Annotated in this window: 40 protein-coding genes, 1 tRNA gene and 2 pseudogenes (2 of these 43 only partly in view); 17 read left to right on the top strand and 26 right to left on the bottom strand. The window is 65.6% G+C overall.

Annotated elements, in window-relative coordinates; translation table 11 throughout:
• A protein-coding gene (locus AC1DOP_RS19405; protein ID WP_441935085.1) for an HD-GYP domain-containing protein crosses the window boundary here: on the bottom strand, positions 1-513 show its 5' portion. 852 nt of this gene lie to the left of the window's left edge; only the first 513 of its 1,365 coding nucleotides appear in the window; the start codon lies at positions 511-513; its stop codon lies off the left edge, out of view.
• A gap of 192 nt (positions 514-705) precedes the next feature.
• On the opposite strand from AC1DOP_RS19405, the gene AC1DOP_RS19400 reads away from it, so the two are divergent.
• Positions 706-2,157 carry a catalase gene (locus AC1DOP_RS19400; RefSeq protein ID WP_477252849.1) on the top strand — a complete coding sequence of 484 codons (1,452 nt, stop codon included), beginning with the start codon at positions 706-708 and terminating at the stop codon, positions 2,155-2,157.
• Positions 2,158-2,170: 13 nt separating this feature from the next.
• Here AC1DOP_RS19400 and AC1DOP_RS19395 read toward each other — a convergent pair whose 3' ends face one another.
• On the bottom strand, positions 2,171-2,863 hold the full coding sequence (locus AC1DOP_RS19395) for an alpha/beta fold hydrolase (protein WP_477252847.1): 693 nt from the start codon (positions 2,861-2,863) through the stop codon (positions 2,171-2,173).
• A gap of 126 nt (positions 2,864-2,989) precedes the next feature.
• Between AC1DOP_RS19395 and AC1DOP_RS19390 the strand changes: the two genes are divergently transcribed.
• The 5 genes from AC1DOP_RS19390 (at position 2,990) to AC1DOP_RS19370 (ending at position 6,654) form a co-directional block, all read left to right on the top strand.
• A complete protein-coding gene (locus AC1DOP_RS19390; protein ID WP_441935082.1) occupies positions 2,990-3,475 on the top strand; it encodes an acyl-CoA thioesterase in 486 nt (161 codons plus the stop codon).
• 499 nt (positions 3,476-3,974) lie between these two features.
• Positions 3,975-4,565 carry a choice-of-anchor J domain-containing protein gene (locus AC1DOP_RS19385; protein ID WP_441935081.1) on the top strand — a complete coding sequence of 197 codons (591 nt, stop codon included), beginning with the start codon at positions 3,975-3,977 and terminating at the stop codon, positions 4,563-4,565.
• Between the two features lie 30 nt (positions 4,566-4,595).
• Positions 4,596-5,015 carry a post-PEP-CTERM-1 domain-containing protein gene (locus AC1DOP_RS19380; protein ID WP_441935080.1) on the top strand — a complete coding sequence of 140 codons (420 nt, stop codon included), beginning with the start codon at positions 4,596-4,598 and terminating at the stop codon, positions 5,013-5,015.
• Between the two features lie 3 nt (positions 5,016-5,018).
• The gene (locus tag AC1DOP_RS19375) at positions 5,019-6,497 is read left to right on the top strand and encodes a PA domain-containing protein (RefSeq protein WP_441935079.1); all 1,479 of its coding nucleotides are present in this window, start codon (positions 5,019-5,021) and stop codon (positions 6,495-6,497) included.
• A gap of 81 nt (positions 6,498-6,578) precedes the next feature.
• A tRNA-Phe gene (locus AC1DOP_RS19370) sits at positions 6,579-6,654 on the top strand.
• A 696-nt stretch (positions 6,655-7,350) separates the two neighbouring features.
• Here AC1DOP_RS19370 and AC1DOP_RS19365 read toward each other — a convergent pair.
• Both AC1DOP_RS19365 and AC1DOP_RS19360 read right to left on the bottom strand, forming a co-directional pair.
• Positions 7,351-7,665: pseudogene (locus AC1DOP_RS19365) on the bottom strand (Gfo/Idh/MocA family protein); the annotation flags it as partial.
• Between the two features lie 55 nt (positions 7,666-7,720).
• Positions 7,721-8,332, bottom strand: a complete 612-nt coding sequence (locus tag AC1DOP_RS19360; RefSeq protein ID WP_441935078.1) for a LysE family translocator — start codon at positions 8,330-8,332, stop codon at positions 7,721-7,723.
• A gap of 95 nt (positions 8,333-8,427) precedes the next feature.
• On the opposite strand from AC1DOP_RS19360, the gene AC1DOP_RS19355 reads away from it, so the two are divergent.
• Complete coding sequence (locus AC1DOP_RS19355) at positions 8,428-9,027, top strand: TetR/AcrR family transcriptional regulator (protein ID WP_441935077.1); 600 nt, start codon at positions 8,428-8,430, stop codon at positions 9,025-9,027.
• Between the two features lie 386 nt (positions 9,028-9,413).
• On the opposite strand, the gene AC1DOP_RS19350 is transcribed toward AC1DOP_RS19355, so the two are convergent.
• Positions 9,414-11,501 (bottom strand): putative bifunctional diguanylate cyclase/phosphodiesterase, encoded by a 2,088-nt coding sequence (locus AC1DOP_RS19350; protein WP_477252844.1) that lies wholly within the window; start codon positions 11,499-11,501, stop codon positions 9,414-9,416.
• A 332-nt stretch (positions 11,502-11,833) separates the two neighbouring features.
• On the opposite strand from AC1DOP_RS19350, the pseudogene AC1DOP_RS19345 reads away from it, so the two are divergent.
• From AC1DOP_RS19345 to AC1DOP_RS19335, 3 genes and pseudogenes are all read left to right on the top strand, one after another.
• Positions 11,834-12,149: pseudogene (locus tag AC1DOP_RS19345) on the top strand (transposase); the annotation flags it as partial.
• A gap of 437 nt (positions 12,150-12,586) precedes the next feature.
• A complete protein-coding gene (locus AC1DOP_RS19340; RefSeq protein WP_477252842.1) occupies positions 12,587-13,828 on the top strand; it encodes a hypothetical protein in 1,242 nt (413 codons plus the stop codon).
• Between the two features lie 99 nt (positions 13,829-13,927).
• Positions 13,928-14,356, top strand: coding sequence for a hypothetical protein (locus AC1DOP_RS19335; protein ID WP_441935074.1), 429 nt, complete (start codon positions 13,928-13,930; stop codon positions 14,354-14,356).
• Between the two features lie 70 nt (positions 14,357-14,426).
• Here AC1DOP_RS19335 and proX read toward each other — a convergent pair whose 3' ends face one another.
• The 15 genes from proX to AC1DOP_RS19260 all read right to left on the bottom strand — a co-directional run bounded on the left by proX (position 14,427) and on the right by AC1DOP_RS19260 (position 38,124).
• Complete coding sequence (gene proX / locus AC1DOP_RS19330) at positions 14,427-15,476, bottom strand: glycine betaine/L-proline ABC transporter substrate-binding protein ProX (RefSeq protein ID WP_441935073.1); 1,050 nt, start codon at positions 15,474-15,476, stop codon at positions 14,427-14,429.
• A gap of 14 nt (positions 15,477-15,490) precedes the next feature.
• Positions 15,491-16,570: a glycine betaine/L-proline ABC transporter permease ProW gene (gene proW / locus AC1DOP_RS19325; protein ID WP_441935072.1), complete on the bottom strand. Its 1,080-nt coding sequence runs from the start codon at positions 16,568-16,570 to the stop codon at positions 15,491-15,493.
• Positions 16,567-17,802 carry a glycine betaine/L-proline ABC transporter ATP-binding protein ProV gene (gene proV / locus AC1DOP_RS19320; protein ID WP_441935071.1) on the bottom strand — a complete coding sequence of 412 codons (1,236 nt, stop codon included), beginning with the start codon at positions 17,800-17,802 and terminating at the stop codon, positions 16,567-16,569. Before proV ends, proW begins: the two co-directional genes overlap by 4 nt.
• A 405-nt stretch (positions 17,803-18,207) precedes the next feature.
• The gene (locus AC1DOP_RS19315) at positions 18,208-19,128 is read right to left on the bottom strand and encodes a PDDEXK family nuclease (RefSeq protein WP_477252839.1); all 921 of its coding nucleotides are present in this window, start codon (positions 19,126-19,128) and stop codon (positions 18,208-18,210) included.
• A gap of 121 nt (positions 19,129-19,249) precedes the next feature.
• Positions 19,250-20,617: a 2-hydroxycarboxylate transporter family protein gene (locus tag AC1DOP_RS19310; protein WP_477252837.1), complete on the bottom strand. Its 1,368-nt coding sequence runs from the start codon at positions 20,615-20,617 to the stop codon at positions 19,250-19,252.
• 65 nt (positions 20,618-20,682) lie between these two features.
• A complete protein-coding gene (locus tag AC1DOP_RS19305) occupies positions 20,683-23,160 on the bottom strand; it encodes a glycoside hydrolase family 31 protein (RefSeq protein WP_441935068.1) in 2,478 nt (825 codons plus the stop codon).
• Positions 23,157-24,407 (bottom strand): sugar MFS transporter, encoded by a 1,251-nt coding sequence (locus tag AC1DOP_RS19300; RefSeq protein WP_477252834.1) that lies wholly within the window; start codon positions 24,405-24,407, stop codon positions 23,157-23,159. The genes AC1DOP_RS19305 and AC1DOP_RS19300 overlap by 4 nt, the downstream gene beginning before the upstream one ends.
• A gap of 30 nt (positions 24,408-24,437) precedes the next feature.
• Complete coding sequence (locus tag AC1DOP_RS19295) at positions 24,438-26,885, bottom strand: GH92 family glycosyl hydrolase (RefSeq protein WP_477252833.1); 2,448 nt, start codon at positions 26,883-26,885, stop codon at positions 24,438-24,440.
• The gene (locus AC1DOP_RS19290) at positions 26,885-27,820 is read right to left on the bottom strand and encodes a carbohydrate kinase family protein (RefSeq protein ID WP_477252831.1); all 936 of its coding nucleotides are present in this window, start codon (positions 27,818-27,820) and stop codon (positions 26,885-26,887) included. Before AC1DOP_RS19290 ends, AC1DOP_RS19295 begins: the two co-directional genes overlap by 1 nt.
• The gene (locus AC1DOP_RS19285; RefSeq protein ID WP_441935065.1) at positions 27,813-29,030 is read right to left on the bottom strand and encodes an AGE family epimerase/isomerase; all 1,218 of its coding nucleotides are present in this window, start codon (positions 29,028-29,030) and stop codon (positions 27,813-27,815) included. The genes AC1DOP_RS19290 and AC1DOP_RS19285 overlap by 8 nt, the downstream gene beginning before the upstream one ends.
• A 22-nt stretch (positions 29,031-29,052) precedes the next feature.
• A complete protein-coding gene (locus AC1DOP_RS19280; protein ID WP_441935064.1) occupies positions 29,053-30,039 on the bottom strand; it encodes a LacI family DNA-binding transcriptional regulator in 987 nt (328 codons plus the stop codon).
• A gap of 163 nt (positions 30,040-30,202) precedes the next feature.
• Positions 30,203-32,914 (bottom strand): beta-mannosidase, encoded by a 2,712-nt coding sequence (locus tag AC1DOP_RS19275; protein ID WP_477252829.1) that lies wholly within the window; start codon positions 32,912-32,914, stop codon positions 30,203-30,205.
• Entirely contained in the window at positions 32,878-34,398 is a 1,521-nt protein-coding gene (locus AC1DOP_RS19270) for a tryptophan halogenase family protein (RefSeq protein WP_441935062.1), read from the bottom strand. Before AC1DOP_RS19270 ends, AC1DOP_RS19275 begins: the two co-directional genes overlap by 37 nt.
• Positions 34,399-34,454: 56 nt before the next feature.
• Positions 34,455-37,565 (bottom strand): TonB-dependent receptor, encoded by a 3,111-nt coding sequence (locus AC1DOP_RS19265; RefSeq protein ID WP_441935061.1) that lies wholly within the window; start codon positions 37,563-37,565, stop codon positions 34,455-34,457.
• Positions 37,566-37,914: 349 nt separating this feature from the next.
• Positions 37,915-38,124, bottom strand: coding sequence for a hypervirulence associated TUDOR domain-containing protein (locus AC1DOP_RS19260; protein ID WP_441935060.1), 210 nt, complete (start codon positions 38,122-38,124; stop codon positions 37,915-37,917).
• Between the two features lie 195 nt (positions 38,125-38,319).
• Between AC1DOP_RS19260 and AC1DOP_RS19255 the strand changes: the two genes are divergently transcribed.
• The 7 genes from AC1DOP_RS19255 to AC1DOP_RS19225 all read left to right on the top strand — a co-directional run bounded on the left by AC1DOP_RS19255 (position 38,320) and on the right by AC1DOP_RS19225 (position 49,336).
• On the top strand, positions 38,320-38,841 hold the full coding sequence (locus tag AC1DOP_RS19255) for a host attachment protein (protein WP_441935059.1): 522 nt from the start codon (positions 38,320-38,322) through the stop codon (positions 38,839-38,841).
• Positions 38,842-39,291: 450 nt separating this feature from the next.
• Entirely contained in the window at positions 39,292-41,820 is a 2,529-nt protein-coding gene (locus AC1DOP_RS19250) for a diguanylate cyclase (protein ID WP_441935058.1), read from the top strand.
• Positions 41,821-41,832: 12 nt separating this feature from the next.
• On the top strand, positions 41,833-43,233 hold the full coding sequence (locus AC1DOP_RS19245; protein WP_441935057.1) for an aminotransferase class I/II-fold pyridoxal phosphate-dependent enzyme: 1,401 nt from the start codon (positions 41,833-41,835) through the stop codon (positions 43,231-43,233).
• A 21-nt stretch (positions 43,234-43,254) separates the two neighbouring features.
• On the top strand, positions 43,255-47,103 hold the full coding sequence (locus tag AC1DOP_RS19240) for an AMP-binding protein (protein WP_441935056.1): 3,849 nt from the start codon (positions 43,255-43,257) through the stop codon (positions 47,101-47,103).
• Entirely contained in the window at positions 47,100-47,696 is a 597-nt protein-coding gene (locus tag AC1DOP_RS19235; protein WP_441935055.1) for a hypothetical protein, read from the top strand. Before AC1DOP_RS19240 ends, AC1DOP_RS19235 begins: the two co-directional genes overlap by 4 nt.
• Positions 47,697-47,773: 77 nt before the next feature.
• On the top strand, positions 47,774-48,346 hold the full coding sequence (locus tag AC1DOP_RS19230; RefSeq protein WP_441935054.1) for a lipocalin family protein: 573 nt from the start codon (positions 47,774-47,776) through the stop codon (positions 48,344-48,346).
• A gap of 102 nt (positions 48,347-48,448) precedes the next feature.
• The gene (locus AC1DOP_RS19225) at positions 48,449-49,336 is read left to right on the top strand and encodes a helix-turn-helix domain-containing protein (protein ID WP_441935053.1); all 888 of its coding nucleotides are present in this window, start codon (positions 48,449-48,451) and stop codon (positions 49,334-49,336) included.
• Positions 49,337-49,351: 15 nt separating this feature from the next.
• Here AC1DOP_RS19225 and AC1DOP_RS19220 read toward each other — a convergent pair whose 3' ends face one another.
• The 6 genes in view from AC1DOP_RS19220 to AC1DOP_RS19195 are tightly spaced (at most 56 nt apart) and all read right to left on the bottom strand, a layout consistent with a single transcriptional unit that may run on beyond the window.
• Positions 49,352-49,891, bottom strand: a complete 540-nt coding sequence (locus AC1DOP_RS19220) for a DUF2058 domain-containing protein (RefSeq protein WP_441935052.1) — start codon at positions 49,889-49,891, stop codon at positions 49,352-49,354.
• A 45-nt stretch (positions 49,892-49,936) separates the two neighbouring features.
• Positions 49,937-51,109: an extracellular catalytic domain type 1 short-chain-length polyhydroxyalkanoate depolymerase gene (locus AC1DOP_RS19215; protein WP_441935051.1), complete on the bottom strand. Its 1,173-nt coding sequence runs from the start codon at positions 51,107-51,109 to the stop codon at positions 49,937-49,939.
• 9 nt (positions 51,110-51,118) lie between these two features.
• Complete coding sequence (locus AC1DOP_RS19210) at positions 51,119-51,535, bottom strand: CopG family transcriptional regulator (protein WP_441935050.1); 417 nt, start codon at positions 51,533-51,535, stop codon at positions 51,119-51,121.
• Positions 51,536-51,591: 56 nt separating this feature from the next.
• On the bottom strand, positions 51,592-52,890 hold the full coding sequence (locus AC1DOP_RS19205) for an MFS transporter (protein ID WP_441935049.1): 1,299 nt from the start codon (positions 52,888-52,890) through the stop codon (positions 51,592-51,594).
• A 15-nt stretch (positions 52,891-52,905) separates the two neighbouring features.
• The gene (locus AC1DOP_RS19200; RefSeq protein WP_477252822.1) at positions 52,906-55,410 is read right to left on the bottom strand and encodes a family 20 glycosylhydrolase; all 2,505 of its coding nucleotides are present in this window, start codon (positions 55,408-55,410) and stop codon (positions 52,906-52,908) included.
• 4 nt (positions 55,411-55,414) lie between these two features.
• A protein-coding gene (locus AC1DOP_RS19195; RefSeq protein WP_477252820.1) for a TonB-dependent receptor crosses the window boundary here: on the bottom strand, positions 55,415-57,671 show its 3' portion. 398 nt of this gene lie beyond the right edge of the window; 2,257 of the gene's 2,655 nt are visible here — the last part of the coding sequence; its start codon lies beyond the right edge, outside the window — the gene reads right to left on this strand; it ends in the stop codon at positions 55,415-55,417.

The raw sequence follows: 57,671 nt of genomic DNA, 5'->3' as shown, positions 1-57,671 counted from the left end.
CTTGCCGTTGCCGTTGAAATGCTCGTCCAGCGAATAGATGCCCTGGGCCACGCCTTCCGGAAAGCGCAGCAGGCGCGCGATGTCGGCGCCGCGCTGGCAGCGGGTGGCAACCAGCTCGCGCGCGATCTCCGGACCGTCGCGCAGGATCGTCATCACGCTGCGGAAGCGCTCGGCCAACCCGGCCTTCAGTCCCGTGTGCTTGAGCACGAAGCCCAGCACCTGCGGCAGGCTGTCGCCGACCGTCTTGTAGTCGCGCTTGAAATTCAGGTCGTCCGTCAGGTAGAGCTCGCAGATGCGCGCGGCATTGCTGCTGCAGCCCAGGTCCTTCAGCAGGAGCGTGTAGTAGAGCTCCCACAACTGGCTGGCGGGCATGCCGGCCTGGCGGCCGATGTGCATGCCAATCCAGCAGGCGCGCACGCAATGCCCGGGCGGCTGGCCTTCGGTGATGTCGAGCGCATAGCTCAGCGATGCAATCAATTCCGATAATTTGAGTTCGCCGGAGGACATAAGCATGTGGAAATATTTGATGATTCAGAGCAATAGGGTACTGCTAATGTACGCGTCTCATAGCATTAATTTTTACTATAGACCACATAGAAATAGATAGTTTGCACGTATAAGGCTCGCGCTCTACCATGAACATTAATAAACGATATCTATCGAATTAAATACATCGATAGCCATTAACCCTAACAGCGAGCTGACATGACCGATCTCACCACCGCCTCCGGCATTCCCGTCACCGACAACCAGAACTCGATCACCGCCGGGCCGCGCGGTCCGGTCCTGCTGCAGGATTTCCACCTGATCGAAAAGCTCCAGCATTTCAACCGCGAGCGCATTCCCGAGCGCGTGGTCCACGCCAAAGGCTCGGGCGCCTACGGCACGTTCACCGTCACCCATGACGTCAGCAAGTACACGAAAGCGAAGCTGTTCGGCGAGATCGGCAAACAGACCGAGACCTTCCTGCGTTTCTCGACGGTCGGCGGCGAAAAAGGCTCGGCCGACACCGAACGCGATCCGCGCGGTTTCGCCCTGCGCTTCTATACCGAGGAAGGCAACTGGGACCTGGTCGGCAACAACACCCCGACCTTCTTCCTGAAGGACGGCATCAAGTTCCCGGACTTCATCCACACCCAGAAGCGCGATCCGCAGACCAACCTGAAATCGGCCCAGCATGTCTGGGACTTCTGGAGCCGCGCGCCGGAAAGCCTGCACCAGGTGACGATCCTGTTTTCAAGCCGCGGCACCCCGGACGGCTACCGCCACATGGACGGCTTCGGCAGCCACACCTACAGCCTGATCAACGAGGAAGGCCGGCGCGTGTGGGTCAAGTGGCACTTCAAGACCCTGCAGGGCATCAAGAACCTGTCGGCAGCCGAGGCGGTGCGCCTGGCCGGCCTTGACCCGGACTACGCCCAGCGCGACCTGTTCAACGCGATTGCGAAAGGCGACTATCCGCGCTGGAGCGTCGAGATCCAGGTGATGGACGATGAACAGCGCGCCGCCTGGGAAGCGAAAACCGGCTGGGATGCGTTCGACTTGACGAAAGTGTGGCCGCAGGGCGACTTCCCGCGCATCCCGGTCGGCATCCTTGAACTGAACCGCAATCCGGACAACTATCACGCCGACGTCGAGCAGGCCGCGCTGTCGCCGTCGAACATCGTGCCGGGCCTGGGCTACAGCCCGGACAAGATGCTGCAGGCGCGCCTGTTCGCCTACCACGACGCCCAGCTCTACCGCGTCGGCACCAACCACCAGCACCTGCCGGTGAACCGCCCGCGCTGCCCCGTCCACAACCAGCAGCGCGACGGCGCGATGGCGATCGCCAACGGCGGAGCAAGCGCCAACTACGATCCGGTGGCCGGCACGCCGGCGGCCGGCGGCTTCGGCCACGGCGACGCCGGCTGGCAGCTCGAGGGGACGGCAGGCCGCTACGACACCCGCGCCCTTGATGATCACTTCACCCAGGCCGGCAATCTGTTCCGCCTGCTGAGCGAGGAAGAAAAGCGCAAGCTGATCGAAAACATCGCCGGCTCCCTCGCCCAGGCCGATGCCGCGATCCAGGACCGCCAGATCGGGCATTTCCTGAAAGCCGATCCGGCCTATGGCCAGGACGTGGCGGAGGCGATCCGGGCGCGCGCGAACAAGGCCTGAGCACGGACTGCGGTCAGCCGCCGTGGCGCTCCAGCCAGGGCACGATGACCGCGGCGAGGCGCTCCGGCGCCTCGATCGGGATCATGTGCCCGCTATCCTCGATCACCTCGAGCGTGGCGCCCGGGATCCCGGCCTGCAGCTCGCGCGCCTCCTCCAGGCTGCGCAGCTGGTCCTGGGCGGCCGCCACCACCAGGGTCGGGCAGCGGATCTCATGCAGGCGATCGAGGTCGCCGGGGCGCTCCAGCATCGACTGGCGCCGGAACACCTCGCCTCCCAGCCGTACTCCCATCGCCCTCACCCGCTCGATCAGCGCCTCGTTGTCGCGCTCCTTCGGATGCAGCGACGACGCCACCGCGATGCGGCTCAGGCCACTGAAGGCAAGCGACGGCGCCGCCTTGCCGATCGCGCCCTTGCGCTGCCTCAGCGCCGGGCTGTCGGGACGGGTCGAGGTGGCGATCAGCACCAGCGCCTGCACGCGCTCCGGCGCCAGGCGGGCGATGTCGCGCGCGACGTAGCCGCCCATCGAAAAGCCGACCAGCAGGAAGGACGGTGGCGCCGTCTCGAGCGCCCGGCGCGCCATCACCTCGATCGAGCCGTCGTGGCGCAGGTCGGCGTAGTGGATCGGCGCGAAGCGCGCCAGCGGTGCCTCGAGGTCGCGCCACAGGGTGTCGTCGGCCATGAAGCCGGGGACGAGCAGAAGAGCCATCGGATGATCCTTTTTGGGTAAGGTAGCAAATTTTAGGGGTTCTAAGCCTGCGGTTGCCTCACCGGGGTTTCCATGTCAGCATGCGGTGTCAGGTATCAAGTACCAGGAAATACGCAAGGAGCAAGAATGAGTCTTCCCAACCATCAGCTGAGCATGACGGTGCTGATGACCCCGGATACCGCCAATTTTTCCGGCAACGTCCACGGCGGCCATATCCTCAAGCTGCTCGACCAGGTGGCCTACGCCTGCGCCAGCCGCTATGCCGGCGCCTATGTGGTGACGATGAGCGTCGACCAGGTCACCTTCCGCCAGCCCATCCACGTGGGCGAGCTGGTGACCTTCCTGGCGGCCGTCAACTATACCGGCCGCAGCTCGATGGAAATCGGCATCAAGGTACTGGCCGAGAGCATCCGCACCCAGGAAGTACGCCACGTGAACAGCTGTTTCTTCACCATGGTGGCCGTCGGCGACGACAAGAAACCGGTGACGGTGCCACAGCTAGCGCCGTCCACGCCGGACGAAGCCCGCCGTTTCGAAGAAGCGAAAGGCCGCAAGGAATTACGCCTGGCGCTCGACCGCCAGCACGCCGAACGCGCCAAAGCGCGCGCCTGAGCATCCCCTCCTCCTGACCGCAAACAGGCGCCGCCCGGCGCCTGTTTGCGTTTACCGCCGCTGCGCCGGCGCGACCGTTGTCGGTAATCTTTACACCTGTTTTGACGCGATTCAACCTTTCTCCGGCGTCTTCCAAGTCCCGCCTCGTCATCCGTACTGACATCGACCTTCACAGGCGAATTGTTAATTTTGCGTGAAATTTCCTTGCGTTATTTATGAGCATGAAATTTCATTTAATTCAATATAACAACAATGATTTCTTGCAAAAAAGTACTTTTCCGTCGAAAAATCTTACATTTTGATGACATTTTTGCTCATTTTTAAATTTTCCTATACGAAATCAATTGCTTACAGTCCTGGCATGTAACGTGCAATACATACGCCGTTGGCTACCGCCAATCCGGGGGCGCGCAGCAAGGCCCACCCATCGTTCATACACAGGAGCGCAATACAAATGATCAAGAAAGCGTTAGCCGCAATGGCACTTGCAGGAACGGCGATGTCGGCACAGGCCGGTGTCGTACTCAGCGAGGGATTCGAGAACGTGGCAGGCCTGGCCGCCAAGGGATGGGTATTCACCAACAACAGTACCCCGGGCGGCCTCACTCCGGGCTGGTTCCAGGGCGACCAGAACATCTTCGGCGCCCAAGCGGGCAGCCCCTACTCGTACGCGGCAGCGAATTACAACGGCGCGCCCGCCGGCGGCACTCTCAATGCCTGGATGCTGACCCCGGTCTTCGACGCCAGCCATGGCGCCACCGTCTCCTTCTACCTGCGTGCCGACCACCTCGACGGGTATTTCGACCAGATCAACTTCGGCTTCGTGAATGCCAACGGCACCCTGACCGGCCTGGGCCTGACCTCGGTCAGCCCGGTCCCGGACAGCGACTGGGTCAAGTACACCGCTTCGGTCGGCACCAGCACGCTGGGCTCCGTCCGCTTCGCCTTCCAGTACACCGGCGCCGCCGACAACGCCAACTATGCCGGCGTGGACAGCCTGCTCGTCGACCTGCCGGAACCGGCCAGCATGGCGCTGATCGTCGGCGGCCTGCTGGGCCTGGGCGCGGCACGCCGCCGTTCGCGCGCCTGATCATTCCCGTCAAGATTTCTGGAGACTCTCATGTCGAAACTGAATTCCATCCAGCGCCTGCTGGGCACCGGCGTCGCCGGACTGGCCCTGTGCGCCTTCGCCCTGCCCGCCGGCGCCCAACAGGCGCAGCAGGAAGCCGTGCAATCCACCGATTCGCAAACCGTCACCCGTGACGCCGACACCGGCAAGCTGCGTCCGGCCACCGCCGCCGAGCAGGCCACCCTGCAATCGCTCAAGGCCAATCTGGCGCGCGAAGCGCCCAAGCCGACCCTGCAGAAATTCCACCGCAACGGCGCCACCGGCGTACGCCTGACCGACGAGTTCCTGACCGCTTCGACGGTCGTGCGCACCGCGGACGGCAAGCTCGACATGGTCTGCACCGACGCGCATGGCAGCCAACCGGCCGCTGCCCATGTCCATTCCGCCGCCAACACCCCAGTTACGGAGTAATCCATGCTCACCCCCGTCATTTCGCGTTCGCTGATCGCCGCCGCCTGCGCCCTGACCTGCCTGGCCACCCAGGCCGCCACGATCAACATCACCAGCCGCGACCCGGCCGGCAAGGGCTTCAACGACCCGACCCCGGTGGCACCGGTGGGCGGCAACACGGGCACCACCCTGGGCGAGCAGCGCTGGAACGTCTACCGCTACGTGGCCGGCATCTGGGAAAAGAACCTGCAGAGCAACGTCACCATCAACGTCAGCGCGGGCTGGGAAGCCCTGACCTGCACCGCCACATCGGCCACCCTCGGCAGCGCCGGCGCGTGGAACATCTGGCGCGACTTCCCGAACGCCAAGGCCGGCACCTGGTATCCGCAAGCCCTGGCCAACAAGCTGGCCGGGGTCGACCTGAGCGCCGGCCAGCCGGACGACGGCAGCGGCTACGGCAACGTCGACATCAAGACCCAGTTCAACATCAACCTCGGCAACCCGGGCTGCCTGGATGGTTCGCCGTTCTATCTCGGCCTGGACGGCAATGCCGGCTCCAAGGTCAACTTCGTCGAGACCCTGCTGCACGAACTGGGCCACGGCCTGGGCTTCTCGGTGCTGACCGTGTCGACCGGCACCGGCAACCGCCTGAACGCCTCGGGCTCCGCCTATGTCTCGACCGGCGGCCTGCCCAGCATCTGGGAACAGTACATGTATGACAACACGGCCAAGAAGACCTGGCTGAACATGACGTCCGCGGAGCGCAAGGCCTCGGCCATCAACCCGCTGCAACTGGCCTGGATCGGCCCGAACGTGAAGGCAGGCGCAGGCATGCTCAAGCGCATCCCGATCATCCAGACCGCTTCGCCGGCGCCGGGCGGCAGCATGAACATCGACTTCAACACGGCCAGCTTCGGCCCGCTGCCCCCAAGCAGCGGCAACCTGGGCACCCTGGCCAACATCGCTGCCCAGGCCGGCGAAGCGGGTCCGGGCTGCAGCCCCTTCGACGCCGCCAACACGGCTGCGGTGAAGGGCAAGGTGGCGATCATCAGCCGCGGCAGCTGCCCCTTCGTCGACAAGGTCAGGAACGCGCAAAACGCCGGCGCGGTCGCCGTGATCCTGGCGAACAACGCAGCCGGCGCCCTGATCCCGGGCGGCAGCGACGGCAGCATCGTCATTCCGGCGGTCGGCGTCACCCAGGCCGACGGCGATGCGCTGAAGGCCGCCGTCAACACCGCCCTCGCCTACGGCAGCCGCAGCAAGCCGGGCACCGTCACCGCCGCCCTGACCGCCGATCCGGTGCGCATCGCCGGTGCGGACGCCAACGGCAACCCGCTGCTGTACACGCCGAACCCGCTGGTGTCGGGCTCGTCGGTATCGCACTGGGACGTGACCGCCTTCCCGAACCTGCTGATGGAGCCGAACATCAACCCCGACCTGACTACCGTCGTGGTGCCGCCGTACGACCTGACGCTGCCGCTGCTGAAGGATCTGGGCTGGTAATCGGCTGAGGTTCGCGGAACGTGGCGCCTTGTGCACGAAATTATGGATTTATCGTAACTTCGTGCTACAATGCGCCGCCTTGGCCTGGTAGCTCAGTTGGTAGAGCAGAGGATTGAAAATCCTTGTGTCGGTGGTTCGATTCCGCCCCGGGCCACCAAGAATTCAGAAAACGCCACCTTCGGGTGGCGTTTTCGTTTACTCCGTTAGAAGTGCTAGCCTCCGGTCCATTTTCGGTAGGGCAAGCTCAGGCAAGCAAGGTCTCGACGAGTTCGGCAACTTGCCGGGCTTCCGACACCGTGGCCAACCCCGTATCGACTTGCTCCCTGAACGCTCTGGCAAATGCGTCCAATGTGTAAGGAGTAGGGTCGACGGAGGCTGTTGGCGGCACTCCGGTCGCTTCCAGTCGATACCAGTCATGCAGTCTCGCCTTGCCACGGGTTCCACGCCACTCGAAACAATTGCTGTCCTCTATCGTGCCGTCGACTGCGGCGTCAATGCCCACTATCCCACAGCCATGCCGCAGTTGCACCTTCAATGCGGTTTCAGTTTTTCCGTGCTCACGGTCGAGCCGGTAATTGGACAATTCCAGAGGACCAAACAAGCGTAATGCCAAGAACAGGAAATGCGATAACACCTCCCGAGTGAAACCTCCTTGGTCCGGCATGCCCAGCCAGTCGGCGGCGCCACGTTGCCAGGCGCGTGGCCAGTGTGCGAACCGCAAAGTGACGTCTGCCCCAGAGAACTCACCCATGGCGCCGCTGCTCACCATTGCCTGCAACTGGCGCACGGCTGGTACACATGCGAATGGGAAATTTACAGCGCACCGGGGCAGGACGAGCCGATCGATTGCCGCCACATCGCCAAGATTCGCAGCCAGCGGCTTTTCACACAGCACAGCCACCCTGGCATCCTGCGCCAGTCGCAGGTGCTCCAAATGCCAAGCCGGTGGCGAGGCGACATACAAAGCATCCAACCCAGGCTGGACGCTTAACTTGGCAGCGCTGGCAAAAATCGGCAACGCCGGGTCCAACGCGCGCACTCGTGCCTGAGCGCCTGCGTCTGGATCGTATACACCGACCACTGAAAATGCCGGGTGCGCTCTCAGTGCCTGCAGCACGCGCAAACCCATGATGCCGGCGCCAATGACGCCAATCCGGATACCTTCCATTTGGATCCTCCTGGTGATGGAACGGCGCCAGCGACGGCAGCACCGCAAGAAACGATCAGGCCAGCACAATGCGCAGAGCACACAGCAATAACAGAGATCCCGCTGCCAACTGCAGGACACCGCGCCTCCCGGGTTCGAGGTTGCGGCGCGCAAGCCAAGCGTAGGCACAAAGCACCGGGTATTCGAGCAGTACCGCAATCGCTCCCAGTAGCGTCATTTGCACCATCGGTGGCCAGCCGCCCTCATGCACAAACTGAGGCAGCATCGCGCCAAAAAACAGCACCGCCTTCGGGTTCGCCAACTGCAGCGTCAGCGCGTCGGTGAACAGCCGTGCAGCAGAGGCCGGGGGCGCCGGCTCGAGATTTCCTTCGCGTTCGGCATGGCGCCACGAACGAAGCGACTGAATGCCAAGCCAGCCGATGTAGGCGGCTCCCACCCAGCGCAGAACGGTCAGGCTGCCTGGAGCCGCGGCAAAAACGGCACCCAAGCCCAGCAAGGCCATCAAGATATAAATGCAGTTACCCAGAAGAATCCCGCCGATGCTGGCCTGCGCTGGCCTCCAACCTGATGTCAACGCTGCGCCCATCACATTCGCGACTGCTGGACCGGGCGTAATACTCAACAGAAAGTTCATGCTCCAGAAAGAAATTGCTAGCGCGATGTCCATGATGTTTAACCTCAAACGAAATTAACTAGACTTGAGTCTAATTAATTAAATTGTACAATGCAAGCCCTTTCTCAACGTCGCAAAGAGGCATACCAATGGCCCGGCCTCCCGGCAAAAACGCCAAGATTCGTCAACAGATCCTCGACGCGGCGTCCCGCTTGTTTGAGGAGCACGGAGTAGCAGGGGTCAGCATGGACGACATCGTGCGCGATTCCGGCGTGGTGCGTGCCACGGTGTACAGTCATTTCGGCAGCAAGGCTGCGCTGGTCGCCGCCAGTGCGCGTAGTTATCTGACGGGGCTGATCAATGTTGCGCCCCTACAGGCGGAACCAGGCCAGCTGCACGCTGCCCTCGACCATTTCGCACAGCAGACCCAAACCTGGCTACAGGCCCATGCCGCGCAGGCGGAACTATTCTTCAGCCACGTCCAGCAGACCGCCGATTCCGGCGAGGTGCGGGACGATGGCCCTTCCCTGCGCAAGTCACTTCGTTCGCTATTTACGCGCGCGCGGGAGAGCGGCGACCTGCCGCCGCAGGCCGACGTTGAGTTCCTTGCCGACGGCTATGCTTATCTGTGGTTCATGCTGTGCGCGCAATGGTTGGCGCGGCGCGACGATGCACGGTTCGCGTCGCGGCTCGCGCAACTCACGGCCATGTACGCGCCGAGCGCCCCAGGGATTTGCCGCAATGTCTAGCTACAACACTGTCCTTGAACCTGGACTCGCTCCAGTTCCCTAGACAAATCCTGACCTCACATTGAGGCACGCTCGAAGGCCTCTGGGCTGACGTGGCCTTACCAGCACTCGCACTGCCTCACGCCACTGAGAGAGTGGACGAATCGGCCTTCCTGCCCGGACGCCACGTCATTGCACTTACCGGCGTGGCCCAACTGGATTCCGCTCGGGCCATTGGCATCATGGAGCACGCCAACCCGGTCTATATCGAAGATCGTCACAAGCAAGCCGAGCGCGCCCTCGTTGGCGCGGCGCCAAGACCGCCCGCCAATCAAACCTTCCGGGTGCATAAGAGGACCCCGGGTTACTCCGGGCCGTCGCGTTAACGAATGCCTTGCCATGACACGTCAGACACATATGCCCGTGCTCAGCATTGCCTGCATTTGAACCGCGTCGACCGGCTTGCTGAAGAAGTAGCCCTGGCCTTCATTGCATCCGTGCGCGTTGAGAAACGCAAACTGCCCCTCATCTTCGACGCCTTCGGCGATGACACGCTGGTGCAGATTCTTGCCCATGCCGATGACCGCGCTGACGATGACCCCATTGCTTTCAAGTCCGGCATTGATTGCCTTTACAAACGACTGGTCGATCTTGAGCACATCGATCGGAAATTGGTTCAAGTAGCTCAGGCTGGAATAACCGGTGCCAAAGTCGTCCACTGCGATCTGTACGCCCATTGTCTTGAATTTGGCCAGTAAGCAGGCGCTGGTCGCCACATCGCGCATCAGCACGCTCTCGGTCAGTTCGAGCTGCAGGCAGGCAGGGTCCACGCCAGTGGTCTCCAGGACGGTAAGCGCGTGATCGAAAAAATCCCGATGACGAAATTCCAGAGCCGACACGTTGATCGCGATTGACCCCGGGGAAATGCCTTGGTTACGCCAACGCACCGCCTGCTCGCAGGCTTCATTCAATACCCACCGCCCGATTGGAATGATGAGGCCGCATTCCTCGGCAATCACGATGAAACGCTCCGGCAACACCAGTCCCCATTCTGGATGCTCCCAGCGCAGCAGGGCTTCGACCCCGGTGATGCAATTGGTTTTCAGGTCAACCTTGGGCTGGTAATGCAGCGTGAATTCCTTGCGTTCGAGCGCCTGGCGTAGATTACTTTCGATCAGCTGCCGCTCCACGGCCCGCGTATTCATGTCATGGCGGAAGAACTGATAGTTGTTGCGCCCGCGCTCCTTGGCATGATACATCGCGGTGTCCGCATTCTTGATCAAGGCGACGGCATCCGTACCGTCGAGCGGGAAAACGCTGATGCCAATACTGGTTGACGTATGCAACTGCTGCCCATCGATGAGGAAAGGCGTCGACAGCGCGAGCAGTATTTTTTCAGCCGCCAGCGCCGCATCGTGCGGCCGCCGTTCGTCTGCGAGCAGGATCACGAATTCATCGCCACCGTGGCGGCTGACCGTGTCGGAAGTGCGCACGCAGTGCACCAGGCGTTCCGAGACGGCTTGCAACAACTGATCGCCGACAGCGTGCCCCAAGGAGTCGTTGATATGCTTGAACTTGTCCAGATCAAGGAACAATAATACCGGGTTTGTATTGCTGCGCTTGGCCGAAGCAATAGCCTGAGTAATGCGGTCATTCAAAAGGACTCGGTTGGGCAGGTTGGTAAGGAAATCATGCTGCGCGAGGTGTCGCATTTTCGATGTCAGTGCGACGGTGCTAGAGATGTCCCGGAACACCATCACGGCACCCACGAGCTGTCCATTCCAATCGTGAATTGGCGCGGCAGAATCTTCGATCGGAATAAGCTTGCCATGACGGTCGACAAGGACGACTTCGCCGGTCAAACCCGAGGAGTAATCGCTTTGCAGGACGTATTCAACCGGATTGATGATCGGGCGCCCCGTCACGGCGTCGATAAGGTTAAGCACTTGCGCTACAGGCATCCCACTCGCGTCCTCCCGCAGCCACCCGGTGATCAGTTCGGCCGCGGTATTCAAATAATCAACGCGGCCGGCCGTGTCGGTAGAGATGACGGCATCGCCGATCGAGTTAAGCGTAATTTCTGCACGCGCCGTGGCGACATACAGACGTTGCTCCACTTTCATGCGTTCGATAATGTTACGCAAGGACTGCGGCACTAGGCTGTTGTCGAAGTACCCCTTTGATAGCCAGCCTTGGGCGCCGCGCTGGACGGCCTCCTTGGCATCGTCTTCATTGTCGAGGTCGCACAGCGTCAGGATCGGTATGTGGCGCGCCACTTCGTATAGTTGATCGAAGCAAGCCAAGCCCGTGCCGTCTGGCAGCATCAAATCCGCCAGGATTACATCGATCCCTTCCTGGCGAATGCGCTCTATGCCTTCTGCCAAGGTAGCCGCGCATTCCACATCGAAGGGACCATCGAAGGCCTCACCTAAGGCATTCTTCAGGGCGCGGATGTCGTCCGCGATGGGGGAAATGATGAGGACTCGATTTGCCACGTTTTCTCCGTTGTCACCGATTCTAATGACGTGGCTCGGCTTAGCGTGCTGGCGCCGCATGACCACGCCGCCAACGGATGCATTTCGGCAGACGTCGCTGCCACCTGCACGATTTATGAGGAGCTAAGGAAGCCTGCGCACCAAATCCCAGATGCTAGCTTCGCGCAGGCTTTTAGCGCAGAGACTAAACGAGTATAGGCTGTTTCGTGACAGCGTCAACTTGTTGAGTTGCGGGAACCTGTGATGCAGGCGAGCGATGATGCCTGTATGAATCGCTACGACGATTGCAGACACTTCTGAGCCATCATTCTGAGCCCAAGGGAAAAGTATGAGTGGAAAGCGGTACGGAGGAATTCAAGATCGTGGCGGTCAAGCAGGTGGCCGAGCGTGGCCACCGGCAAGCGACGTAGCCGCGCGCCTGGGGGAGTATCCACAGCCTGTACAACTGGACGAAGCGCTACGGTGTGCCTGAAGAGGAGCGCAAGGCTGTGGATTCGCAGGCCGATGAAATGCGGCGGCTGGAGGCCGAGTTGAAGCGCGTCACGGATGAGCGCAGCATCTTGAACTGGTCGCGGTGTAGTTTGCCAAGACGTCCGGGTAAGGTACACCTTCATTGTTGAATTACAGGACCAATTCCCGGTGCGGCGGTAGGTGCACTGATTGGGCATCCGTGGCATCGGATCGGTGTACTACCTGATGTTCGCCGTGCATCACGGGGTATCCGGCAGTCTCGGCCGAGAGATGGTGAGCTTCGTGTTAGTGACTGTCACGACATTCATCCTGGCGCAATGGTATGTCGATGCGCCCCTTGATGAAAGCTTATGCGCGACGCATTGCGGACCCGTGTTGAGCATCTAGGCGAAATAGAGCACACGGGACGCCGATTAGGCGTATGCTTTTATCATTCAAGCGCCGTACTGCATGAAGTGACCCACACTGCTTGGTCGCGGTAATTCAACGGCAATGCACGGAACACGGCCGTTAGTGACGGCCACTCCCGGCACGACGCAAGTAGTACGGGGGAGCATGCGAGGTCTCTACCTGCCCGCCCCCCCTGATTGCAACGGTCACATCGGGAGTACGTCATGCGTCACACATTGAAAGCCGTCTTCGCTCACCGAAGCGATGCCCAGCACGTCCTGGACGAATTGCTGGCCTCTGGATATTCGCCCGCCGATACGGCCCTGTCGAACGAGCTCCCAACTACGCAAGACGACGACGTCGGATTGGACGGCGAGGACGCAAAAGCCAACGGCCCGGTCAAACGACTCGCCGCGAGGCTGTTCCACACCGGACAGCGCGAGCATAGCGCAGCATATGCCGATGCATTCCTGCGCGGACGCCACATCGTGACGCTCACGGCCGATTCCGAGCCGGATATCGCGCGCGCCGCCGCCATCATCGAGCGCTTCGGTCCGCTCGGCATCGAAACGCACGATGCGGTGTGGGACCATGGCAGCGTCGGCGCCGGGCAAGATGCCGGCCGGATGGCTCGCGCCTACCCGCCCGGTACCGAGCCGGGCGCCCTGCAGGGCCGCGCCCATGAAGACAGTCGCTACTTCGGCATCCAGCGTGCCGATTCACCGCCGACCGGCAACACCTTCCAGGAAACGATGGGCGCGGACTCCCAATGGGTCCATCCTGACGAAGACAGACTGCATGTCCGCACCCCGGCCACCTTCGCGGATTCGCACGGCACCGTACACGACGATGACATGGCGGCCTACCGCTATGGCAAGGAGATGCGTATCAGCGACAAGTACCGCAACCGTTCCTGGGACGAGGTCGAGCCCGCCCTGAAGAGCGCCTGGGAAGCGGGCGCGAGCGGCGCTGCTGCCTGGGACGAGAGCAGGCACGCCATACGCCGCGGCTGGAACAGCGCGTCACCCGACATCGACGACGACAGTTATTACCGTACCCACTGGAACGCAATATACGCGCACGATGCCGGCGATAGCGAGGAGAAGAACGACGCCCCGGCCTCCCTGTCAGGCAGCGAAGCAGAGCGCAGCGAGAACTATCGCAGCCGCGATTGGCGGAGCTCCCCATCCGATGTCGAGGACGCCTGGAACGCGCGCCACGCGGGGCAACTATCGTCATGGGGAAATTTCAAGAATGCCGTGACCCATGGCTGGAACAGGATCCGGCTGGACACGGATACAAAGGAGCCTGCCGGCCATTCATACGAAACAAGGCCCGACACTGAAACGACGCGCATGGCCGCGCCGGAAGTGCCTGGGGAAACCGAACATGCCGGCAGCGCTGCGCCGGCCTGGAACAAAGTGAAGGCGGCGGTACGCCATGGCTGGGAGCGCGTAAGGTCTTGATGGGCCGCTGACACCAAGCGCATCGGCACCTGTCGCTCCAGAAGTCGTCTGGAACAAGGCTGCCGCCTGATTGAACGAGCAAGCGAAAAGAGGCAGGTCATGCGCCACGATCTCACAGCAGTCTTCAACAACCCGGTCGACGCCCAGCATGTACTGGACGAATTGCTCCGCTCGGGGTTTCCGCGCTCCGGAACCTCACTCGTCAGCCCGCCCGAGCCTGACGACGCCAAGCGCCTATCCGACGCGGGCCCCCGGGGGACACTCAAGCAAATACTCATGCGGCTATTCGGGCCCTGGCACCACGCACCTGAGAGAATGGACGAATCGGCCTTCCTGCCCGGACGCCACGTCATCACCCTTACCGGAGCGCTCGAACTCGATTCCGTACGGGCCATTGGCATCATGGAGCGCTCCAACCCCGTCTATATCGAAGACCGGCATAAGCAGGTCGCGCATGCCTCTGTCGGCGCGGTGCCGAAGCCGCCCGCCAAACGAAGCTTCCGCGTGCATAAGAGGCCATCGCGTTGACGAGCGCCTTGCCGTGACGCGGTCAGATTGACATCCCGCACCACGAGGGAAGCCGCAAACGGCGCTCGACTCAGGGCTTCGCCGCCGCCAGCGCCTGCGCGATCCAGCCATCGAACAGCTGCTGGTGGTATTTGATCCAGCCTGCCGTATGGCGCGCGATGTCGGCCTGGGTGTTTTCGCCGGTCCGCATGCGCTCGTTTTGCGCATTGATGTCGGCGATCGGCAGGCGCATGACGTCGAACAGCTTCACGGCCGCCGGGTTCCTGTCGGCCCAGGCGCGGTTCACGACGATCCGCGTCGTGTTCACGGCAAATCCATAGTCGCTGCCGTCGTCGAGACGGGTATTCGCGTTCTGCGGATTCGACGAGAACGGCACCTGCAGCCAGACCACGTCCTTGCCCGGCACCAGCACCCCGCTCACCCAGTAGGGTGTCCAGGTGTAGTACAGAATCGGTTCGCCACGCTGGTAGCGGCCGATGGTATCGGCGATCAGGGCCGAATAGCTGCCCTGCACGTGCTTGACCGTGGCGCGCAGCTTGTAGGCGTCCATGTGGTTTTCGATCATCGCCTCGCAGCCCCAGCCTGGATTGCAGCCGGTCAGGTCGGCCTTGCCGTCGCCGTCATGGTCGAATAGTTTCGCCAGCGCCGGGTCGCGCAGCTGGCCGATATTCGTGATGTGGTACTTGTCGGCCGTCGCCTTGTCGATCAGGTAGCCTTGCGCGGCCGGACCGGCGTATTGGCCAACGCGCAGCAGCCTGGCGTCGCCGCCGGCATTGTTGTAGTAGTCCTGGTGCAGAGGATCCCAATGCACGGCGAGGAAGGTCGCGTCGCCGTTGGCAATCGCGATATGCGCGGTCGGATAGTCGACTTCCTTGATCGCCTGCGTCTCGTAGCCCAGCTTTTCCAGGGCACGTTCGACCAGCATGGTCTGGAAGGTTTCCTCGGCGATCGGGCTTTGCAGCGCCTGCACCTTGATGCCCTTGCCGGGCAGCCCGGCATCGGGCGTTTGCGCCATCGCCAGGGAGGTGGTCAGGGCAAGCGCGGCAAGCGCCAGGGCCGAGAACCACTGGAACCTGCGCTGCGCTTTATATGTGGCCTTGAAGTGTTCGATTCGTTGCATGATGTCCTTTCTTGTTATTGTGCGCTTATCGTGCGATTAGGAGACCTGGCGGGCGCGGCCGCTTCGCCGCGCGCCGGTCCGCCGCGCACCAGGCGGAGGATGAAACCGGCCGGGCCCGTCTGGTACCAGTGACGCACGCCGCGGCGCGGTTTCCCCATCGCCTGCGTCAGGCGGTCCAGGGTGATGGCCAGCAGCACGATGCCAAGGCCCCCCACGGTGGCCAGGCCCATGTCCAGGCGGCCAATCCCGCGCAGCACCATCTGGCCCAGGCCGCCGACCGCGATCATCGAGGCGATCACCACCATCGACAGCGACAGCATCAGCGACTGGTTGATGCCGGCCATGATCGACGGCATGGCCAGCGGGAACTGCACGCGGGTCAGCAGCTGCCAGGGCGAAGCGCCATAGGCGCGCGCCGCTTCGACCAGGTCGGGACGGACCTGGCGAATGCCCAGGTTCGTCAGGCGCACCAGCGGCGGCAGGGCGAAGATGATGGTCACGATCACGCCGGGCGCATTGCCGATACCAAACAGCATGACCACCGGCACCAGGTACACGAAGGCGGGCGTGGTCTGCATGGCGTCCAGCAGCGGGCGCAGGACATTCTGCGCGCGTTCGCTGCTGGCCAGGAATATCCCCAGGGGCAAACCGATCGCCAGGCAGAAAGCCAGCGAGGTCAGCACCAGCGACAGGGTGATCATCGCTTCCGGCCAGACGCCCAGCATCGACAGGACCAGCAGCGCCAGCACGGTGCCGGCGGCCAGCGCGCGGCTGGTGAATTGCCAGGCCAGCAGGCCGATGATGGCGATCACCACCATCGACGGCGCGGCCAGCAGCAGCTCGCCCATGCCGCCCAGTGTCGCGTCGATCGGCGCGCGCACCGCCTGGAAAAACGGCCGGCAATGCGCGACCACCCAGCCCAGGCCCTGGTTGATCCAGGATTCCAGCGGCAGCGAACCATCGAAGAGTTGCGTCAGCTGAAAGCCGCCGGCGTGGTCGGGCGTGACGGCCGGCGCCGCGTCGAGCCAGGAAGTATCGGTCGGCGGCGTCGGCAGCCAAGGGTTGGTCTGGGCAGTGGCGGTACTGGGATTCATGCTTGTCCTTTCTGTGTTTGTGGCTCGGCAATGGCGGGCGTATCGCGGTCGAGGAATTTCAGCAGGGTGGTCTTGCTGATGGCGCCGCGGAAGCCGCCGTCGCTGGCCACCACCGGCACCGCATACGGCAGTTGCGCCACTTGCCCGAACAGGCCGGCAACGGGCTCGTCCGCATTAATGGTCTGCACCTCCGGCAGGTAGGCGTGCGACAGGCCCAGCGGACCGGTATGGCCTTCGAGCGCGCTGCGCAGCGAATCGGCCGACACCACCCCGAGGAACTGGCGCCGCGGATTGACGACATAGGCGTAGGCCCGGTCCTGCTCTTCCAGCATCGTCAACGCCGCACGCGAACCGCGGCTCGGCGATTCCGACACCACGATCTGGCTCTTGCGGGCGATGTCGCCGGCCTTGAAGACGGCCGCCGCATCGACGCCGCGCACGAAGTTGCGCACGTAATCGTTGGCGGGCTTGCGCAGGATTTCCTCGGGCGTGCCCACTTGCACCACATGCCCGTCCTTCATGATGGCGACCCGGTCGCCGATACGCATGGCTTCATCGAGGTCGTGCGAAATGAAGACGATGGTGCGGCGCTTGATCTGCTGCAAGCGCAGCAGCTCCGATTGCATTTCCGTGCGCATGATGGGATCGAGCGCGGAAAATGCCTCGTCCATCAGCAGGATCGAGGGATCGCAAGCCAGGGCGCGCGCCAGTCCCACGCGTTGCTGCATACCGCCGGACAATTCGTCGGGATAGCTGGCGTCATAGGCCGCGAGGCCCACCTGCTCCAGCGCCTGCCGGGCCAGCGCATGGCGCTCGGCCTTGGGAATGCCGGCCAGTTCCATGCCGAAGGCCGTGTTGTCCAGCACGGACACATGCGGCAGCAGCGCGAAGGACTGGAACACCATGCTGATGTCCTTGCGGCGCAAGGCGCGCAGCTGCGCCTCCGGCAGCGTATTGATGTCTTCGCCGTCGATCAGGATGCGGCCGGCGGTCGGCTCGACCAGGCGGTTCAGCATGCGCACCAGGGTCGACTTGCCCGAACCGGACAGGCCCATGATGACGAAGATCTCTCCCGCCTCGATGGTGAAACTGGCGTCGAACACGCCGATCGTGCATTCGGTCCTGGCCAGGATTTCCTGCTTGCTGGCTCCCTGGCGGACCAGTTCCAATGCCTGTTCCGGCTGGTCGCCGTAGACCTTGAAGACATGGTCGATGATGATTTGTTTTGCCACGTGGTGGTTCTCCTTCGATTTTGCAAAGGCAATGAAACCCTGGGCCGTTGGCGATGCAACGGCGCATTGGCGTGCGCAAGCGACGAATAGGACGAGGCACGCTTTTCCGGCGTGCGTTCGTGCCGGTGCCAAGGTGTCATAGGCGTGTCAAAAGAGGCTGGGTTTCAGGACTTTTGACGACGCAGGTATTTGACGAACAATGCGTCAAACGATTACGGATACGGGCGCTGGGCCCAAGAATTATTTCCCGCTCGTTGAGAGGAAATACGGTGCTGCGGAGATACTTTTGAACAAATATATTGCACTAATGATAGCGCAAACAGACGCAAAAGTCCAGTAGCCTTCCAAATTGGAATGTGCTAGCGATGTTCTGCCAAGGCGGAAACCCGGCTGCTTATGGGCTGCTTATGGGCTGTTTGCCGTGCCAACGGCCGCTTCGATCGCCTGCGCATACTGCGCCGCGCCGGCCCTGGCACCGCAGGCCTGCATATCGTCGTACAGCCACATGAAACCGCCGGTAATGCCGGCCGTCGCCTTCCACGTGCTCATCCTGGTCCGCACGACGGCCGGCGAATCGCCCTGCAGGCAAGCCTTGCCGTGCAGCGACCAAAGGCCCGGGTTCACGCTCATGCCCATCGCGGACGACCAGGCTGCGGGATTATTGCGCGCGCCGCCGTCGTAGACCTGCAGGTAGATGGTGTCGACCTTGCCGCCGAGCGCATCCTTCAGGCTGCGCCAATAGGCCTGCTTCGTATAAGGCACCAGCGCGAGCTTGTAGCCCAGGGCCGACAGCATATTGCCGAAGCGGGCCGACGAATCCAGGTCGTAGCTGCTTTCGTCGTCGAAGTTGGCGGCATCGGCGCCGGTCGCGGCTCTCAAAGCCTGGAAATTCCGGTACAGGATGCTGCTTGGGCCGCTGCCTTGCGCGGCGATCAGGTCGCGAATGGCCGCGAAATCATTGGTGCCGCCCGAACCGATCGACACCTCGATGCGCCTGACCCCGGTGGGCTGCCGCTTGAGCGTGGCAAGCCGGGACGGCCAGTCCGGATCGCCCACATAGCGGCCGTCGGCCACGAGCAGCTTGTCGTTGAGGATGAGGTTTCCGCTTTTGGCGTCGACGTGGATGCTCCACAGGATCACCGTGTCGAAGCCGGATGCGCGCAGATCGTCCATCACCGCCTGGCCGCCGCTGTAGAAGGGGCCGCCGCCGAAGACCGCGGAATGATGGGGATTACCCGGTGCCGGGGCAGCGGCGAAGCTGGCGAAGGTGGCCAGAGTGCCGGCCAGGGCGCAGGCCAGCAGCGACGGCCGAAGACGAGCGAACATGCATGACTCCGATGTGAAGGATGAGCGATCGTTCCGGATAGTACAAAGGAAGCGTCGGCCGTTTCAGCAAATCCCCCGCATCGGGCTGCAATTTAGTGCTGTTTCCTAAACAAGCGGACGATTAGTGCAGCCTTGCCAGCGCAATCAGGGTCAGCGTGACGGTGATCGCGCCGCCGATGCGGGTGGCGATCTGCGCGAAGGGCATCAGCTGCATGCGGTTGGCGGCGGTCAGGATGGCGACGTCGCCGGTGCCGCCCTGGCCGCTGTGGCAGGCGTTGACGATCGCCGCCTCGATCGGATACATGTTCATCTTGCGGCCCACCACGAAGCCGGTGGCCATCAGAGTCACGACCGTCGACACGATGATGACCAGGTTCGTCACGTTGAAGGCGGCGACCAGCTTGTCCCAGGGCGTCATCGAGGCGCCGATGGCGAACAGCAGCGGATAGGTGACCGCCGTCGAGAAGAATTTATAGACGATGTAGGAGCTCTGCTGGAGCTGGGGCGAGACGCCGCGCGACAGCTTGAACATGACGGCGACGAACAGCATCACCACCGGCGCCGGGAACTCGAACAGGCGGAAGGCCAGCATGCCCACCATGTAGAGCGAGATCGAGGTGATGCCGGCGGCCGCGATATGGCCGATGTCCATATGCAGGGGAATGACTTCGGCCAGCGGCTTCGCATCGTCCTGCTCGCCCGGCTGCAGGCGGCCTTCGCCGGTCAGGTGCGGGCGCTTCTTGCCGATCGCATTCAGCATGCCGGCCAGCAGGATCGCCGTCAGGCTGCCCAGCATCACCGGCGGCAGCACCTGGGCGAAGATCTCGCCCTGGGCTTCGTGCAGGATGCCGGCATAGCCGATCGACAGCGGGATCGCGCCTTCGCCGACGCCGCCGGCCATGATCGGCGCGACCAGGTAGAAGAAGGTGTGGAAGGCGCCCTTGCCCAGCGCCACGCCGACGGCGGTACCGACGATGCCGGCCGCCACCGAGCCGATGGCCAGCGGGACGAAGATCTTGATGAAGCCCTTGATGAGCACCGACCTGTCCATGCTCAGGATGCTGCCCACGATGATGGACGAGATGAACAGGTAGAGGAAGTTGGTGGACTTGGTGAAGTCGACCACGTTCTTCAGCACCGGCGCCGGGATCAGGTGGCTGAAGGCCAGGTAGGACGGGATGAAGGTGGCGAATATCGCGGCGGCGCCGATGTTGCGGAAGAACGGCAGGCGCTTGCCCAGTTCCGCGCACGAGAAGCCGCCGACGGTCAGGATGGCGATCGAGACGCAGATATCGTTCGGCACCTTGCCGGTCGCGACGAAGCCGCCGATCAGCGCCACCAGCAGGAGATAGACGGGCAGCGGGACGATGCCGAGACGCATGTCCATCAGTTTCCAGAACGGATGGGGCCTGGATGGAGCGGACGCTTGTACCTCGGTCTGGGCTTGGGCCGGTGGGTTTTGCAGCGGAAGTCGGTTAGCGTTTTTCATGAATACCAACGATAGGTCTGGTGAATATGGCGCCACTCTAACCGTGTTTCCCCTTCAATTAGCTTTCAGTGTTCGAGCTCGATCCGCTGCACGTTTTCGTCCGGCAGCGGGATGCGCAGGCGCCGCGCCGCCGGGTCGAACTGCGCATCGCGCACAGGTTTGCCGTCGATGCGGATGGCGGCCGGCGGCTCGTCGATGCCGATGAACTCGACGGCACCCACGCGCTGGTAGCCCGCATTGGGCGGGATGTCCAGCCACAGGCCGCGCTTGCCCTGGCCCTCCTCCTGCCGCATTCCGATGGTGCGCGATCCTCCCTGGCGGTAGCCGTAGCCGTCGCCGGCATCCTGGAACACGTGGCTGTCGCCGGTGGCGCCGGCGGCGACGAGCAGGGTCAGCGGCACCGTCTTCAGCTCGCCCGTGTGCTGCACCACCGGCGCCGTCGGAATGCCGGCGCCGGCGCGGACGAACAGCGGCAGCCGGTCCAGTGGCGCGGCGACCTGCGCCACCGTGCCGCCCGCATGGCGGCTGCCGTCCCACCAGGCTATCCAGGCATCGCCCTGCGGAAAATAGACCTCGCGGCTGGTCTTCCCTTCCTGCAGCACCGGCGCCACCAGCAGGTCGCCGCCGAGCAGGAACTGGTCGTCGACCAGGCTGGCGCGCGTATCGCCGGGGTACATGAACCACAGCGGACGCATCGGCGGCATGCCGGTCCGTTCGTTATCGGCGAACAGGGTGTACAGATAGGGCAGCAGGCGGTAGCGCAGCCCGATGGTGGCGCGGTTGATGCCTTCGAGTTCGGCGCCGAAGGCCCAGGGCTCGCGCGCGGCGGAGACGTCGTTGGAATGGGTGCGGAAGTATGGCGTCAGCGCCGCCGCCTGCAGCCAGCGGGTATGCAGCTCGGCGCTCGGACTGCCCATGAAGCCGCCGACGTCGGCGCCGACGAAAGGCACGCCCGACACCGACAGATTGGTCAGCATCGGAATCGTCAGCGCCAGGTGGGACCAGGTCGGCGAATTGTCGCCGGTCCAGACCGCGGCGTAGCGCTGCACGCCGGCGAAACCGGCGCGCGTGAGCACCAGCGGGCGCCGCTCCGGCCGCAGCTTGCGCAGTCCCTCGAAGCTGGCGCGCGCCATCTGCATGCCGTAGACGTTGTGATATTGCGCATGGCTGCCGGGCCGGCCGTCGCCGGCATGGCGGGCATCGACCGGGAAGCTACGCTGCGGCCCCAGCGAAATCTCGGGCTTGTCGAAACCGTCGGCCGGGAACACGCCCGGCTCGTTCATGTCGTTCCAGAAACCGTCCACGCCGAGGTCCAGCGCCGACGCGTACAGGCTGCCGAACCAGGCGCGTGCCGCCGGCATGGTGAAATCCGGGAAGGCGCAGATGCCCGGCCAGACCTTGGCATGCAGTTCGCTGCCATCAAGCTTGCGGACGTAGACGCCCTGCTCCCTGCCGCTGCGGTAGATCGGATAATTCTCATCGAGCTTGATGCCCGGGTCGACGATGGTCACGGCGTGGAAGCCTTCGCCGTGCAGCCGGTCCAGCATCTTCTTCGGATCGGGGAAGGTCTTCGGATTCCATGTAAAGACGCGGAAGCCGTCCATGTGGTCGATGTCGAGGTAGAGCACGTCGGCCGGGATCCGGCGCTTGCGGAACTCCTGCGCGATGTCGAGCACCTTTTCCTGGCTCATGTAGGACCAGCGCGATTGCTGGTAGCCCAGCGCCCACAGCGGCGGCAGGGCGCCGCGTCCGGTCAGGGCCGTGTAGTCGCGCAGGACGCCGGCCGGGCTGCGCTCTTCGCCGCCGGTGAAGACGTAGTAATCGAGTTCGCCACCGTTCGCGCCGAAGCTGTAGCGATGGGGCTCGCGCTTGCCCATGTCGAACCAGCTGCGCCAGGTGTTATTGAAGAACAGGCCGTAGCTCCTGCCTTCGTGCAGCGCGATGAAGAAGGGAATCGCCTGGTAGGAGGGATCGTGGCCCACCGCATAGGGAGCGACATCCGAATTCCACATCACCGTGGCTTGCTGGTGCCGCGACAGCGGCAGCGTCTTTTCGCCGAAGCCGTAGTACAGCTCGTAGTCGTCGCGGCGCATCGCCGTTTCGACGGCGCCCTCCTCCCTGTCGAAGGTCATCGGACGCGCCGGGTCGTTGGCGAGCACCAGCCGGCCGGCGCCGTCGTACACCGAAATCGCCAGCTCGGGCGCGTTGCGGATCACCACCCGCGTGCCGCTCGTGGAGCGCAATTCGGTCACCGCGCCCTGCTTCGTCAGCGTCGCCCTGGAGGTGGGCGGCGCGCCCTCGATCGCATAGGAGACGTCCGGCGCGAAGCTGCCGGAAGGCGTCATCCGCACCCGCACCACGTCGGGCGTGGCGAAGCCGATGTGGACCCGGGCGCCGCTGGACAGGCGCAGGTCCACGCCGTCGGCGGACGGCAGGGCCTGCACGACCTTGCCGGCGGGACGCAGGGCCGCGCCGGCAGGCAGGGCGGCCAATGCCAGGAGGCTGGCTCCCGCCAGCGCCGGCAGGCGCCGTCTTCTGTTCATTGCTGCGCGCCGGCGCGGTACAGGCCGGCGAACCTCAGGCCGAAGTACAGGATGAAGGCGTAGCAGGCCGCCGGCACCACGAAGGACCATTGCAGGCCGATCGAGTCGGCCAGCAGGCCCTGCACGAAGGGCACCACGGCGCCGCCGACGATGGCCATGCACAGGATGCCCGAGGCCTGGCCGGTGAATTTGCCGAGGCGGTACAGGGCCATGCTGAAGATGGTCGGGAACATGATCGAATTGCACAGGCCGACCGCGAGGATGGCCCACATCGCAGCCTGGCCGTGGCCGAAGATGGCAACCAGGATCAAGGCGATCGAGACGGCCGCATTGAAGGCCAGGGTCTTGCCCGGGCTGACATAGCGCATCACCGCGAAGCCGACGAAGCGTCCGACCATGGCGCCGCCCCAGTAGTAGCTGACGTAGTGGGCGGCGTCCGCCGGGCCGAGGGCGGCGATGTGCGGCTCGCCGATGAAGTTGATCAGGAAGCTGCCGATGCTGACTTCGCCGCCGACGTAGAGGAAGATGCCGATCGCCCCCATCAGCAGGTGGGGATGGGCCAGCACCGAGGCCTTGGTGGTGCTGTCGAGCTGCACCGCGCCGTCGTCCGCGTGTTCGATCTTCGGCAGGCGGGCGAAGGCGAACAGCACCGCCAGCAGCAGCAAGGCGCCGGCCAGGGTCAGGTAGGGCTTCTGGACGCTCGCCGCCTCGCTGACCTGGGCGCCTTCGGCCAGGATCAGGATGCCGCCGAGGATGGGCGCGATGGTGGTGCCCAGCGAGTTGAAGGCCTGGGTCAGCGACAGGCGGCTCGAGGCCGTGCGCGGGTCGCCCAGCACCGTCACATAGGGGTTGGCCGCCACCTGCAGGATGGTGATGCCGGCTGCCAGCACAAAGAAGCCGAGCAGGAACAGCGCATAGCCGCTCATCGACGCCGGATAGAACAGCGCGCAGCCGCAGGCGGCGATCACGAGTCCGGTGACGGCGCCGTTCTGGTAGCCGATCTTCTTGATCAGCATGCCGGCCGGCAGCGAGACGATGGCGTAGGCGCCGAAGAAGCAGAACTGCACCAGCATCGCCTGCACGTAGTTCAGCGTGTAGAGCGCCTTCAGGTGCGGGATCAGCACGTCGTTCAGCGCTGTCAGCAGGCCCCACATGAAGAACAGGATGGTGATGATGACCAGCGGCCCGGTATTGCCCGTGCGAGCCTCCGATTGCGGCCGCAGCGCCGGCTGCGAAATATGTTCCATACGGTGTCTCCTATCGATTTTTTATCGTGCTTATAGTGCTGACGGCAGGTCGTCCGCCTGCGTGCCCCAGCCCGCGGTGTCCGGCTGCGGTGCGAGGCGGTAGCCGAGGGTGCCGCCGGCCTGCAGCTGCTCCCAGTCCAGCCACACCCGCGACAGCGGCTTGCCGGCCCAGTTCACCGACTGCACGAAGCGGCGCTCGCCGGCCTTGGCTTCGGGCGCCTCGATGCGCAGGGTATGGCCGTTGCCCATGTCGACCTCGGCGCGGGCGAAGCGCGGCGCATGCAGGATGAAGCGGCCGCTGCCCGGCGTGTCCGGATACATGCCCAGCGCGCTGAACAGGTACCAGGCCGACATGGTGCCGAGGTCGTCGTTGCCGGTCACGCCGCTGGGGCCGTTGCCGAACAGGGTTTCGGCCGCGCGCAGGACGGTGGTGGTCTTCCAGGGCTGGCCCATCAGGGTGTAGACCCAGGGGGCGTGCAGGTCGGGCTCGTTGTTCGGGTTGTAGCGGAACTGGCTGTAGTAGCTGTACGGTCCCACGACCCAGGACTTGCGCACGGCGTTCGGGTCGGCCAGCACGGCGTCGTAGTCGAAGAACAGGTCGAGGCGGCGCAGGGCTTCGGCCTTGCCGCCCATCGCCGCGGCCAGGCCCGGGATGTCCTGGCGCACCAGCCACTGGTACTGCCAGGCCGTGCCTTCGTGGAAGCCGTGGTCGCCGCGCGGGTCGAAGCCGCTGCCGACGTCGGCGAACCAGCTGCCGTCGTTCAGGCGCGGACGCGGGAAGCCGCGCTGGCCGGTCGGGGCATCGACCACCGACGCATCCCAGATCTTCTTCCAGTTGAGGGCGCGCTGCGACAGGGTCAGCGAATCGTCTTCCTCGCCGATGGCCCAGGCCATCTTCGCCAGCGCGCTGTCGGCCAGCGCATACTCGAGGGTCGCCGAGGCGCCGTGGTGGGGGTCGGTGTCCATGCCCTTGGCCATGAAGGTGCGGTCGTACTGCACGAAGCCCTGGCGCAGGTAGCTGGGGTTGCCCGAGCGGCCCTGAGGGCGGATATTGAACGGCGGTACGCCGAAGGCATTCTGGCGCAGCGCCTCATAGGCTTCGCGCTCGCGTCCCTTCAGCGCGCCGTAGCGCCACAGGTCGACCAGGAAGGGCGTGACCGGGTCGCCGGTCATCACATTGGTCTCGAAGTTGGCATAGCCCCAGCGCGGCAGCCAGCCGCCCTGCTCGCGGATCTTCAGCACGGAATTCGCGATGTCGCGCGCGCGCTGCGGGCGCAGCATGGCCAGCAGCTGGTTCTGGGCGCGGTAGGTATCCCACAGCGAGAAGTACTCGTAATAGGTCCAGTCCCTGGCCGTGTGGATGTTGTTGTCGTAGCCGCGGTAGCGGCCGTCGGCATCGTTGCCGGTCATCGGCTGCAGCAGCGCGTGGTAGAGCGCGGTGTAGAACACGGTGCGGTCGTCGTTGCTGCCGCCCTCGATGCGCACGCTGGCCAGCTCGCGCTGCCAGGCCGCCTGGGCCTTGTCCTTCATCGCATCGAAGCTCATCGGCTTGCCGGCGGCCATACCCTCGGCCCGCAGGTTGCTGCGCGCACCCTCGGCGTCGACGTGGGAGATCGCGCTGACCGCGGTGACCGCGCGGCCGTTCTTCAGGTCGAAGCTCAGCCAGACGCCATGCGGCTTGGCTTCGCCCGCCTGGCTGGGGCCGTTCGCGTTCGGCCAGCCGCCGCGGTCGTCCCAGATGCCGTGGGCGATCACCGGGCGGTCGAACACGATGCGGAACCAGGTGGTGTACTTGGCGCCGCCGCAGAAGCTGTTGGTGACGATCTTGCCCTCGACGCTGCGGTCGTCCACCACCTTCACTTCGCTGCCGACCACGTTGTGGCGTTCGTTGGCCTGGCCCAGGTTGAGCAGCACGTGGCCGGTGGCGGCGCCGGGCGCGAAGGTGTAGCGCTCGGCGGCGGCGCGGGTCAGCGCGGTTGCCTCGGCCGTGATGCCGCCGTAGCTGGTGAGCTGGACCTTGTAGTAGCCCGCCTGGCCGACCTCGCCCTCGTGGGTGTATTCGGCGCCGTACTTCTTGTAGTCGAAGCTGCCCGGCTTGCTGGTGTCGAAATCGCCGCCGGGGCCGATGGTGCCGGTCACCGGCAGCACCGGCAGCTGCCCGCCCTGCTCCCAGCAGCCGGCGCCGGACACGTAGGAATGGCCGAAGCCGCGGATCCGCTTGTCGCTGTAGCGGTAGCCGGCGTAGTGGTCGGCGGTCGGGCCGACCTGGATCATGCCGAACGGCGCCGTGGCGCCGGGGAAGGTATTGCCTTCGTCCTGGGTGCCGATGAAGGTGTTGACCGGCATAGGACCAGCTGACCGAGCGGCCGGGATGGCAGCCGGCGCGGACGCGCTCTGTGCGGCCATGGGCAGCGCGAAGGCCGCCAGCAGCGCGACGCACAGCGCCGGCTGGAACAGGGCAAAACGGGTACGGCTCATCACGGGGCTTCTCCTTCGAGCTGTTCGAACAGTTGTTGCATGGCCGCCGGCGGCGGTGGGATGGCGCCGGACTGCAGGCAGGCGGCGGAACCGGCCGCCAGCGCCGCATGCAGGTGGGCCTGCAGCGGACGATCGGCATGGGCCGCCAGGCTGTGCAGCAGGCCGGCCACGCTGGCGTCGCCGGCACCGACCGTGTCCACCACCGCCACCTTGGGTGCGCGCGCATCGCAGCGCGCCGCGCCGCGGTACAGGCTGGCGCCCTCGCCGCCGCGCGTCAGCAGGCAGATCGCGTCCGGATTGAAGCCGCGCAGATGCTGCAGCGCCTCGTCCAGTTCGTAGTGCGGAAGCAGGCCGCGCAGGTCGTCGTCCGACACCTTGATCACGTCGGCCAGGGTCGCCATGCTCTGCAGGGTCCACGCATACTCCCTGCCCATCACGTTGCGGTAATTCGGGTCGTAGCTGATCCTGACGCCGTGGGACTTCAGCTTTTTCGCCAGCGCGACCAGCTTCGAGGCCAGCGGCTCGCGCGCCAGGCTGATGCCGCCGAAGTGGGCCCAGCGCAGCGAATCCAGCCATTCCGCGGGCAGCGCCTCGGGATCGAAGTGCAGGTCGGCGCTGTCGTCGCCGATGAAGAAGTAGCGCGGCGGCTCGCTTCTCTCCACCACGGCCAGCAGCGGCGAGCGCTCCACGCGCTGCATCAGGCCCAGGTTCAGGCCGACTTCCTCGCTGGCGTTCCACAGGGCGTCGCCGAAACGGTCGCAGCTGACGGCGCCGGCAAAGGCGGTGGGCTCACCCAGCACCGCCAGCGCGCGCGCCACGTTCCACACGGAGCCGCCGACGCGGCTCACCCACTGTTCGCCGCCCTGGTGGATCATGTCGGTCAGCGCCTCGCCGGCGCACAGCATGATTGGCGCAGTGTTCGTCGGATCAGGCATCGCCGGCCTCCTGCAGCACGGCCACGATGTCGTAGCAGGCGCCCATGGTGTGGTAGTCGACCTTGCCGGCCGGGCTCTTCTCGTCGCTCAGCTTGCGGTTCTCGCGGTCAAGGATGCGGTACCAGGCGCCGTATTCATGGTCGACCATGTGGGTCCAGCTGTAGGCCCACAGGCGATCGTACCAGTCCCAGTACCTGGCGTTGCCGGTGCGCTTGGCCAGCATGGCGGCCGCCGCGGCGCTCTCGGCCTGCACCCAGAAATACTTGTGCCAGTCGCAGATCGTCAGGTCCGGCGCCAGCGAGTAGCACAGGCCGCCGTGCTCGGGGTCCCAGCCCTTCTCCACCGCCACCGTGAACAGTTTTTCGGCGGTCGGCAGCATCCAGTCGACGTCCTGGTCCAGCACGCCCTTGCCGCGCGCCTCCAGCTGCACCAGCAGCTTGGCCCACTCCGTGAAGTGGCCGGGCTGGTAGCCCCAGGGGCGGAACAGGTTTTCCGGGTCGTCGATGTTGAACTTCCAGTCCGGCTGCCACTGGGCGTCGTAGTGCTCCCAGATCAGGCCTCCGCAGCGCTGCGCCTGGCGCTGGGTGATGTTGTAGGCGACGGTATAGGCGCGTTCCAGGTAGCGCTGTTCGCCGGTGGCCTGCCAGGCGGCCTGCAGCGCCTCGCAAGCGTGCATGTTGGCGTTCTGGCCGCGGTAGCTGGAGAGCGTGCTCCAGTCCTGGCTGGCTTCGTCGGCGTACAGGCCGTCCGCCTCGTTCCAGAAGCGCTTCTCCATCAGCTCGAAGGTCTCGCCGATCCAGGCGCGCGCCTCGTCCACGCCGGCCATCGCCGCATGCGCGTAGGCCAGCAGCACGAAGGCTTCGCCGTAGGCGTGCTGGGTGCCGTCCTCGACGTCGCGGCCGTCCAGCATCCAGGCGTAGCCGCTGCCGTCCGGCGCGCGGTGGGCCTCGCGCAGGAAGCGCACGGCGTGGCGCACGCCCTCCAGGTAGGCCGGATCGTGGAAGTGGCGGTAGGCCATCGCATAGGTGAACACGAAACGCGTGCTGCTGACCAGGTGGCGGTGGCGCGGGTCGTAGATCTCGCCGTCGTCCTTGAAATACTGGAACATGCCGCCGGCGGGATCGATCGCGCGCGGATGGTAGAAGCGCATGGTGTGCTGCGCATGCTCGAGCAGGACGGCGGGGTCGCGGAAATTCGGGAGAGTAGTCATGGTAGGCATGGTTGGATGTGCATCAGTCGTCGCAACTGCTCTCGCGTACGATCATCTCGACGGGCACGGTTATCTGGGATGGGTGGTCGTCCGGTTGGTGAAGCAGTAAATCGATGCCGGCCCGCCCCAGCGCTTCCTTGTCCACGCGGACGGTGCTGAGCGGAGGAATGGCGGCGGCGGCGGCGGCGATGTCGTCGAAGCCGACGATCGCGATATCGTGGGGGATCTTCATCCCCTCGTTCAGGCAGAACTTCATGGCGGCCAGCGCCGTGCTGTCGTTGTAGCAGAAGACCGCATCGGCCGGCTTCGGCAGCGCGAGCAGGCTGCGCATGGCTTCCGCCACCGCCTCCTCGCCTTCGTCGATGAAGGGCATGCTCACTTCGAGGCTCGGGTCGGCATGGACCCTGGCGTCGAACAGCGCCTGGCGGAAGCCGCGATTGCGCTGCTGGATGCTGTAGTGGGCCAGCGAACCGGACAGCATGGCGATGCGCTTGCGGCCGCAGCGCAGCAGGTGCTGGGTGGCCAGGTAGCCGCCGCGCAGATTGTCCGGGTTGACCGAGGTTACGCCGCGACTGTGCATGTCCACCAGCACGATAGGCTTGCCGACCTGCTGCAGCGCGGCCAGCACTTCCGGCTCGAAGAAGCCGGCGCAGACGATGGCATCCGGCTGGTGCACGCGGATCTGGGCCAGCACCGGCTCGGCCGGGTCGACCGCGATGAAGGACAGGGCGACACCCTCGCGCCGGCAGGCTTCTTCGGCGCCCTGCAGCACCGGCGAGAAGAAGGGGCTGGACGCCAGCGTGTTGTGCTGGCTGTGCAGCAGGAAGGCGATGCGGCGGATGCGTCCTTTCTTCAGCTGGCCGAAGTCGTAGTCCAGGCGCATGGCGGCCTCGCGTACCTTGCTGCGGGTCGTCTCGGTCATGCCGGCCTGGTTCTTCAGCGCCCGCGACACGGTGCCGATCGACAGGCCGGTGACCTCCGCGATGTCGCGGAGGGTGGCCTGGCTCATGGCCGCACCTTGGAAATCAAGTGCATGAAGAGTCTCCAATGTCTTTGTTTATTAAACGCTTATGTGTGCGTTTTTCGGGCGTGTTCGATGCTTGCTTACTGCTCGGTTAGTTTTATCGCAGCCGCCGCCCGCGTCAATGACGGCGGCCGCATCGGAGCGGTTTTTAGCGCGTTTTAGTAAACATCTGCATGCCGGCCAGCGAACGTAAACGCAGGGATGTGCGCAGCGATTCGAGGCCGGCTTTCGACGCAACATGGAGCACCACGCTTTCGCCCGGCAGCAGGGTCAGCGCATTGTCGGACAGCTCGGCATCGAGCTCGCCGGTATCGAGCCAGACGGCGCGCGCGAACTTCGCCGCATGCAGTTCGAGGGCATAGCCGTCGCCGTCGCGGCGCCATTGCGCCTGCAAGCCCGGATCGGGCCACTGCATGTCCTTCGCGGCCCTGAAATACACGGCGCCGCGCGACGCCGCTTCGCCGTCGACGCGCAGGTCGAACACCGCGACGGTGGATGCCGGATCGGCGCCGCCGAGCAGCTCGGCATCGGTATAGTCGACGGCTTTCGCCGCCGACAGCGGCGCCAGCTCGACCGGCCTGCGCTCGTCGCGCAGCAGCTTGCCGTCGAGGGTGCTCAGGCGCAGGCGCAGCTCGCCCTTCACGGCATGCGTGCGGTCGTTGAGCAGGCTGACCGTGGTCTTGCCGCCGGGCGAACGCAGTGCGGCCACCGCCACCGGCGCATAGAAGCGGCGCGCATGGAATTGCAGTGCCTTCCAGCGCCCGAACCAGTCCACGCTGGACCAGGACGCACCCGGCCAGACGTCGTTGAGCTGCCAGTACAGGGAACCCATGGTGAAGGGGCGGCTGGCGCGGTGGTGCAGCGCGGCCAGCTCGATGCCCTCGGCCTGCGCCGCCTGGCTCAGGTAGACGAAAGCCGCGAAATCCCTGGTCTCGCCGAATTCGTAGTCCACATACTTCATCAGCCTTTCGTTGCCCTTCCCGGCCAGGAACTTCTGGTGGGCCTCGATCACCGGCGTGGCGACGCCCTGCTCCTCGCGCCTGGCGAAGGCGTCGATGGTGCGCTGCACCGGCCAGGCCTGCAGGCCGTATTCGGACATGAAGCGCGGCGTGATCTCCAGGTACTTCGACGGCGGGTACGCCGGGTTGCCCCAGACTTCCCAATAATGCATGTCGCCGCTCGCGGGCGTGTTGGCGACGTCAAGCAGGTCGTCGCCGGGCGAGCTGGCCCAGTAGGCGATGCCGCCGCCTTCTTCCGCCACGACCTTGCGCAGGTCGGTGCCGAACAGCTGCACATAGCCCTTCCAGACCTTGTCGGCGAAAGCCGGATCGGCGGCCTTCAGCTCCTTGCCCGCTCCCCAGTATTTCCAGGCGATTTCTTCCTCATTGTTGCCGCACCAGAGCGCGAGACTCGGGTGGTTGCGCAGGCGCCGCACCTGGTCGCGCGCTTCCAGCACCACGTTGGCGCGGAAGGCGTCGTCATAGGCCGGCGGCATGCCGCCGCCGAACATGAAGTCCTGCCACACCAGCAGGCCCAGTTCGTCGGCGAGGTCGAAGAAATCCTCGCTTTCGTAATAGCCGCCGCCCCAGCTGCGCAGGAAGTTCATGTTGGCATCAACCGCCGACTGCAGCACCCGGCGCAGCTGGGCCTTGTTCACGCGCGGCTGGAACATGTCGAAGGGGATGGTGTTCGCCCCCTTGGCGAACACGGGGATGCCGTTGACGGCGAAGTAAAAGCTGCGGCCCTTGTCGTCGGGGTCGCGGCGCAGTTCGATGCTGCGCAGGCCGGTGCGCGCGCCGGCCCTGGCAATAGTGCCCTTGCCGTCACCGTTGCTACTGCCCACCTCGAGTTCGTAGCGGTACAGCGGCTGCGCACCATAGCCGTTCGGGAACCAGCGCTGCGGGCGGTCGACCTGCACCGGCAGTTCGATGCGGTTGGCGCCCGCATGCAGTTCGGCGCGGCGTTCGGCCGCCAGCGAGCGCCTGCCGTCCGGCGTGGTCTGCCACAGGCGGAGAATGAAGGCGCCCTCGCGCACCACGTCGAGCGAGGCGACCGCGGCGAGGTCGGCGCGCGCTTCGTCGACACGGTCCTGGCGCAGCTGCAGGTCGTCGATGCGCACCGTGTCCCAGCTCTGCAGGACAATCGGTTTCGAGATGCCGGCGGTGACGTAGCGCGGGCCCCAGTCCCAGCCATAGTGGTAACCGGGCTTGCGCACGAAGTTGGCGGTCATCGCGTCCTTCGGCTCGTCGCCGTAGGGCGAAGGATAGTTACCGAGGAGCTTGTGCGGCATCGCCTGCACGCCCGGCAGCAGCTTCGCGATCGGCGAGCGGAACACGATGCGCAGTTCATTGCCCTTCGCGCGCAGCTTGCCCTGCACCGGCACGCGCCAGGTGCGGAAGGCGTTGTCGGCATCGAGCACCCTGGCGCCGTTCAGCCAGACCTCGGCGTAGGTATCGAGACCTTCGAAGACCAGGTCGCTGCGCGCCGACGCCAGTGCCGTGCGCGGCGCGTCGAAGCGGGTGCGGCATTCCCAGTCGGCCAGGCCGATCCACTGCAGCTTCGCCTCGGGCGCGCCCACGTAAGGGTCGGCAATCAGCCTGTTCGAGAGCAGGTCGGTATGCACGGTGCCCGGCACCGTCGCCGCGCGCCAGGGCGCGGCTTCGGCATGGGCGGCGCCCTGGGCGTTGCCGGGCAGGAGACGGAAGCTCCAGCCCTTGTCGATGCGCACGCCCTCCGGCGCGACGGCCATCGCGGAGGCGGCCGCCACCGCGAGGCAAAACCCCAGCAGCAGGCGCGCGCCCGAACGCAGGAATGGGCGGCCGCTCATCGCGCGGGCGCCTTCCAGTAGCGCTCGATCCATTCCTCGTGGGTCGGCATCGAGTCCACCGCGCGCGCCAGCGAGCCGCGCATGCCTTCGACGAGTTCGACCAGCCGGTCTTCCGGCATCTCGTCCACCATCGGGTGGTAGCCGTGCGGCTCGATGCCCTGCCCCAGCATCACCTGGACCCAGCTCGGCAGGGCGAAGAAATCCTCGCCGTTGCGGAAGTAGCGCCCGTCGGTACGGAACAGTTCGATCGTCTCGCGCAGGGTTTCCGGCACCTCCATCGTGCGGCAGCGATCCCAGAACGGGGTGTCGTTGCGTTCGGTGGCGTGGTAGTGCAGGATGATGAAGTCGCGGATCCGCTCATATTCGAAGGTGGCTTCGCGGTTGTAGCGTTCGATCAGCTGCGGATCGAAGTCGCGCGTGGGGAAGTAGCTCAGCAGGCGGGTGATACCCGACTGCGCAGAATAGATGCTGGTCGATTCCAGGGGTTCCAGGAAGCCGCTGGCCAGGCCCACCGCCACCACGTTCTTGTTCCAGATTTTCTTGCGGATGCCGGCCGTGAAGCGCAAGGGACGCGGCTCGGCCAGCGCCTCGCCGTCCAGGTTGGCCAGCAGGGTCGCGCAAGCTTCGTCGTCGCTGATGTGGCGGCTCGAATAGACATGACCGTTGCCGGTGCGGTGCTGCAGCGGAATGCGCCACTGCCAGCCGGCCGCGCGCGCGGTCGAGCGGGTGTAGGGCGTGATCGGGGCGGTGCTGGCGCTGGGTACCGCCAGCGCGCGGTCGCAGGGCAGCCAATGCGACCAGTCTTGCCAGCCGCTCTCGAGGCTCTGCTCGATCAGCAGGCCGCGGAAACCCGAGCAGTCGATGAACAGTTCGCCGTCCACCACCTGCCCGCTTTCCAGCGTCACCGATTCGACGAAGCCGTCGTCGGCGCGCCGGTTCACCTTGACGATCTTGCCTTCGATGCGCCGGGCGCCGCGCTGCTCCGCCAGTTCGCGCAGGAAGCGCGCGTACAGGGTGGCGTCGAAATGGTAGGCGTAGGCGATGTCGGCCAGCGGCGAATTCGGCGGCGCCTTATGGTCGCCCGGCGCGAACTTGCCGCGCGGCGCCATCACGGTCTGCGGCGAATAGTCGCCGATCGGGCCGGCGCGTCCGGCCTGGCGCAGCTTCAGCCAGAACTGGTGGAAGGGCAGCGGCCCCAGCGAACGGCCGATGGCGCCGAAGCCGTGGATATAGCTGTCGCCGATGCGGGTCCAGTCCTTGAATTGAATGCCCAGCTTGACGGTGGCCTGGGTGCGTTTGACGAACTCGGCTTCGTCGATGCCGAGCCATTGGCCGTTGAACAGCCGGATGTGGGGAACACTGGCCTCGCCGACGCCGACGATGCCGATCTCTTCGGACTCGATCAGGCGGATCGAGGCGCCCTTGCCGAGGTAGGTGGCGAGGGCCGCGGCGGCCATCCATCCCGCGCTGCCGCCACCGACGATGGTGATGCTGGTGATACGGTTCTGCGTGCTCATTGCGTCCTCCAAAAAAAACTCCCCGGCCTGACGAAGCCGGGGAGGAAGGGGTGGACTCAGAACTTGTAGTTCAGGCCCACATACGCAATACGGCCGGCGTAGCCGCTCGAGTAGAAGCGGTCCTTGGTGTCGTTGCCCAGGTGAGCACGGGTCTCCTGCCTGGTCAGGTTCAGCACCGAAGCGGTCAGGCTCAATTGCTTGGTGATGTTGTAGGCCGCGTTCAGGTCGATCTGGCTGTACGGATCCTCATACACGTTCAGGCCGTTCTGCAGACCGTCCACCACTTCGCCGCGGCGGTTGTACGAAGCGCGCAGCAGCAGCTTGTCGGTTTCGTAGAACACCGTCAGGTTGAGCTGGTTCTTCGCGCTGCCGACCAGCGGCGACTGGCCGACTTCGGTACCGTCTTCCAGCGTGATGGCGGCCTGGTTAGTCTTGTTGTACGTGTAGTTGAACTGGAAGCCCAGGCCGGACGCCAGCGTGTGCTGGGCGTACAGCTCGGCGCCCTGCGACACGCCATTGCGGCCGCCGGCGCTGGTCGAGTAGTTCTGCACCGTCACGTTCTGGCCGCCGACGTTCAGGTTCACGTCCATCACCACCGGTACCGAGAAGTTGCTGACGTTCTTGCGGAACAGGTCGATACCGAGCACCGAGCCGCGCTGGTAATACCACTCCAGGCCCAGGTCGAACTGGGTGGCCTTGTACGGCTGCAGGTTCTTGTTGCTGCCCGAACCGAACCAACCCGGGTTGCCGCCGCCACCGATCAGGCGGCGGTCGTTGACGTATTCCTGGCTGTAGTTCTGCAGGCCGCCCGGCGAAGCGATGTCACCATAGCTCGGACGCGCAATCACCTTCGATGCGGCCGCACGCAGCAGCAGGGAGTCGGTGATGTCGTAGGCCAGGTTCAGGCTCGGCAGCACGTCGTTGTAGGTGCGGTCGAGCGAGCTGACGACGAAGGACTGGGTCCGTGCGATGCTGTCCGGCAGGGTCGTGAAGCCGCTGACGCAGCCCGAACCGGCCGGTGCGCCGGCAGCCGGGGCGCCGCCTGCCAGGCAAGGCGCCGGCGTGCCGTTGGCGCCGTTAAAGAAGTAGTCCTTGTAGTTCTCGACCTGGTCGGTCGAGTCGGCATGCTGCTTGGTCCGTACGAAGCGCACGCCCACGTTGCCGCGCAGGCGGTCGGCCTTGATGTTGGCCTGCAGGTAGGCCGAGGAGATCTTCTCGTCGACGTTGTAGACGAAGTTGTCTTCGTTACGCGTCTGCATCTGACCGTAGGTCTTGTTCAGGTAATTGACGTAGCTCGCGTAGTCGATCGCCGGGAAAGCGCTGGCCTTGATGCCGCCGGCGATATTGCCCAGGGACTGGCCGTACAGGAAGGACGGCTGGAACTTGTTGGCGGTCGGGTCGCAACCGGCCTGGTAGCGGTTGTCGTAGTTGGCCGGATCCTTGCCCGGGCACACCCAGTAGTTGTTGCCGGTGTTGCGGTGGATGCCGCCGTCACGGTACTTGGCGCCGAACTGCAGCGAATCCAGGAATCTGACGTCCGTATGCCAGGTGAAGTCGGCCTGGGCGTATTTCTGCTGGTTGCTGTTGCGGGTCCACGAGGACGAAGTCGAACCGAGGTCGATCTCGCCGATGCCCTTCGCCAGGTTGGCCATCAGCTCGGGCGAGAAGGTCATGGTCGGCGTGCCGGCCGTGCTCCAGGCGCTGGCGTAGTTACCGAGGGTCCAGCTGCCGTCCGCATTCTGCACGCGCGGCTTGATCGGCATGCTGAACTGCAGCGACGGACCGCCGCCGGCCCAGGTACGGCCGGCCTTGAAGTCGGCGTCCAGCGACTCGCCGCGCCATTCGGCGCCGATGTCGAAGACCTGCGAGCGCGCTTTTTCGCGGTTGTAGCTGCCGGTAATCTGCGGGGTCGGGATGGTGCAGTCGTCCGGACCCCAGCCGCCCGGTTTCTGGCCGGCGGCCTTGGCCTGGTCTTCGCTGCAGTAATAGGTCTTGCCCGGATGGGCGCTGTAGTTCGCGCCGGTGACGATGGTACCGCTCTTGTCGAAGGTCAAGCCATCGAGCATGCGGCCGCCCGGCCAGTTGCCGTCGCCGTCATAACGGGCCAGGTTCCATTCCGGAACCTTCAGCGTATTGGTCTGCGAGTTCTGCGACAGGTCGAAGCGGAAGTAGTTGGCCGTCAGGTTCAGGTTGCGCATCGGCTTGAACTGCAAGGTCAACTGGCCGCCCTTGCGCTCGCGGTCTTCGGTCTTGATGCTCTCGTTGACCGAGGTCGGCATCATGAAGTTGGTGTAGTACTTGCCGTTCTGGTCGTGGAAGCCCGACTGGCCCCACCAGTAGGAGCTCAGCTTCGAAGGCTTGCCGTTGACGTCGGTGGCCGGATGCGCATCGTAGTCGTCGCCATACCACTGCCAGTTCTCGGTGCTGGCGCTCATGGTGCGGGTGGTGCGCTTCTGCTGGGTGTAGCCGACCAGGATGCCGAAGCGGTTGCTCTCGTCGTGCCAGGCGTACTGGCCGGAGAACTGGCCGTCGCCCTTCTTGGTCGTGTCGGCCCAGGTGCCTTCGGCGTTGACGAAGCCGCTGCCCGACTTCACGTCCAGCGGACGGCGGGTGTGCAGGATCACGGTGCCGCCGATGCCGCCTTCGTCGATGCGCGCTTCCGGCGTCTTGAACAGCTCGGCGCTGGACAGCATGTTCGACGGCATCAGGGTGTAGTTGAACGAACGGGTCGGATCGCCGTTCGATTCGGCGGTGGCGACGTAGTTGCCGTTCAGTTCGGTCAGGGTCAGCTCCGACGACAGGCCGCGAACGCTGACGTTCTTGCCCTCGCCGCCGCTGCGGTCGATGATCACGCCCGGCACGCGCTGCAGCGCGTCGGCCACGTTTTTGTCGGGGAATTTACCGATATCCTCGGCGGTCACCACGTCGACGATCGCATTCGCTTCGCGCTTCTGGTCGAGGCTCTTCTGGATCGAATAGCGGTAGCCGGTCACCACCACTTTTTCCGGCGTCTTGGAATCCGCCTGGGTATCGGCCGCGGTGTCGGCCTGCGCGGTTTGCGCCTGGGCGGTGGCAATGCTCAACAGCGCCATGGCGACTGCCGTGGCAATGGGGGTCGCGCACAGGCGCATGCCCTGTCGCGATGCAAGAACGTTCCTGAACATCATGTGAAGTCTCCTTATCGTGCCCTATGAATGGGCTTCTTTTCTGCAACCCGGTGACAGGCTCAGGGAACATTTACTAAACGGTCCTGGCAGCCCCCTACGCCTTCGGGCATCGCAATTCGCCCTGTAGCGTTTATACAAAAGTTGCCGGATGGAGCTCAACAAGATTCAAAAAAAGGCACGCAGTTTAGCCGTGTTTTCGTAAACATCGCCCGCATCGCGCACGCCATCCGCACGGGCGCCCGCCGGGCGGGCCTACCCTTGTTTCATAAACGGCGGGGAACGGTCCATTGCGGACCGGCGCGGGGGAGCCTGGCGCGTACTGCGCCATGGCGTCGAATCGGGGGAGCGGTCAGATTTTCTTGAGTGCCGATGGCTTGTGCGCAGCCTCGGCCCCGGTTTCGTCGCTGACGACCAGGTATTCCGGATTCTCTTCCGAGGCGGCCACGTGGTGGCCCTTGATCTCGGTCGGCGCGGTCAGCTTCTTCCTGACCGTGCCGCGCACCGTGCCCTGCGATGAATGCCATTCCACCTTGTCGCCCGCCTTGAACGTCTGGCTCATGATGCCTCCTTGTCCTGGACAGCCATTTGAACATGGCAACCTCCCGCGCCGCGTACCTTACCGCCCGGATACGTGACGCCAGCCATTTGCAACCTTGGCTATACTGAATTCAAGCCATGATCGGCGTGCAAGTCGGGCTTTCCCGGATGCAAACGCCGATTCACCTTCACGCTTCATAGACTGACAGGGGGGTATATGCAGACGACCTGGATTGTGTCGGCCAACGCGGGCCGAGCGAGGATTTTTTCGGAAGCCGATCCGTCGGAACCGCTGGAAGAAATCGAAGACATGGTCAATTCCGCCGCGCGCCTGCGCACCTCGGACATCAACACCGACGAGGCCGGGCGCACGGCCGCCGGCAGCAGCAGCCACAACATCGGCGGCAACGAGGCGGCGGGCTTCGCCCACAGTACCAAGAGCGGCGCACCCAACAAGACTTACCAGCCGGCCCAGACGCCGCAGGAGCACGAAGCCGAGCTGTTCGCGAAGGACATCTCGAAATACCTGATGGACGCCCACCAGGAAGGCCGTTTCCAGCAGCTGGTCATTTCCGCCTCGCCGCAATTCCTCGGCGCCCTGCGCAGCTACCTGCACCCGCAGATCAAGCCGCTGATCAAGCTCGAGGTCAACAAGGACTACACCCATTCGAACGCGCAGCAATTGCGCGAGCAGATCCGCGAGCAACTGCAGGCCCAGCGCGCCAGCAGGCTGCAGTAAACCTTCACTGACTATCCACGACAACGCCAGCCGGCAAGGTTGGCGTTTTTTCATGTGGCGCCAGCCTGCGCCATCAACTCGGACTGGCCTTTGCGATCGTGATCGCGATCGCGATTTCCTTCCCATCCACCGGCCTGGCGATCTGGAACCGGTGACGACGCCGGCCTGATGGCGGCCAAGCAGCGCCTGCGCGCCGCCTTAGCCGCTCGGACTCAAATTCAATAGTACCGCCGACTTTTTGCACCATTACGGTGCAGAATTGGGGCTATCGTCTTCCTTCTGGCGTCCAAACAACAGCTGAGCCGTTGTCGATACGCATAGTCATCAAATTGATATAGCGCAAGTTCGCGAACATGCTACCATCGGCAAATTCCCTCGGGAAACATTTTTCGAAGCCGATTCTTTGCTGCGTATAACAATACTCAACCGGCAATAAAGCCGAGAGATTCCATGAAAAATATCGGTTCCCGGTTGATAGACCGTTACATGACGGCGATCCACTGGTTTATTCCCGCCGAGGCCCAGTTGAACGCTGCCCAGCTCACGCGGGCGCAGAACGTCGTCAACGCCGTAGTCCTGGCCGCGCTCTCGGGCCCCTTCTATTCGCTGGCCTACTACCTGCTCGGCTTCTCGACCGCTGCCCAGGAAATCCTGGCCTGCTGCGCCTTCATGTTCATCGCGCCCTTCCTGCTGCGCGCGACCCGCAGCATCGCGGTCGCGCGCGAGGTCTTCCTGTGCGCGGTGTTCTTCAACTTCACCTGGCTGACCTTCAACCTCGGCGGCGTCAACGCGCCCACTGCCGGCTGGCTGATCACGGCGCCGGTGGTGGCGATGTTCCTGGGCGGGGTCGCCACAGCAGTGTTCTGGCTTGGCATGAGCTGCGCCGCAGTGGCCGCCATTTATATCCTGCCGCAGATGGGACTTGTGCTGCCGCCCCATCCGGTCAAGGACATGGACCTGCTCTACCTGCTGTGCGACCTCGGCCTCTACCTCGTCATCGTCGTGTTCGTGCTGCTGTTCGAACTGACCAAGACCCAGGGCTTCATCAAGCTGGAGCACGCGCTGAACGTCATCAACGAGCTGGCAATCCGCGACGAACTGACCGGCAGCCATAACCGCCGCCACCTGATCGGGCTGATCGAGCAGGAGCGCGAGCGCGTGGTGAAAGGCGCCCGGGCCTTCTGCGTCTGCCTGCTCGACATCGACTTCTTCAAGCGCATCAACGATACCTACGGTCATGCCGCCGGCGACGCGGTGCTGCGCAGCTTTGCCGTCACGGTGCAGAAGCAGATCCGCGAAAGCGACGCCTTCGGCCGCTACGGCGGCGAGGAATTTCTCTTGATGCTGCCCGAGACCACGCTGGAAGACGCCATGCAGTTTGCCGAGCGCGTCCGCATGGGCATCGAGCGCCTGGTGTTCCGCGACATCTCCAGCGACCTGAAGGTCTCGGTGTCGATCGGCGTGGCCCAGTTCCGCCTGGGCGAGACGATCGGCCAGACCGTCACCCGCGCGGACGAGGCCCTGTACACCGCCAAGTCGAGCGGCCGCAACCGGGTCATCAATTACGGCCAGACCGTCGAACTGTCGCGCGAACAGGCCGAAGCCCTGGCCGATGCCGCGCCGGCGATGCTGCCGCTGGAACTGACCGACACCAGCCAGTGCGATCCGCTCACCGGCCTGCTCGGCCGGCGCGTGCTGCGCGACCGCCTGAACCATGCGATGTCGCGCTCGATCCGCAACGAGCGCCTGGTCGGCCTGATGCTGCTGAACGTGAACAAGTTCAAGGACATCAATGAAGCCCTCGGCTACGAAGCGGGCGACGCCATCCTGGCCCAGATCGCGGCCAATGTGCGCGACTGCCTGCGCGATTCCGACACCGTGGTGCGTTGGGGCGGCGACGAATTCATCGTGATCCTGGAAGACCTGGCCCAGCTCGGCGATGCCCAGCAGGTGGCGGAAAAAATCCTCGACCGCTTCGCCCTGCCGCTGCGCGCCGGCGAGCGCGAATCCTTCGTCAGCCTGAGCGTCGGCATCGCCACCTTCCCGGCGCCGGGCTGCGACATCGACACCCTGCTCAAGCGCGCCGACACCGCGATGACCCGCGCCAAGATGTGGGGCGAGAACAGCGTGCAGGTCTACTCCTCGGACGCGCCGCTGCCGCCGAGCGAGCGCCTGATCCTCAAGAACCACCTGCGCGAGGCACTGGCCCAGGACCAGCTGCTGCTGGAATACCAGCCCCAGGTCGACATCGCCAGCCGCCGCATCGTCGGCGTCGAGGCGCTGATCCGATGGAACCATCCGCAGTACGGTCGCATCGAGCCGGGCCGTTTCATCACCCTGGCCGAAGAGACCGGCCTGATCGTCCCGATCGGCGAATGGGTGCTGCGCAGCGCCTGCGCCCAGAACCGCGCCTGGCGCGACGCCGGCCTGCCGGCGTTGAAGACGGCGGTCAACCTGTCGGCGCGCCAGCTCAAGCATCCGGAACTGGTTGGCCGCGTGCTCGAGATCATCGCCGAGACCGGCATCGCGCCGGCCTGCCTGGATCTCGAAATCACCGAGGGCATCCTGATCGATAATATGGAGATGAACCGCCAAGGCCTGCAGACCCTGCGCCAGGCCGGGGTCCAGGTATCGATCGACGATTTCGGCACCGGCTATTCGAGCCTGGGCTACCTGACCGAACTCCCGGCTGATATCCTGAAGATGGACCGCAGTTTCGTCACCCGCCTCGGCCAGGGAGAAGCCGGTGCGCGCGGCTATGCGCTGGCCGAGTCCATCATCCACATGGCGCACCGCCTGCAGCTGGCGGTGATCGCGGAAGCGGTCGAAACCGAAGAGCAGCTGGCCGACCTGGCGGCCATGGGCTGCGACTTCGCCCAGGGCTATTACTACCACCGTCCGCTGGCGGCCGACAAAGTGGCCGAACTGCTGCGCCAGCAAGCCGCGACCGAACAGGGCTCCGCCCTGCAGGTCGCCTAACAGGAAATATGCATGTCTACTCCATCGATGCAGCACCACGAAGCGATTGACACGGGCGACGATCCGCAACTGGCGGCCGAGCGCGAACTCGCGCGCCAGGTCGACGCCATGCTGGAAAACGGCTCGCTCGGCGGTACCGCGGCCCAGTTCGCGCAGCCGCGCGGCGCCGACCTGCTGCGCCGCACCGAGCCGGTCGAGGCCTGGCACAATGCCCGCAGCGCCGACGGCCTGTGGCAGTACGCCCGTTCGCTCGACGGTGCCCCGCACCCGATCGCCAGCATCCGCGACGAGAGCGGCAATGGCGCACGCGGCATCAATTTCGCGTCCCAGGACTATCTGTCGCTGGCCTCGCACCCGCAGGTAGCCGACGCCGCCGCGCGCGCGCTGCGCGATGCCGGCCCGCACAGCGCCGGCTCGGCTGTCTTGCTCGGCAATACCCGCACCTCGCTGGCGCTCGAGGAAGCCATCGCCGGCCTGGTCGCGACCGAGCACGTGGCCCTGTTCCCGACCGGCTGGGGCGCGGCCTTCGGCGCCATCACCGCGCTGGTGCAAGCCCAGGACCACATCGTCATCGACCAGTTCGCCCACGCCTCGCTGCGCCAGGGCGCCAGCGCGGCCACACCGAACGTCAGCATCAACCGCCACCTCGACGTCGGCCATGTACGCGAACTGCTGGGCGCGATCCGCGCGCGCGACTCCGCGCACGGCATCCTAGTCGTCACCGAAGGCCTGTTCAGCATGGACTCGGACACGCCCGACCTGGCCGCGCTGCAAGCGCTGTGCCACGAATTCGGCGCCACCCTGCTGGTGGACGTGGCCCACGACCTCGGCGCCATGGGTCCGGGCGGCGGCGGCTGCATCGCCCAGCAGGGCATGCTGGGGCGGATCGACCTGGTGATGGGCGCATTCTCGAAATCCTTCGCCTCGAACGGCGGCTTCGTCGCCACCGCGTCCCGTTCCGTCAAGCGCCACCTGCAGCTGTACGCCGGGCCGCACATGTTCTCGAACGCACTGTCGCCGATGCAGTCGGCCGTCATCCTGGAGTGCATCCAGATCATCCGTTCGGACGAAGGCGACTCGCTGCGCGCGGACCTGATGCGCAACGTGGACGGCCTGCGCGCCCAGCTGGCGGGCGAAGGCCTGCACTGCATGGGCATCCCCTCTGCCATCGTGCCGGTGCTGATCGGCAGCGAAAAAGTCTCGCGCCTGACCGGCAAACTCTTGTTTGAACAGTCGGTGTTCGTGAACCAGGTCGAGTTCCCCGGGGTGCCGGTCGGCGCTTCGCGCTTGCGCCTGCAGCTGATGTCCAACCATAATATGCAGCAAATCAAACGCGCTGCACCGATCATCGGCCAAACAGTGGCCCGGGCGCGCGACGCCATCGCGGCCGGAGAAGCACGCCGCCGGCAGTAATCAGGAGCCAGCTTGGGACAAATGCGGGAAGATATCGACACGATCAACAATGAATGCGTCCTGCTGCACGAGCGGCTGCGCCAGCACGCCCGGCAGACGCCCGACCGCCTGGCCTACACCTTCCTGCGTGACGACGGCAAGATCGACGAGCTGACCTATGGCCAGCTCGAACGCCGCGCCACCGCGCTGGCTGCCGCGCTGGCGAAGCATGCGGCGCCGGGCGCCCGCGCGCTGCTGCTCTACCCCGCCGGCCTCGAATTCATCACCGTCTACTTTGCCTGCCTGCTGGCCGGGATCATCGCGGTGCCGGCCACCATCCCGCACAAGAGCCGCGCCTCGCGCCGCCTGAAGGCCCTGCTGGACGACGCCGACCCGGCCCTGATCCTGACCCGCAGCGACGTCGAACCGGCGATCAAGGCCAGCCTGTCGCTGGTCGATGCCTCGAACCGCGAATGCATGTGCACCGACCTGCTGCAGGAGAGCGAGGTCCGCGTTGGCGGAGGCCCTTCCGCGCTGCCGGCCGTTTCGGCGGACATGGTCGCCTTCCTGCAGTACACCTCGGGTTCGACCTCGCTGCCCAAGGGCGTGCGCATCACCCACGGCAACATCGCCGCCAACGTCGAGTCGATCCGCGAAGGCTTCGGCTTCCACCCCGACACCGTGATGGTGAGCTGGCTGCCGCTGTTCCACGACATGGGCCTGATCGGCAGCGTGGTCTCGCCGATGTACGTGGGCTTCCATTGCGTGCTGATGGCGCCGGCCGCCTTCCTGAAGAACCCGATGATCTGGCTGGACGCGATCACGCGCTACCGCGGCACCTGCGCCGGCGCGCCCAATTTCGGCTGGGACTATTGCGCCAGCAAGGTCAAGGACCAGCAGAAGGCGCAGCTGGACCTGTCCAGCCTCGAAGTCGCCTACAACGGCTCGGAGCCGGTGCGCGCGAGCACGCTGCGCGCCTTTACCGAGGCCTTCGCCAGCGCCGGCATGCGTGAAAGCGCGCTGTTCCCCTGCTACGGCATGGCCGAGACCACGCTGTTCGTGACCGGCGGCCCGCGCGGCCGCGGCCCGCTGGTACGCACCGTCAGCAAGTCCCTGCTGGAAGGGAACCAGATCCGCGATGCGGCGCCCGGCGATCCGGACGCGCGCGAGATCGTCAGCTCCGGCCGCGTCGGCACCGGCAGCAAGGTGCTGGTGGTCGATCCCGAGACCTGCCTGCCGGTGTCGAGCCATCGCGTAGGCGAGGTCTGGGTCAGCGGCCCCAGCGTGGCGCACGGCTACTGGAACCGCCCGGCGGAGAGCGAAGCCACCTTCGGCGCGCGCCTGTCGAAGACCGGCGAGGGTCCTTTCCTGCGCACAGGCGACCTGGCCTTCATGCGCGACGGCGAGCTGTTCATCACCGGCCGCCTGAAAGATCTCATCATCATCAACGGCCGCAACGTCTACCCGCAGGATATCGAGGAAGTGATCGAACACACGATCGACTTTATCGAGCCGAACATGTGCGCGGCCTTCTCGGTGGAGATCGGCGGCCAGGAAAGGCTGGCGATCGTCGCCGAAGCCAACCGCGGCCTGGTGCGCGCGGCGCAGCAGTTGGAGAAAGAACTGGCCCAGAGCGGCGAGCAGCAGAAGGCCAAGGACGACTACCTGGCGCGCATCGAAGCGATGGCGCAGAACATCGTCAAGGTCATCGCCCAGCAGTTCGACGTGTCGGTGTCCTCGATCGTGTTCGTCAAGCCGGGCACCTTCCCTCGCACCACCAGCGGCAAGGTGCAGCGTTCGCGCTGCAAGGAACTGGCTCTGCACGGCCAGCTCGAGCTGGTCTACGTCATGCCGGGCAGTATCTTCGACCGGCGTACGCCTCGCGGTGCCATGCCTGCGCCGGCGCCGGCCGCGCCGCAGGCCGCCGTGGCAGCCATGACGGCGACGGTGCAAGCGCCGGCGCCGGCCGGCGCCGACGCCGCGCGCTCCCTGTCGCGCAGCACCGCCGACCAGATGATAGGCTGGCTGCGCCGCTATGCGCAGCGACGCCTGAATTCGCGCGTGATCGACGAACGCCGCACCATTCCGCCCTATGTCGTACTGGACCTCGGCAATGCCGGCTTCTTCGGCCTGCAGGCGCCGCGCAGCGCCGGCGGCAAGGACCTGGCCACCGTCGACCTGATGCGCGTGCTGGAGCAGCTGGCGGCGGTCGACATGACGGTCGCCACCATGGTCGGCGTGCACAACGGCCTCGGCCTGCGCCCGCTGCTGCGCTTCGGCAGCGAAGCTCAGCGCGAACGCCTGCTGCCGCAGCTCGCCACCGGGCGCCAGCTGGCGGCCTTTGCGCTGACGGAGCCGGCGGCCGGCTCGAACCCGATGGCCCTGCGCGCCAGCGCCGTCAAGGTGCCGGGCGGCTGGCGCGTCAACGCGGAAAAACAATGGATCGGCCTGGCCTCTTGGGCCGGCCTGACCACCGTGTTCGCCAAGGCCAGCAGCGCCGACGGCACGCCGCTGGGCATGATCTCGCTGCTGGTGGATGCCGACAACGACGGCCTGGTGCAAGGCCCCGAATCGCTGACCATGGGCATGCGCGGCATGGTCCAGAACACCCTCTTCCTCGACAATGCCTTCGTGCCCGACGACGCGGTGCTGCTGGCGCCGGGCGAAGGCATGGACGCGGCCCACGACGCGATGCTGTTCTCGCGGCTGGGCATCGGCGCGATCTGCGTCGGCGCCATGAAGCGCTGCGCCCAGCTGATCGCGCGCTATGCCTCGCGCCGCACGGTCGCCACCGGCCCGTTGGCCGAGAATGCCGTCAGCGTGGTGCGCCTGCAGGAACTGACCGCCGCGATCCAGGCCAGCGAAGCGCTGGCGTATGCGATCGCGGGAGAGGTCGACGCCGGCCGCGCGCCCGGCGCCGAAGCCTATATCGCCTGTAAAGCCGCCGCCACCGAAGCGCTGGGCGAAGCGGCCGACCTGCTGGTCCAGATGTTGGGCGGGCGCGGCTACATCGAATCCAACGGCGCCCCGCAGATCCTCCGCGACGCGCGCGTGCTGCGCATCCTTGAAGGCCCGACCGAAACCCTGTACGCCCACCTCGGCGTGGCGCTAGCCAAGCCGGGCGGCGCTTGGCGCGCCTTCCTGGCCGACGCCCTCGGCAGATCCGCCTTGTGCACCGAACTGGATGCCGCCATGGCCCGCGTAGCCACGCTGGCCGAGGGCGCGCAGCGCCTGTTCGGTTCGAAGATCGCGGCGCGCCAGTGGACCGACTACAAGCTCGGCGAACTGTCGGCCAGTGCCTTCCTGCTGGGCGCGGCCGAGCGCCGCCAGCAGTCGCAGAGCGGCGACGCGCAGGCGGCCAGCAATGCCGTGGTGTGGGCGCGGCGCCGCTTCAATCATCAGTTACAGGCGCTGCTGGCGGAACTGGCCGGCCAGCGCCCCTACAGTTCTTCCGGCGACCTGCTGGCCCTGGTGGCCGGCTACGCCCAGGATATCGGCGACGTCGACCAGCAGCTGGCCGGCGAAGACCAGCAGCCAGACGCCCTGCTGCTGCGCGCCGGCGCGAGACCAGCGTCGATGCCGCAGGCCGCGCCGGTACAGGCGCCCGCCGAAGCGCAGGCGCCCGCCGCTGAAGCAGGCGGCAGCGGCATCCACGCCGTGGTCCACGATTGCGTGCTGGCCTGGCTGCGCACCGAGAGCCGCCAGACTCTCGACCGCATCGACCTCGACACCCCGTTCGCGGCACTGGGCATGGATTCTCTGGCCACCGCCTCGATCGCGGTCGAACTCGAGCAGCGCCTCGGCATGCCCATCGTGCCCGAATTGCTGTTCGACTACCAGAGCGTCAACGAACTCGCAGGCTTCCTGGAACGCCAACGGAGAACAGAATGATCACCCACCCTCCCCATAACATGATCAAGCTGTTGGACAACATCCTCCCGGCGTCCCTGCGCGCCGACACCAGTCAGTGGCAGGCCGCGCGCAACCTGACGGTGCTGGCGGCCGTCACCGCGGTCAGCGTTCCGCTGCTGACGACCATGTACCACCTGCTCGGCTTCGACGCCGTCGGCATGGTGGTGCTGACCGCCGGCGTGGTCATGATGGTGACGCCCTTCACGCTGGCCGCCGGCCTGCCGATCGCCGCCGCGCGCGACCTGTTCGTAGGCGCCCTGTTCCTGCTGAAGGTCTGGATGGCGGTCTACCTGGGCGGCCTGGCCGCCCCGACCACGCCCTGGTTCGTGCTGTGCCCGGCGGTGGCGATGCTGCTCGGCGGCCTGCGTCCGGCGCTGCTGTGGAGCGCGTTGGTAAGCGTGGTCCTGGTCGGCCTGTTCATGCTCGACCGCTCCGGCGCGATTGGCGCGCCGCCCACCGGCCCGGCCGCCACCGTGCTGCACCTGGCCAGCGTGATCGGCCTGATGGCCCTAGTGGTGCTGATCCTGGCGCTGGCCACCGGTGCCGCCGCGGTCGAACGTCGCCACAAGTAAGCCCCCGGGCCGCGGCTGGCGACGGCATCGGCCCGCAACTGCTAAGCTGGCGGCGTTACCGACCACGGACGCATGCCATGCCCTTACCCGTTTCCCGCCTCGCCCTGATCGCCCTCGGCCTGCTCGGCGCCACCATGACCGTGCTGGCAGCCGCGCGCGAGCGCCATGAAGGGGCCAACCTCGAACCCATCCCTTCGCTGGATGTGCCGCGCTACCTCGGCGCCTGGTACGAGATCGCCAAATACCCGAACCGCTTCCAGAAGCAGTGCGAGGGCTTCACCACCGCCCACTACAGCCTGGAGCGCGACGGCGGCATCCAGGTGATCAACCGCTGCCGCCGCGCCGACGGCCGCTTCGAGGAGGCGGTCGGCAGCGCGCGCCAGGTCGGTCCCGCCGATTCGCCGAAGCTGCAGGTGCGCTTCGCGCCGGGCTGGCTGTCCTTCCTGCCGATGGTCTGGGGCGATTACTGGGTGATCGACCTCGATCCCGATTACCAGCTGGCGGCGGTCAGCGAACCGAAACGCGAATACCTGTGGATCCTGTCGCGCACGCCCACGGTGCCGCGCCAGGCCATGGCCGCCCTGCTGGACCGGCTCGAGCGCCAGGGCTTCGATGTGAACAAGCTGGAGGAGACCAGGCAGACACGTTGACAACACTTGGGGCATGCATACCACGCAAATGCTTGCCAAACAGGGGTTATTTACGGAATAGTCTTATTTCATATTTGTAATTATTTCGTAAACAACCTTCGCATGAAGCCGCCCTCGCGCGTGTCGCGCCTGTATGAAGTGATGGACCTGATGCTGGATTCGGTCGGGGACCCGCTCGCGCTGAAAAGCCTGGCGGCCTCGGCAAGCTATTCGTCCTTCCACTTCGACCGCATCTTCCGCGAGCTGACCGGCTTCTCGGCCTGCGAATACCAGAGGAAGCGCCGCCTGCGCCGCGCCGCCCACCTGCTGCGCCACGAGCCGGACGTGGCGATCGTGCGCATCGCCCAGGATTGCGGCTTTCCGTCCAACGCGGCCTTCGCCAAGGCCTTCAGGCAGCAGTTCTCGATGTCGGCCAAGGCCTGGCGCGAAGGCGGCTGGCGCGCGTACATGGACCAGCAGGTCGGGCGCGAGAGCGACGTCAGTTTCTTCGTGGCCGAACCGGACAAGCTGGAAGTACTGCTGGCGCCCTACTGCCCGCCGACGCCGGGCACCATCGCCGCGCGCATCGCCGTGCGCATGCTGCCGGCGGTGACCTTGCGCTACCAGCGCTTCTTCGGCCAGTCCGGCGCCGCCCTGTCGATCGCCTGCAATGCCGTGATCGCGTCCTGCCAGGGCGCGGGACGGCCCTGGTACGGGGTGTTCGACGAGGATCCCGGCTTCACCGGAGAAAGCGAATACTGCTACGACTTCGGCTGCGCCGACGACGCCGGCCTCGACCCGGCCATGGGCATGCGCATCCTGCCGGCCGGCAGCTACGCCTGCCTCGACTTCCACGACGAGTGGCCGCGCTTCCGCTTCATGTACGAAGACTGGCTCGATAAACAGTCGCTGTGGCGGCTGGACAGCACCCGGCCCCACATCCAGATGGTGGAACGCGACGCCGAGGGGCGCTGGCGCGGCTGGCTGGCGCTGCCGGTCAAGAAGCGCTAGCCGTCCGCCCCCGCCTTACCAGGTGAAGTCGTCCGGGATCTTGAAGTCCGCATACGGATCGTCTTCCTCGACCGCCTGCGGCGCGGCCTTGGCAACCCGCACCACGATCTCGGGCGCGCGCTCGGCGATCTTGTCGGCGATCACGCGCGGCACCAGCTCGAAGCCGCCGCCATGACCGACGATGGCCAGGCGGCCCGCCACCAGGTGGTCGCGCACCTTTTCCGAGACGTGGATGCGCTCGATCTTCGTCCCGATCGTGAAGTTATAGGCGATGTCGCCATTGCCCTTTGGCTGGCGGTTGGTCTTCACCATCTGCGCGATCTGGGCTTCGACCGCCTTCTGCGCGGCGGCTGCGTCACGCTGGGCGTTCAGCTCGCGCGCTCGCTCGGCCTGCTTGCGCTGGGCTTCGAGCGCGGCCTCGCGCGACTCGTTCTGCTGCTTGTCGCCGGTGCGCAGTTCGATCTTGTGCTGCTTGCTCTTTTCCTGGTTGGCCAGCTTGACCTTCTTCTTGTCGACCAGGCCGGCCTTGAGCAGCTGCTCTTGCAGGGAAACCATGATGTGCTGCCTTCAAAGTATGTGTGAAGACGCAAGCATAGCAAATCACTGCGCAAGAAAAAACCGCAGCATTTCGGCAGAGGCATTCGGACCGGAGTCGACGGCGTAAGAACCGGCCGTGCTGCCGCCGGACCAGGCGTGGGCGGCGCCGTGCAAGGTCCAGTGCTCCGCCACCGGCCGGCCGGCGGTATCGCGCGCCACAGCCCTGGTGTAGTCCTGGCCGCGCTCCTCGGTTTCCGCGACGCCGGCGCCGTGCGTGAACTGCCGGTAGACCGCCTCGCCATTCGACGGATGGACGACGGCATCGCGGTCGCCGTGGAAGACGATCGCCGGCACCGTCCTGGCGCCGGCCGCGGCCTTGCGCTTCTTCTTGCCCGCGCCCTTCATCGCGTTCAGCGCCGACATCAGGTCATGCGCGCTGCCGACCGGCAGGCCGGAATGCACGCCGACCGCGGCGTACAGCTCGGGATAGCCGGCCGCCATCACCGCCGCCATCGCGCCGCCGGCCGACAGGCCCGCCACGTAGACCCGGCCGGCATCGGCATCGTGCTCGCGCATCACCTGCCGCGTCATGCCGGCGATGAGCGAAGGCTCTCCGCCATCGCGGCCCTGGTGGGCGCCTTCGAACCAGTTCCAGCACTGCGAGTGATTCGCGCCGGCCGCCTGTTCCGGATACAGCACCAGGCAGCCGTATTCTTCGGCCAGCAGGTTCATGGTGGTGCCGGCGGCAAAGTCTTGCGGATTCTGCTTGCAGCCGTGCAGCATCACGACCAGCGGACGCGGACCGGATACCGGCCGTGCCGGCACGTACAGCCGGTAATTGCGCGTGCCGGCCTCGTTGCCGAAGCTGCCTTCCAGGAACTGGCCGGGGCCGAGCGTTTCCGGACCGAGAACCTTGCCGCGGCCGGCAACGCCCTGTCCGGGCAGGTTCGAGGTGAAGCGCGCGACCCAGTCCGGCATCGCCCCGGCGCCGGGGCCAACCCGGGCATCCGGCGCCGCCTTGCCCTGGCGCGCATGTGGCGCCCACGCCGGCGGCGGGTTCAGGTCGACGAAGGGCGCGCCCTGCTGCGGCGCCTGTGCGGCCGACGGCACCGCGCCCATCAGGCCGGCCGCCTTGAGCGCCTCCTGGATGATCGCGGTGGCGGCGGCAGGGTCCTTGCCCTGGCTGGAACGCATCGCGCCCAGGATATTGTCGACAAATTTTTCATAGGGTTTCATGGTGATTCCTCAGGATTCGATGCGGTCCGCCAGCGCCGCCTTGACGGCGCTCGAGGCGAGAAAGGCGCCCAGCACATGGATGGAAGCGATGGCTTCGCGTGCGAGCTCGGGGGTGACGTCGTCGTCGATGGAAGCGAGGCCGAGCACGTGGATCTCGAGCCGTTCGCCGCTGGCCAAGGTCTTTTCCAGCTCGGCCTTCGAATAACGCTGCATGCCCATCACATAGCGCTTTCGCGTGACGGTCTGGCGGATCGCCTCGCCATGCAGCTCGAGCTGCTTGCGGATCGCCATGCGCACGAAATCGGTGCGGTTGGTATAGAAGCCCTCTTCGACCAGCAGGTCCATCTGTGCCAGGTCGACCAGGCCGAGGTTGATCGTCACCTTCTCGGTGTCTGGAAATTTGATTTTTGATTCGACAAGTTTCATGAATATACTCTCCTTATACTCCATGTGGAGTATAAGGAGAGTATTTCAAGGGCCGATCATGGATTTTCCGGTTCCAGGCGAACGAAACGCGTCAGCACCAGCACCGGCAGCGCCGACAGCACCACCCACAGGAAGAAGTGCCGGTAGCCCAGCGCCTGCTGGATGTCGCCGCTGACCACCTTCGACAGCACGAAACCCAGCTGCATGAAGCCCGAGCCCAGCGCATAGTGGGCAGTCTGGTAAGGCCCGGACGCGATCACCTGCATGATGAACAGGATCATGCCGACGAAGCCGAAGCCGTAGCCGAACATCTCTGCCGCCAGCGAGGCGGTGACGACGCCCAGCGATTCGGGCTGGGTCATGCTCAGGTAATAGAACACCAGGTTGGGCACGTTCATCGCCAGGATCAGCCAGGGCATCGCGCGCTTCAGGCCGATCCAGGAGGTGAAATAGCCTCCCAGGATGCTGCCGACCAGGAAGGCGGCGGTGCCGGCGGTGCCGTAGATCGCGCCCACTTCCTGGGTCGACAGGCCCATGCCGCCGATGTCGCGGGCGTCGCGCAGGAACAGCGGGCCGATGGTCTGGACCTGGCCTTCGGCGGTGCGGAACAGCAGGATGAACAGGATGCCCAGCCAGATGCCGGGCTTGGCGAAGAAGGCGCGGATCACGTCGACCAGCACGGCGACGGTGCCGCGCACGCTGGCCGCCTGTGCCGATGCGGGGCCTGTACTCGCAGATGGCCCCGGCAGCGCCCAGGCATGATACAGGCCGAGCCCCGCCATCAACGCGCCCAGCAGGCCGAACACGGTGGCCCAGGCGGCCTGCGGGCCGACCGACTGCTCGAGGTGGCCGGCCAGGATCACGAGTCCGCCCAGCGACAGGAACTTGGCGCCGTTGAAGAAGGCGCCCTGCCAGCCGGCGTAGGCCGCCTGCTGTTTTGCCGACAGGCTGGCGATATACAGGCCGTCGGCGGCGATGTCGTGGGTGCTGGAGGCCAGCGACACCACGCCCAGCAAGGCGATCGCCAGCGCGAACCAGGCCGGCAATTGCAGGGCCAGGGCCAGCGCCGCCAGCGCGACCCCGCCCGTGAGCTGCAGGGTCACCACGATGCGCTTCTTGCTGCGGAAGAGTTCCAGGAAGGGGCTCCACAAGGCCTTGAATACCCAGGCCAGGCCCAGGACGCCGGTCCAGCGCGCGATCTGCTCGTTGGGCACGCCCATGCTCTTGAACATCAGGCCCGCCACCAGCGCCACGCTGTAGAAAGGCAGGCCCTGGGCCAGGTAAAGGCTGGGTACCCAGGCCAGCGGGTGGCGCAGCTTGCCGGGCGCCAGGTGATGCGGCTCTGCCTTGTCCATGCTTGCCCTTATTATTTAACCCGGTTCCAGTTCGATGGTGACGGTGCGGCTGCCGCGTCCGCGGGTGTCGAAGGTCCTCACCTTGAACACCCGGTCCTGTTGGCCGGGCTGCACCGGGCCCGTGTAGCGCGGGCTGGCCGCGTCCGGCTCGCTGCCGTCCAGAGTGTAATGCAGGGCCAGGCCCGGCAGGGCGACATTCGCGCGGATGGTCCGGCCGTCGTACAGCACGCCCGGCGGCGGCAGGCGGTAGCCGTAGGCCAGAGGAGCACGGTCCAGGCGCGGCAGTTCGCGCTGGCCGAGGCGGTTGGCGAACTCGTTCCAGTCCGATTCGATGGCGGCGGCGCGCGCCTGCGGATTGCCGATCCCGCCCCAGCCGGGATCGGGCGCCCAGGCCCGCTCCGCCAGCGCCACCATGCGCGGCGCCGCCAAATACTCGATGCGGGCGCGCGAACGCGCGTTCTCGCCCCACAGCTGGCCCTGCAGCCCGATGATGCGGGAGCGCCCTTCGCTTGATAAGCGCGCCATCGCGGCCAGCCGCTCGGGCGGCAGCACGCGCCCCATCGGATCGCTGGCGGCGCTGGCGATCATCTCCAGCGGGCAGAATACGAAGGCATGGCGGGTCTCGACGAAGCCGGCCCAGTAATAGCCCGGTTCCTGCGGGTCCTTCGCATAGGCCAGGTCGAAGTAGAGGTTGGCGGCATTCGCCAGCACCACGTCGTAGCCGGCGTTGGCCAGGCGGTAGGCCACGTCTTCCTTGCCCGAGCCCCAGGCATTGTTCCAGGCATAGACCTGGAAGCCCGGCCCGTCGAAGCCGGGCTTGGGCAGCGGCAGCGGGGCGCCCTCCACCGCCTGGGTATTCTCGTGCTGGGCCGGCGCGCAGCCCCCGGCCGTGGCCGCGCCGTGCTTCAGCGCCGTCTCCTCCCAGCCGGCGAAGGCCAGGCCGTGCCTGGCCAGGATCGCGCGGCAGCGTTCGACGAAGTCCGCATGCAGCTGGCCGACATCGTTCCAGCCGCGCTCGCGCATCAGGGCCTGGCAGACGGGCGAGCCGAGCCAGGCGCCCAGCGGCACCTCGTCGCCGCCCGTGTGCACAGCGCGCAGCGGCACCCCGGCCCGGCGGTACAGCGCCGCCACATGGGCGACCACGGTATCGATGAAACGGTCCACGGAGGGCCGCGCGATGCAGATCACGTTGTCGCGCCACATCTGCACCGATTCGTAGCGCGAGGCGTCATCCGGATCGCTCAGCAGATAGCGCTCGGCGCCCTCGATATCGCCGGCCGCGCGCAGGCGGTCGTGGCGCGCGCGCATCGCCAGCACGGCTGCGCGCGCATGGCCCGGCATATTGAACTCCGGGATCACCTCGATGTGGCGCGCCTGCGCATAACGCAGGATGGCGATGAAGTCGGCGGCATCGTAATAGCCGGTGCCGGCCGAGGTGCCGACGTCGGCGCCGGAACCGAAGGACGGTGGGAGACTCTGCCCGTCTGCGGCGACGCCGCGCTTCGAGCCGAGCGCGGTCAGCTCGGGCAGCGCATCGATCTGCAGGCGCCAGCCTTCGTCGTCGGTCAGGTGCAGGTGCAGCTTGTTCAGCTTGTAGCAGGCCATGCAGTCGAGCAGGCGCAGCACCGTTTCCCTGGACGAGAAGTGGCGCGCCACGTCCAGCATCATGCCGCGGTAGCCGAAGCGCGGCGCGTCCAGCACCCGTCCGCAGGGCAGCGTGCCGTCGGCTTCGAGCAGCTGGGCCAGGGTCTGGATGCCGTTGAACACGCCGTGGGCGCTGGCCCCGCGCACCAGCACGGAGCCGGCGCCGATTTCGACCAGATAGGCTTCCGGCCCCGGCGCATCGACCTCGGCGACGGCCAGCTCGATGCGCGCGCCCGCGCCCGGCGGCAGGCCGGCCAGCAGCCCGCGCAGGAAGGCTTCCTCGCCGGCCAGGCCTTCGGCCGCGGCGAGCGCGGACCCGGCGGCGAGCGTGCAGCATCCGCCATTGAAGCGCGCGTGCAGCGGCTTCGGCGTGATGCGGCCGACCGCCTCGCGCGGCAGCAGGTAGAGGTCGGCGTTGTCGCGGTAGCGCCAGGCCGCGTCGGCGGGCGGCAGCAGGTCGCGCGCGTTGCGGTGCAGCTGCTCGGACCGCGCAAAGGGCAGGATCTCGGGATCGCCCAGGTCGCTGACACGGCCGTCGGCCTCGATCAGGTAAAAGCCGAGCGGCGCGTCGGTCACGCTGATGGCCCAGAACTGGGCCACGTAGCCGATTTCCAGCGCCTGGCCGGGCAGCCAGTCCGCCTCGCCGCAGTCGGCTTCACTGCTCGAGCGCAGGCGGAACAGGTCGCCGTTCAGGTGGTCGATGCGGTAGCCCGCATCGACCGTGTTCGCCAGCACGCGGCGGCAGGTGTTGAAGTACACCGACCATCCCGCCGCGATCGGCGCATGCGATGTGTTGCGCAGTACCAGCCTGGCGGAGAAGGCTTCATCTCCCACCAGGTTGGACAGGCATTCCCAGCTGATACCCACGACTGCCATGTGATTACAGCTTGCCGCGCAGGCCGAGATAGAAGGTGCGGCCATTCGAGTAGAAGGCGCGCGGGCGGTCCTTGTTCTCCGCATACATCTTGATGGTCTCGTTGGTGAGGTTCAGCGCGTCGAAGGTCAAGGTCAGGTGCTCGGTCAGCTTGACGTTCACGGATCCCGCCAGCGAGGGCATGCTGTCGACGTGCTGGCTGGCGCCGCGGTCCACGCCCGCCTTGTACGCCGAGCGGTAGCTGTAGGCCAGGCGCGCGCTGAAACGCTCGTTCTCGTAGAAACCGGTCAGGTTCCAGGTGTTCTTCGAGGAGTTCAGCATCTCGCCGCCGTCATCCAGTTCGCCGTCCGCGTACGTGTAGTTGGCCAGGAAGCCGAAGTTGTTCATCAGCGGCTGCTGCCAGCTCAGCTCCACGCCCTTGTTCTTGGCACCGGTGTTGTACGGCGAGGTGATCTGGTAATCGGTGAACACGCCGCGCTTGTTGTTGTAATAGCTGCCGGTGCTGGTGCCCTGGGCCACGATGGAGCCGAAGTCCATGTAGAACAGGCCGGCCGACAGCATCGCCTTCGGTGCGAAATACCATTCGGCCGAGAGGTCGAAGTTGGTCGAACGCACCGGGTCGAGGTTGACGTTGCCGCCGCTGCCGGACAGGGCATCGTCGTTCAGCGACACCGAGCCGCCCAGCGCGCTGTAGTCCGGCCGGGCCACGGTCTTGGCGATCGCGCCGCGCACCACCAGGTCGGGGCGCACGTCGAACTTCAGGTTCACGCTCGGCAGGTAGTCGCGGTAGGTGCGCTTGAAGGTGGTCGGGGTATAGGGACCGAAGGCCGAGCCGGTGATCGGCGCCGTACCGCCCGGCAGGTTCACGACCGTGGTCTGGCGGGTCTCGACCGCGCGCAGGCCGGCATTGCCGCTCCAGCCGTCGCCGCCGAATTCGGCCATGCCGTACAGGGCCGCGGTCTTCTCGGCGACGCGGAATTCGTCCAGCCAGTTGTGGCGCAGGGTGTAGTCCAGCAGGCGGTTGCCCGGCACCGCACCCCAGGCGCCGAGGGCCGGACCGTCGTACTTGAAGTAGCCGTTGAAGACCGTGCCGCCCAGGTCCTTGCCGAAGTCGGACGGGTACATGCTGCCGTTCCAGACCGGACCCGGATTGCTGAAGCCGTTCGGCCCCGGACGGGTCTCGAGCGGGTGCTCGGCGGTGCGGTTGTGGTCCGTGAAGCGGGCGCCGAAGCGCACACCGTTCACCCACGCATTGTCGCGCACGCGCAGTTCGCCGTCGATCTGCGCATACTTTTCCTGGTCCACCGACTGCGCCTCGCCGCCGCCGGCCCAGGCGGTCGAGCCGGGCTTCGCGGTATTCCCGCCCGGGTAGCTGACGGTGGCCGGGGTCAGGCCGTTGAGCGCATAGACCATGCCGCCGTCGACGTTGTTCTGGTAGTAGACGTCGTCGCGGTCGTAGCCGATGCCGTGGGTCTTGCCGATGCGGCCGGTAAAGCTCAGGGCGTCGGTCGGGCGCCAGCGGCCGTTCAGGTCGAGGTACCAGGATTCGCCGCCGGCGTTCGGGCGGTAGATGTTGTCGACCTCGCCCGAATTGCTCACAAAAGCGGCGCCGACCAGGGTGTTATTGCGGATCACCGGGTTCTGCGGAATCAGGCCGCTGCTGTTGATCGAGTTCGCCGGCGCGGCCAGCCAGTTGGTGTTCTGGTGCGGCGCCTGCAGCTTCGAATAGAAGCCGTTCAGGTCGATGCCGAAGTCGCGCGAGGGCTTGGCCTCGATGTCGAAGGCGCCGCCTTCGCGCTTCTTCTTCTGTTCGAACAGGGCGGCGCCGATGAAGGTCGGCACCGCTATGCCGGCCAGCGCCGGATTGGCGACGGCGGCGGCGCTAGTCGCGCTGATCGGGGTGTAACCCAGCACTTCCTGGCCGTCGCGGCGCACGCTCTGCTTCTCCGAAAAGCCCTGCAGCAGCACGCCGAAGTTATTCGCCGGATTCTTCCAGCTCACCAGGGCCGACACCTGTGGTTCGGTCTTCTTCGACAGGTCGTTGTAGTTGGCCTGGATCGAGGCTTCGACGGTCAGCGGCTGGCGGAAGTCGAGCGGACGGCGGGTGATCACGTTGATGGCGCCGGAGACGCCGCCTTCGACCAGGTCGGCGGTCGCGCTCTTCTGCACGACGATGGAGCCGACCAGTTCCGAGGGCAGCAGCGAGAAGCTGCTGGAGCGGCCGACGTTGCCGCCGATCTGGTTCAGCACGAACCAGTCGCCG

This window comes from Massilia sp. 01N410 (genome assembly GCF_056399665.1).
This window is presented reverse-complemented; position numbering and strand designations above follow the sequence as displayed.

Coding starts and splice junctions, on each gene's coding strand:
- AC1DOP_RS19380 (WP_441935080.1), top strand. CDS start 4,596: ATGTCGAAACTGAATTCCATCCAGCGCCTGCTGGGCACCGGCGTCGCC.
- AC1DOP_RS19200 (WP_477252822.1), bottom strand. CDS start 55,410: ATGGCAGTCGTGGGTATCAGCTGGGAATGCCTGTCCAACCTGGTGGGA.
- AC1DOP_RS19280 (WP_441935064.1), bottom strand. CDS start 30,039: ATGAGCCAGGCCACCCTCCGCGACATCGCGGAGGTCACCGGCCTGTCG.
- AC1DOP_RS19240 (WP_441935056.1), top strand. CDS start 43,255: ATGCGGGAAGATATCGACACGATCAACAATGAATGCGTCCTGCTGCAC.
- AC1DOP_RS19390 (WP_441935082.1), top strand. CDS start 2,990: ATGAGTCTTCCCAACCATCAGCTGAGCATGACGGTGCTGATGACCCCG.
- AC1DOP_RS19295 (WP_477252833.1), bottom strand. CDS start 26,885: ATGAGCCGTACCCGTTTTGCCCTGTTCCAGCCGGCGCTGTGCGTCGCG.
- AC1DOP_RS19250 (WP_441935058.1), top strand. CDS start 39,292: ATGAAAAATATCGGTTCCCGGTTGATAGACCGTTACATGACGGCGATC.
- AC1DOP_RS19275 (WP_477252829.1), bottom strand. CDS start 32,914: ATGGATCGAGCGCTACTGGAAGGCGCCCGCGCGATGAGCGGCCGCCCA.
- AC1DOP_RS19270 (WP_441935062.1), bottom strand. CDS start 34,398: ATGAGCACGCAGAACCGTATCACCAGCATCACCATCGTCGGTGGCGGC.
- AC1DOP_RS19205 (WP_441935049.1), bottom strand. CDS start 52,890: ATGGACAAGGCAGAGCCGCATCACCTGGCGCCCGGCAAGCTGCGCCAC.
- AC1DOP_RS19355 (WP_441935077.1), top strand. CDS start 8,428: ATGGCCCGGCCTCCCGGCAAAAACGCCAAGATTCGTCAACAGATCCTC.
- AC1DOP_RS19335 (WP_441935074.1), top strand. CDS start 13,928: ATGCGCCACGATCTCACAGCAGTCTTCAACAACCCGGTCGACGCCCAG.
- AC1DOP_RS19300 (WP_477252834.1), bottom strand. CDS start 24,407: ATGGAACATATTTCGCAGCCGGCGCTGCGGCCGCAATCGGAGGCTCGC.
- AC1DOP_RS19230 (WP_441935054.1), top strand. CDS start 47,774: ATGCCCTTACCCGTTTCCCGCCTCGCCCTGATCGCCCTCGGCCTGCTC.
- AC1DOP_RS19360 (WP_441935078.1), bottom strand. CDS start 8,332: ATGGACATCGCGCTAGCAATTTCTTTCTGGAGCATGAACTTTCTGTTG.
- AC1DOP_RS19235 (WP_441935055.1), top strand. CDS start 47,100: ATGATCACCCACCCTCCCCATAACATGATCAAGCTGTTGGACAACATC.
- AC1DOP_RS19340 (WP_477252842.1), top strand. CDS start 12,587: ATGCGTCACACATTGAAAGCCGTCTTCGCTCACCGAAGCGATGCCCAG.
- AC1DOP_RS19315 (WP_477252839.1), bottom strand. CDS start 19,128: ATGTTCGCTCGTCTTCGGCCGTCGCTGCTGGCCTGCGCCCTGGCCGGC.
- AC1DOP_RS19290 (WP_477252831.1), bottom strand. CDS start 27,820: ATGCCTGATCCGACGAACACTGCGCCAATCATGCTGTGCGCCGGCGAG.
- AC1DOP_RS19375 (WP_441935079.1), top strand. CDS start 5,019: ATGCTCACCCCCGTCATTTCGCGTTCGCTGATCGCCGCCGCCTGCGCC.
- proX (WP_441935073.1), bottom strand. CDS start 15,476: ATGCAACGAATCGAACACTTCAAGGCCACATATAAAGCGCAGCGCAGG.
- AC1DOP_RS19385 (WP_441935081.1), top strand. CDS start 3,975: ATGTCGGCACAGGCCGGTGTCGTACTCAGCGAGGGATTCGAGAACGTG.
- AC1DOP_RS19305 (WP_441935068.1), bottom strand. CDS start 23,160: ATGAACAGAAGACGGCGCCTGCCGGCGCTGGCGGGAGCCAGCCTCCTG.
- proW (WP_441935072.1), bottom strand. CDS start 16,570: ATGAATCCCAGTACCGCCACTGCCCAGACCAACCCTTGGCTGCCGACG.
- AC1DOP_RS19400 (WP_477252849.1), top strand. CDS start 706: ATGACCGATCTCACCACCGCCTCCGGCATTCCCGTCACCGACAACCAG.
- AC1DOP_RS19310 (WP_477252837.1), bottom strand. CDS start 20,617: ATGAAAAACGCTAACCGACTTCCGCTGCAAAACCCACCGGCCCAAGCC.
- AC1DOP_RS19225 (WP_441935053.1), top strand. CDS start 48,449: ATGAAGCCGCCCTCGCGCGTGTCGCGCCTGTATGAAGTGATGGACCTG.
- AC1DOP_RS19210 (WP_441935050.1), bottom strand. CDS start 51,535: ATGAAACTTGTCGAATCAAAAATCAAATTTCCAGACACCGAGAAGGTG.
- AC1DOP_RS19260 (WP_441935060.1), bottom strand. CDS start 38,124: ATGAGCCAGACGTTCAAGGCGGGCGACAAGGTGGAATGGCATTCATCG.
- AC1DOP_RS19395 (WP_477252847.1), bottom strand. CDS start 2,863: ATGGCTCTTCTGCTCGTCCCCGGCTTCATGGCCGACGACACCCTGTGG.
- AC1DOP_RS19265 (WP_441935061.1), bottom strand. CDS start 37,565: ATGATGTTCAGGAACGTTCTTGCATCGCGACAGGGCATGCGCCTGTGC.
- AC1DOP_RS19255 (WP_441935059.1), top strand. CDS start 38,320: ATGCAGACGACCTGGATTGTGTCGGCCAACGCGGGCCGAGCGAGGATT.
- AC1DOP_RS19245 (WP_441935057.1), top strand. CDS start 41,833: ATGTCTACTCCATCGATGCAGCACCACGAAGCGATTGACACGGGCGAC.
- AC1DOP_RS19285 (WP_441935065.1), bottom strand. CDS start 29,030: ATGACTACTCTCCCGAATTTCCGCGACCCCGCCGTCCTGCTCGAGCAT.
- AC1DOP_RS19220 (WP_441935052.1), bottom strand. CDS start 49,891: ATGGTTTCCCTGCAAGAGCAGCTGCTCAAGGCCGGCCTGGTCGACAAG.
- AC1DOP_RS19215 (WP_441935051.1), bottom strand. CDS start 51,109: ATGAAACCCTATGAAAAATTTGTCGACAATATCCTGGGCGCGATGCGT.